This window comes from Endozoicomonas sp. ALB115, from assembly GCF_049310245.1.
In the GTDB taxonomy this organism is placed as follows: domain Bacteria; phylum Pseudomonadota; class Gammaproteobacteria; order Pseudomonadales; family Endozoicomonadaceae; genus Endozoicomonas.
The window spans coordinates 1-57,671 of record NZ_JBLYZG010000024.1 but is presented as its reverse complement, the minus strand read 5'-3'; the positions used below and the strand labels follow the sequence as shown (position 1 = coordinate 57,671).

The window sequence follows — 57,671 nt, the reverse complement described above, 5'->3', positions numbered from 1 at the left end:
GCGTGGCCGCGCTGTTACCCCACGTGAGCGCACAGAAAGCTAACTTTACACCACAGAGTATCGCCAACCTGCTGTGGGCCATGGCGAAACTGGTGGACAACGGGCAGAAGCGGACACCGGGGCTCAATGAGGCGGTGGCTGCGCTGTTGCCCCACGTGAACGGACAGAAAGCTACCTTTAAACCACAGGAAATCGCCAACCTGCTATGGGCCACGGCGAAACTGGTGGACAACGGGCAGGAGCAGACACCGCAGCTCAAAGATGCCGTGGCCGTGCTGTTGCCACAAGTGAACCCGGAGAAAGCTAACTTTAAACCACAGGAAATCGCCAATCTGCTGTGGGCCACGGCGAAACTGGGTGAGATCGTTGAGCTGAACGTGGTTACCTCTATGTTTGAATCGCTTGTTTACCGAATCATTGAAAACCCTCAGCTCTCACAGCAAGACATATTGATGTCTCTCTGGGGAGTAATGGTTTGCTGTGCCAGATTGTCTCTGGACTCCAATAACAATAACTGGCTTGAAAAGCACATCGATGACCTGTTTATTCGCCTGGAAAATACATCCCCGAACAATGAAGAGGGTCAACACACCATTGCGAAGGCCGCAAGTTGGCTTGGGAGACCGTGTCCGTTCGTCCCCCATTACCATGCAAACGTTTCAAACCGTCAATCCCACTTCCGCAATCAACTGCAATCATGCATTCCATCTTTACGGATTGAAGAAGAAAAGAGTCTGAATTCATTACCACCGGTTGACCTGCTACTGCCAGATCACAACCTGGTGATTGAAGTTCAGGGACCGTCTCATTACGTGGGTGGTGATTTCAACACCAGCAAGGGTTCGACTCTGCTGAAAATCGCACTGTTGCAAAAAGCAGGATTTGAGGTCATTGAAATTCCGGTTAACAGGCTTTGGAATCAGGATTTAACGAAACCATACATTGATCAAATAAAGACCAGGATAGGCATCCCGCCACAGGGGCATGGCTCTGTATCACTTAAAAGAAGGTGGGCAGACGATTCATACGTTACTGCTGATAAAGGCAGGCAACCCTCAAATCATGGTTACCTAGCCGCCGAAGAACAGTTACAAGAACAAACCGGCAAACCAGCCAGGAGGAAGAGAAAAAACAGCCAGTAATTCCCTCCCTGCATTTATCAACATTCCAACAAAATGAACTTCTGAACAGAGCAGCAGTCTGCTTCTTATATTCTCATGAATTAATGAAATATAGTTATGGATAGAAGTTCTGCTGGTATCAGATGTCAATACCCAAGATCAGGCAATGATGACAACCAACCGGGTGACCAGGCCGCTTCTTCACGGCGTGGACGATATGGACATGCCACAGTCAGACAATGGGATCCCCCTTCCCGCACTGCCCCGAGGCGTCATGAGTTTTACCATTCTTCTTTCACACGCTCTTCACAACATCTACAGTACCGTTCAGTAAACTCTGCTCAAGATTTCAACACCCTCACCAGACAGGAAATAATGGCTGACCTGCTGACTAAATCTTATCGTTTTGGTGATCGCTATGATGGGAGACTTCACGGTCAATATGCCAGTTCAATTAAAAAATACACGTCAGCGTCTAAAAGACCATTAAATCGAGCCGAACAAAGCCAGCTGATACGTTTACTGCAAAATTTTTCCGTAACCCGGAGCTGGAATTGGCGAAGCCTGACGACAACACTTCAATCATTGACTTCAGCGGGTGTATTTACCCCTCATAACCCCATGGAGGAGCGTGTTAAGCGTACTCAAGCGGCCTTACTGTCAACGCTACTTGATGCAATAATATTCAAGTGCAACCAAAAACCTCAAGCCAGGGATATTGATGCTCAGGGAATCGCCAACCTGCTGTGGGCCATGGCAAAACTGGTAGACAGCGGGCAGGAGCGAACACCAAGGTTCAACGAGGCCGTGGCTACGCTGTTACCCCACGTAAATGGACAGAAAGCTAACTTTAAACCACAGGGAATCGCCAACCTGCTGTGGGCCATGGCGAAACTGGTGGACAAGGGCCAGGAGCGGACACCGGGGCTCAATGAGGCCCTGGCCAGGCTATTGCCCGACGTGAACGCACAGAAAGATAACTTTAAACCACAGGAAATTGCCAACCTGCTGTGGGCCATGGCGAAACTGGTGGACAAGGGCCAGGAGCGGACACCGGGGCTCAATGAGGCCCTGGCCAGGCTATTGCCCGACGTGAACGCACAGAAAGATAACTTTAAACCACAGGAAATTGCCAACCTGCTGTGGGCCATGGCGAAACTGGTGGACAACGGGCACGAGCAGACACCAGGGCTCAACGGGGCCGTGGCCGTGCTCTTGCCCCTCGTGAACGCACAGAAAAACCAATTTATTCCTCAGCATATCGCCAACCTGCTGTGGGCCATGGCGAAACTGGTGGACAAAGGGCAGGAGCAGACACCAGAACTCAAAGAGGCCGTGACAGCACTGTTGCTCCCCGTGAACGCACAGAAAACCAACTTTAAACCACAGGAAATTGCCAACCTGTTGTGGGCCATGGCGAAACTGGTGGACAACGGGCACGAGCAGACACCAGGGCTCAACGGGGCCGTGGCCGTGCTGTTGCCCCTCGTGCATGAACAGAAAGACCAACTTAATGCCCAGGGAATCACCAACCTGCTATGGGCCATGGCGAAACTGGTGGACAACGGGCAGGAGCAAACACCAGAACTCAACGAGACCGTGGCCGCGCTGTTGCCCCTCATGAATGCAAAGAAAGACCAATTTATTCCTCAGGCTATCGTCAACCTACTGTGGGCCATGGCGAAAATGGTGGACAACGGGCAGGAGCACATACCAGGGCTCAAAGAGGCCGTGGCCGCGCTATTGCCCCACGTGAACGCACAGAAAGACCAGCTTAATACCCAGGGTATCGCCAACCTGCTATGGGCCATGGCAAACCTGGTGGACAACGGGCAGGAGCAGACACCAGAACTCAACAAGGCGGTGACCGCGCTGTTGCCCCTCGTGAACGCACAAAAAGACCCATTTATTCCTCAGCATATCGCCAACCTGCTGTGGGCCATGGCGAAACTGGCGGACAACGGGCAGGAGCGAACACCTGAACTCAACGAGGCCGTGGCCGCGCTGTTGCCCCACGTAAACGCACAGAAAGACCAATTTATTCCTCAGCATATCGCCAACCTGCTGTGGGCCATGGCGAAACTGGTGGACAATGGGCAGGAGCAAACACCAGGGTTCAGACAGACCGTGGCCGCACTGTTGCTCCTCGTGAACGCACAGAAAACCAACTTTAAACCTCAGGAAATTGCCAACCTGCTGTGGGCCATAGCGAAACTGGTGGACAACGGGCGGGAGCAGACACCAGAACTCAAAGAGGCCGTGGCCGCACTGTTGCTCCTCGTAAACGCACAGAAAACCAACTTTAAACCTCAGGGTATCACCAACCTGCTGTGGGCCATGGCGAAAATGGTGGACAACAGCGAGGAGAGGACAACAGAGTTCAATGAGGCCGTGGCCGCACTGTTACCCCACGTGAACGCACAAAAAGCTAACTTTACACCACAGGGTATTGCCAACCTGCTGTGGTCCATGGGGAAACTGGTGGACAACGGGCAGGAGCGGACAACGGAGTTCAATGAGGCCGTGGTCGGGCTGCTGCCCCACGTGAACCCACAGAAAGCTAACTTTAAACCACAGGAAATCGTCAATCTGCTCTGGGCCATGGCAAAACTGGTGGACAGCGGGAAGGAGCAGACACCAGAACTCAATGAGGCCGTGGCCGCGCTGTTGCCACACGTGAACGCACAAAAAGACCAATTTAATGACCAGGGCATCGCCAACCTGCTGTGGGCTATGGCGAAACTGGGTGAACTCGTTGACCTGAACGTGGTTACATCCACGTTCGAATCGCTTGTCTACCGAATCAGTGACAACCCTCAGCTCTCTCAGCAAGACATATTTATGTCTCTCTGGGGGTTAATGGTATGTTGTGCCAGATTGGCTCTGGTCTCTGATGCCAACAAAAATAACTGGCTTGAAAAGCACATGGATGACCTGTTTACCCGTCTGGAAAATACATTCCTGCACAATGAAGAGGATCAACGCATCATTGCCATGGCCGCCAGTTGGCTTGGGAGAGCGTGCCCGTTCGTCCCTCATTACCAGACTATCAGGTCAAAACCTCAATCCGACTTCCGTGATCAACTCCAATCATGCTTTCCCTCTTTGCAGATTGAAGAAGAAAAGAGTCTGAATTCACTGCCTCCGGTTGACCTGCTCCTGCCAGATCACAACATGGTGATTGAAGTTCAGGGGCCCTCTCATTACGTGGGTGGTGATTTCAACACCAGGAATGGTTCGACTCTGCTGAAAATCGCACTGTTGCAAAAAGCAGGATTTGAGGTCATTGAAATTCCGGTTAACAGGCTTTGGAATCAGGATTTAATGAAACCATACATTGATCAAATAAAGACCAGGACAGGCATACCGCCACAAGGGCATGGCTCTGTATCACTTAAAAGAAGGTGGGCAGATGCGCCATACGTTACTGCTGATAAAGGCAGGCAACCCTCAGATCACGGTCACTTAACCGCCGAAGAACATTTACAAGAACAAACCCGCAAACCAGCCAAGAGGAAGAAAAAAACAGCCAGTAATCCCCTCCCTTCGATCCAGAAACTGTTTTCACATTCCTGCAAAATGAACTTCTGAACAGAACCGCAGTCTGCTTTTTATATTCTCATGAATTAATGAAATATAGTTATGAATAGATGCTCTGCTGGTATCAGTGATCAATACGCAAGATCAGGTAATGATGACAACCAGCCGGATAACCATACCGCTTCTGCAAGGGGTGGACGATATAGACAGTGTACAGTCAGACATCGGAATAATCCTTCCCATCCTGCCCCGGGGCACAATGAATTTTACTATTCACCTGACGCATGCCCTCCTCAAAATCTACTGCACCGTTCAGTAAACCTTGCTCAAGATTTTAATGCCCTCATAAAAGAAGAAATAATCATTGGCTGGGTGAATAAATCGGATCGTTTCGGTGATCGCTATGATGGGAGAGATCACGGCCTATATGCCAGTTCAATTAAAAAATACACGTCAGCTGCTAAAAGACCATTAAATCGAGACGAACAAAGCCAGCTGATACCTTTACTGCAAAATTTTTCCGTAACACGAAGCTGGAATTGGCGAAGCCTGACGACAACACTGCATTCATTGACTTCAGCGGGTGTATTTACCCCTCATAAGCCCATGGAGGAGCGGGTTAAGCGTACTCAAGCGGCCTTACTGTCAACGCTACTTGATGCCATCATATTCAAGTGCAACCAAAAACCTCCAGCCAGGGATATTGATGCCCAGGGTGTCGTCAACCTGCTGTGGGTCATGGCAAAACTGGTAGACAGCGAGCAGGAGCAAAAACCAGGACTCAACAAAGCTGTGGCCGCACTGTTGCCCCTTGTGAACACCCAAAAAGACCAATTTAATGCCCAGGGCATCAGCAACCTGCTGTGGGCCATGGCGAAACTGGTGGACAACGGGCAGCAGTTGGCACCAGAGCTTAACCAGGCCGTGGCTGCGCTACTGCCCCGCGTGAACGCACAGAAAAACCAATTTAATGCCCAGGGCATTGCCAACCTGCTGTGGGCCATGGCGAAACTGGTGGATAACAGACATGAGTTAACACCAGGGCTCAACGAGGCTGTGGCCAAACTGTTGCCCCACCTGAACGCAAAAAAAAAACCAATTTATTCCTCAGCATATCGCCAACCTGCTGTGGGCCGTGGCAAAACTGGTGGACAACGGGCTGGAACAGACAGCAGAACTTAACAAGGCCGTGGCCGCGCTGTTGCCCCTCGTGAACGCAAAAAAAAACCAATTTATTCCTCAGCATATCGCCAACCTGCTGTGGGCCATGGCAAAACTGGTGGACAACGGGCAGGAGCAAACCCCAGAACTCAACAAGGCCGTGGCCGCGCTGTTGCCCTTCGTGAACGCACAGAAAGCTAACTTTAAACCTCAGGAAATCACCAACCTGCTGTGGGCCCTGGCGAAACGGGTGGACAACGGGCAGGAGCGGACACCAGGGCTCAAAGAGACTGTGGCCGCGCTGTTGCCCCAAGTGAGCGCACCAAACAACCAATTTATTCCTCAGCATATTGCCAACCTGCTGTGGGCCATGGCGAAACTGGTGGACAACGGGCAGGAGCAGACACCAGAGCTCAAAGCCGCCCTGGCCGTACTGTTTACCGGCGTGAATGCACAGAAAAATCAATTTAACCCTCAGCATATTGCCAACCTGCTATGGGCCATGGCGAAACTGGTGGACAATGGGCTGGAGCAAACACTAGAGCTGCACAGGGCCGTGGCCGCGCTGCTGCAACATGTGAATGTACAGAAAAACCTATTTAATGCCCAGGATATCGCCAACCTGCTGTGGGCCATGGCGAAACTGGCGGACAACGGGGCGTTGATATCAGGGCTCAACGAGGCCGTGGCCGCGCTGTTGCCACGCGTCAACACAGAGCAAGCTAACTTTAAACCACAGGAAATCGCCAACCTTGTGTGGGCCATGGCGAAACTGGTGGATAACGGGGAGTGGACATCAGAGCTCAGCGAGGCCGTGACCGTGCTATTGCGCCATGTGAACACCCAGAAAGCGAACTTTAAACCACGGGAAATCACCAACCTGCTGTGGGCCACGGCGAAACTGGGTGAGTTCGTTGAGCTGAACGTGGCTACCTCTGTGTTTGAATCGCTTGTTTACCGAATCAGTGAAAATCTTCAGCTCTCACAGCAAGACATATTGATGTCGCTCTGGGGAGTAATGGTCTGCTGTGCCAGATTGTCTCTGGACTCCAATAACAATAACTGGCTTGAACCGCACATCGATGAGCTGTTTACTCGTCTGGAAAACACCTCCCCGGACAATAAAGAAGATCAATCCATCATTGCCATGGCCGCAAGCTGGCTTCGCAGGACGTGTCCGTTCGTCCCCCATTACCCGACAACCATTTCAAAACCTCAGGCCGACTTCCGCGCTCAACTCCAATCATCCATTCCCTCTTTGCGGATTGAAGAAGAAAAGTGTTTGAACTCATTACCTCCGGTTGACCTGCTACTGCCAGATCACAACATGGTGATTGAAGTGCAGGGACCATATCATTACGTGGGTGGTGATTTCACAACCAGGAATGGTTCGACTCTGCTGAAAATCGCACTGTTGCAAAAAGCAGGATTTGAGGTGATTGAAATTTCGGTTAACAGGCTTTTGAATCAGGATTTAATGAAACCATACATTGATCAAATAAAGGCCAGGATAGGCATCCCGCCACAGGGGCATGGCTCTGTATCACTTAAAAGAAGGTGGACAGATGCGGCATACATTATTGCTGATAAAGGCAGGCAACCCACAGATCACGGTTACTTAAACGCAGAAGAGCATTTAGAAGAGCAAACCGACAAACCTGCAAAGAGGAAGAAAACAAACAGCCAGTAATCCCCTCCCTTCGACCTGTCTCTTAGTCACAACTTCTATACTTGACTTATCCTTTCTGAGATAGGTCAAGACCATGTTTACACCACTACCTCCTCAGCAATGGGCTGAACATACTTTCAAGTGCTCAGACTTAGGTGACAAGCGTCGTACAAAAAGACTAACTCATGTAGCCGCTGAGCTGGCTGCCCACACGGGCTCATCTTTAGCCTCCTCTTGTGAAAGCAACCTTGCAGTGGTTGAAGGTGCCTATCGATTTATTGGAAATGAAGCTGTAGAACCGGATGCTATTGCAGAGCCGGATTTCAGGCGACCGCGCTCGCTGTACACGATGCACAACTCTTGTTAGCCATTGAAGACAGTACCACTCTCAGCTACAAACATTCCATCAGGTCAGACTGGGCGATATAGTGAACCAAAAAATAGCAATGCCAGAGGCATTTGGGCTCACTCAGTGTTGCTTCTGGATGCTGATACTGAGCGAACAATGGGGCTGATTGATCAGCAACGCTGGATTAGAGACGACGGGGAGCGCGGCAAGCGGAACACTCGCAAGCAGCGACCTTACGAAGAAAAAAGAAAGTTTTAAGTGGCAGCAGTCCTCTGAAAGCATTGAGCACAGGCTGGGTGCCCAAATGACCAGGGTAGTTAGTGTCTGCGATCGTGAAGCCGATGTTTATGAATATATCCAGTACAAGACCACTCACAGTCAAAGGTTTGTTGTCAGAGCAACACAAAACCGAATTTTAATTGGTGATAACCAACTTCTTTTTGATGCTTTGGCTGAAGAACCAACCTTGGGTGACTCTAAACGAACAGGCGTTTCCGGATGGTTAGTTGTTTGGGATGGCTGGGCGAAACTGCAAGACCGTCTCCACACTTACCGGATGACAAAGGGTGTAGAGATCTGACTAAGAGACAGCCCTTCGACCAGGAACCGTTTTCACAATCCAACAAAATGAACTTCTGCACAGAACCGCAGTCTGCTTTTAATATTTCCATGAATTAATGAAATATAATTATGCATAGAACATCTGCTGGTATCAGTGGAAAATACGCAAGACCAGGTAGTGATGACAACCATCCGGATAACCATACCGCTTCTGCAAGGCGTGGACGATATAGACAGTTTACAGTCAGACATCGGGATAATCCCCCCCGCCCTGCACTGGGGCACAATGAATTTTACCATTCTCCTGGTGCATGCCCTCCTCAAAATCTACAGCGCCGTTCGGTAAACCTTGCTCAAGATTTTAATGCGCTCATCAAACAGGAAATAATGGATGGCCTGGTGAGTAAATCTTATCGTTTCGGTGATCACTATGATGGGAGAAATCACGGGCAATATGCCAGCTCAATAAAAAAATACACGTTCGCTACTAAAAGACCGTTAAATCGAGCGGAACAAATCCAACTGATGCATTTGCTGCAAAATTTCACAGCAACGTGGAAATGGAATTGGCGAAGCCTGACGACAACACTGCACTCATTTACTTCAGCGGGTGTTTTTACCCCTCATAACCCCATAGATGAGCGTGTAAAGCATACTCAAGTTGCCTTATTGTCAACACTGCTTGATGCAATAATATTCAAGTGCAACCAAAAAGCTGAAGCCAGCTATATTGGTGCCCAGGGTGTCGCCAACCTGTTGTGGGCCATGGCGAAACTGGTAGACAGCGGGCAGGAACGAAAACCAGGGCTCAACGAGGCTGTGGCCGCACTGTTGCCCCACATGAACGGACAGAAGGACCAATTTATTCCTCAACATATTGCCAACCTGCTGTGGGCCATGGCGAAACTGGTGGACAACGGGCAGGAACAGACGCCAGAACTCAATGAGGCCGTGGCCAGCTTATTGGCCGATGTGAACGCACAGAAAGGTAACTTTAAACCACAGGAAATCGCCAACCTGCTCTGGGCCATGGCGAAACTGGTGGACAACGGGCAGGAGCAAACACCGATGCTCAGCAGAGCCGAGGCCGTTCTGTTGCCCCATGTGAGCGCACAGAAGGCTAACTTTAAACCACAGGGTATCGCCAACCTGCTGTGGGCCATGGCGAAACTGGTGGACAACAGGCAAAAGCGAACACCAGAGCGCAACGATGCGGTGGCTGCGCTGTTGCCCCACGTGAGCGCACAGACAGCAAACTTTAAACCACAGGGTATCGCCAACCTGCTGTGGGCCATGGCGAAACTGGTGGACAACGGGCAAGAGCAGACACCGGGGCTCAACAAGGCCGTGGTCGCGCTGTTGCCCCACGTAAATACACATAAAGACCAATTTAATGCCCGGGGAATCGCCAACCTGCTGTGGGCCATGGCGAAACTGGTTGATAAGGGGCTGGAGCGGACACCACAGCTCAAAGAGGCCGTTGCCACGCTGTTGCCCTTCGTGAATGCACAGAAAGCTCACTTTAAAGCACAGGAAATCGCCAACCTGCTTTGGGCCACGGCGAAACTGGTTGATAAGGGGCTTGAGCGAACACCACAGTTCAAACAGGCCGTGGCCACGCTGTTGCCCTTCGTGAACGCACAGAAAGCTAACTTTAAACCACAGGAAATCGCCAACCTGCTATGGGCCATGGCAAAACTGGTGGACAACGGGCTGGAGTGGACACCACAACTCAAAGAGGCCGTGGCCGTGCTGTTAGTGAACCCAGAGAAAGCTAACTTAAAACCACAGGAAATCGCCAACATGCTGTGGGCCATGGCGAAACTACTGGACAACGGGCAGGAGCAGACACCAGGGCTCAAAGAGGCCGTGGCCGCGCTGTTGCCCCTCGTGAACGCACAGAAAGACCAATTTATTCCTCTGCATATCGCCAACCTGCTGTGGGCCATGGCGAAACTGGTGGATAGCGGGCAAGAGCGGACACCAGAGTTTAACGAGGCCGTGGCTGCGCTGTTGCAACACGTGAACGTACAGAAAGACCTATTTAATGCCCAGAATATCGCCAACCTGCTGTGGGCCATGGCGAAGCTGGTGGACAACCGGGTGGACAACGGGAAGTGGATACCAGAACTCAACAAGGCCTTGGCCGCGCTGTTGCCTCACGTGAATGCACAGAAAGATCAGTTCATTCCTCAGCATATCGCCAACCTTGTGTGGGCCATAGCGAAACTGGTGGACAACGGGGAGTGGACATCAGAGTTCAACGAGGCCATGGCCGCGCTGTTGCGCCACGTGAACACACACAAAGCTAACTTTAAACCAAAGGAAATCGCCAATCTGCTGTGGGCCACGGCGAAACTGGGTGAGTCCGTTGAGCTGAACATGGTTACCTCTATGTTTGAATCGCTTGTTTACCGAATCAGTGAAAACCCTCAGCTCTCACAGCAAGAAATATTGATTTCTCTCTGGGGAGTGATGGTTTGCTGTGCCAGATTGTCTCTGGATTCCAATAACAATAACTGGTTTGAAAAGCACATGGATGACCTGTTTACACGTGTGGTAAATACATCCTCAGACAATGAAGAGGATCAACGCATCATTGCCATGGCCGCCAGTTGGCTTGGGAGAGCGTGCCCGGTCATCCCCCATTACCAGACTACTATGTCAAAACGTCAATCCGAGGTTCGCGATCAACTCCAATCAGGCTTTCCCTCTTTGCAGATTGAAGAAGAAAAGAGTCTGAACTCACTGCCTCCGGTTGACCTGCTACTGCCGGATCACAACATTGTGATTGAAGTTCAGGGGCCCTCTCATTACGTGGGTGGTGATTTCAAAACCAGGAATGGTTCGACTCTGCTGAAAATCGCACTGTTGCAAAAAGCAGGATTTGAGGTCATTGAAATTCCGGTTAACAGTGTTTGGAATCAGGATTTAATGAAACCATACATTGATCAAATAAAGACCAGGACAGGCATCCCGCCACAGGGGCATGGCTCTGTATCACTCAAAAGAAGGTGGGCAGATGCGGCACGCATTACTGCTGATAAAGGCAGGCAACCCTCAAATCATGGTTACTTAACCGCCGAAGAACAAACCGGCAAACCAGCCAAGAGGAAGAAAAAAAAGCCAGTAATCCCTTCCCTTCGACCCTGGAACCGTTTTCACATTCCAGGAAAGTTCTACCAGCGTTGAAGACCTGTTACCCCTGAATTTCGTCCCGGATGCGTTGAAGATAACGGATGGTTGGCATCAGGAGCAGATGAGTTTCTCCCACTGCTTACATTGATCAACATTCCAGCAAAATGAACTTCTGAACAGAACCGCAGTCTGCTTTTTATATTCTCATGAATTAATGAAATACAGTTATGGATAGAAGCTCTGCTGGTATCAGTAGTCAATACGCAAGATCAGGCAATGATGACAACCAACCGAATGGCCAGGCGTCTTCTTCACGGCGTGGACGATATAGATATGCCACAGTCAGGCAATGGGATAACCCCTCCCGCACTGTCCCCGGGCGTAATGAATTTTACCATTCTTCTTTCACACGCTCTTCTCAACATCTACAGTACCGCTCAGTAAACCCTGCTCAGGATTTTAATGCGCTCATCAAACAGGAAATAATGGATGACCTGGCGAGTAAATCTTATCGTTTCGGTCATCGCTATGATGGGAGAGATCACGGTCTGTATGCCAGTTCAATTAAAAAATACACGTCAGCTGCTAAAAGACCGTTAAATCGAGCGGAACAAAGCCAGCTGCTGCGCTTGCTGCAAAATTTTACCGCAACACGGAGTTGGAATTGGCGAAGCCTGACGACAACACTTCATTCATTGACTTCAGCGGGTGTTTTTACCCTTCATAACCCCATGGATGAGCGTGTAAAGCTTACTCAAGCTAACTTATTGTCAACGCTACTGGATGCAATAATATTTACCTGCAACCAAAAACCTCAAGTCAGGGACATTGATGCCCAGGGAGTCGCCAACCTGCTATGGGCCATGGCTAAACTGGCGGACAACGGGCAGAAGCGAACACCAGAGTTCAACGAGGCCGTGGCCGCGCTGTTGTTCCACGTGAACACACAGAAAGACCTATTTAATGCTCAGGGTATCGCCAACCTGCTGTGGGCCATGGCAAAACTGGTGGACAAGGGGCAGGAGCGAACACAAGAGCTCAATGAGGCCGTGGCCAGGCTATTACCCGACGTGAACGCACAAAAAGCTAACTTTAAACCACAGGAAATTGCCAACCTGCTGTGGGCCATGGCGAAACTGGTGGACAACGGGCAGGAGCAGACACCAGGGCTTAAAGGGGCCGTGGCCGTGCTGTTGCCCTTCGTGAACGCACAGAAAGACCAATTTATTCCTCAGCATATCGCCAACCTGCTGTGGGCCATGGCGAAACTGGTGGACAACGGGCAGGAGCGGACACCAGAACTGAACGAGTCCGTGGCCGCGCTGTTGACCCGCGTAAACGCACAGAAAGACCAATTTAATGCCCAAGGTGTCACCAACCTGCTGTGGGCCATGGCGAAACTGGTGGACAACGGGCATGAGCGGACACCAGAACTGAACGAGGCCCTGGCCGCGCTGATGCACCACGTGAACGGGCAGAAAGTTCACTTCAAACCACGGGAAATCGCCAACCTGCTGTGGGCCATGGCAAAACTGGTGGACAGCGGGCAGGAACAGACACCAGAACTCAACGAGGCTGTGGCCGGGCTGTTGCCCCACGTGAGCGCACTGAAAGCTAACTTCAGACCACAGGGTATCGCCAACCTGCTGTGGGCCATGGCGAAACTGGTGGACAACGGGCAGGAGCAGACACCAGGGCTTAAAGGCACCGTGGCCGTGCTGTTGCCCTTCGTGAACGCACAGAAAGACCAATTTATTCCTAAGCATATCGCCAACCTGCTGTGGGCCATGGCGAAACTGGTAGACAACGGGCAGGAGCGGACACCAGAACTGAACGAGTCCGTGGCCGCGCTGTTGACCCGCGTAAACGCACAGAAAGACCAATTTAATGCCCAGGGTGTCACCAACCTGCTGTGGGCCATGGCAAAACTGGTGGACAAGGGGCATGAGCGGACACCAGAACTGAACGAGGCCCTGGCCGCGCTGGTGCACCACGTGAACGGGCAGAAAGTCCACTTCAAACCACGGGAAATCGCCAACCTGCTGTGGGCCATGTCAAAACTGGTAGACAACGGGCAGGAACGGACACCGGGGCTTAAAGGGGCCGTGGCCGTGCTGTTGCCCTTCGTAAACGCACAGAAAGACCAATTTATTCCTCAGCATATCACCAACCTGCTGTGGGCCATGGCGAAACTGGTGGACAACGGGCAAAAGCGAACACCAGAGTTCAACGAGGCGTTGGCTGCGCTGTTGCCCCAAGTGAGCGCACAGAAAGCAAACTTTACACCACAGGGTATCGCCAACCTGCTGTGGGCCATGTCAAAACTGGTGGACAACGGGCAGGAGTGGACACCGGGGCTCAAAGAGGCTGTGGCCACACTGTTGCCCCAGGTGAACGCAAAGAAAAACCAATTTATTCCTCAGCATATCGCCAACCTGCTGTGGGCCATGGCAAAACTGGTGGACAACGGGCAGGAGCAGACACCAGGGCTCAAAGAGGCTGTGGCCTCACTGTTGCCCCAGGTGAACGCACAGACAGCTAACTTCAAACCACAGGAAATCGCCAGCCTGCTATGGGCTACGGCGAAACTGGTGGACAACGGGCTGGAGCAGACATCAGGGCTCAACAAGGCCACGGCCGCGCTGTTGCCCTTCGTGAACGCACAGAAAGATAACTTTACACCACAGGCTATCGCCAACCTGCTGTGGGCCATGGCGAAACTGGTGGACAACGGGCAGGAGCGGACACCGGGGCTCAAAGAGGCCGTGGCCGCGCTGCTGCCACTCGTGAACACAGCGAAAGCTAACTTCAAACCACAGGAAATCGCTAACCTGCTGTGGGCCATGGCGAAACTACTGGACAACGGGCAGGATACACCAAAGCTTAAAGAGACCGTGGCCGCGCTGTTGCCACTCGTGAATGCACAGAAAGATAACTTTACACCACAGGCTATCGCCAACCTGCTGTGGGCCATGGCGAAACTGGTGGACAACGGGCAGGAGCGGACACCAGAACTGAACGAGTCCGTCGCCGCGCTGTTGCCCCACGTGAACGCATTTAAAGACCAATTTATTCCTCAGCATATCGCCAACCTGCTGTGGGCCATGGCGAAACTGGTGGACAACGGGCAGGAGCAGACACCAGGGCTTAAAGGGGCCGTGGCCGTGCTGTTGCCCTTCGTGAACGCACAGAAAGACCAATTTATTCCTCAGCATATCGCCAACCTGCTGTGGGCCATGGCGAAACTGGTGGACAACGGGCAGGAGCGAACACCAGAGTTTAACGAGGCCATGACCGCGCTGTTGCCATGCGTCAACACGGAGAAAGCTAACTTTAAACCACAGGAAATCGCCAACCTGCTGTGGGCCATAGCGAAACTGGTGGGTAACGGGGAGTGGACATCAGAGCTCAACGAGGCCGTGGCCGCGCTATTGCGCCACGTGAACACACAGAAAGCTAACTTTAAACCAAAGGAAATCGCCAATCTGCTGTGGGCCACCGCGAAACTGGGTGAGTTCGTTGAGCTGAACCTGGTGACCTCTATGTTCGAATCGTTTGTTTACCGAATCAGTGAACACCCTCAGCTCTTACAGCAAGACCTATTGATGTCTCTCTGGGGAGTCATGGTTTGCTGTGCCAGATTGTCTCTGGACTCCAATAACAATAACTGGCTTGAAAAGCACATGGATGAGCTGTTTACTCGTCTGGAAAATACATCCTCAGACAATGAAGACGATCAACGCATCATTGCCATGGCCGCCAGTTGGCTTGGGAGAGCGTGTCCAGTCGTCCCCCATTACCCGACAAACATTTCAAAAATCCAGGCCGACTTTCGCGATCAACTCCAATCATGCTTTCCCTCTTTGCAGATTGAAGAAGAAAAGAGTCTGAACTCATTGCCTCCGGTTGACCTGCTCCTGCCAGATCACAACATGGTGATTGAAGTTCAGGGGCCCTCTCATTACGTGGGTGGTGATTTCAACACCAGGAATGGTTCGACGCTGCTGAAAATCGCACTGTTGCAAAAAGCAGGATTTGAGGTCATTGAAATTCCGGTTAACATGCTCTTGAGTCAGGATTTAATGAAACCATACATTGATCAAATAAAGACCAGGATAGGCTTCCCGCCACAAGGGCATGGCTCTGTATCACTTAAAAGAAGGTGGGCAGATGATTCATACGTTACTGCTGATGACAGGCAACCCTCAGATCACGTCTACTTAACTGCCCAAGAACATTTAAAAGAACAAACCGGCAAACCAGCCAAGAGGAAGAGAAAAAACAGCCAGCAATCCCCTCCCTTCGCCCCAGGAACCGTTTTCACATTCAAGTAAAGTTCTACCAGCGTTGAAGACCTGTTGCCCCTGAATTTCGCCCCGGATGTTTTGAAGATAACGGATGGGTGGCATCAGGAGCAGATGAGTTCCTCCCACTGCTTACATTTATCAACATTCCAGCAAAATGAACTTCTGAACAGAACAGCAGTCTGCTTTTTATATTCTCATGAATTAATGAAATATAGTTATGGATAGAAACTCTGCTGGTATCAGTGGTCAATACACAAGATCAGATAATGATTACAACCAACCGGGTAACCAAGCCGCTTCTTCAAGGCGTGGACGGTATAGATATGCCACAGTCAGACAATGGGATAACCCCTCCCGCACTGCCCCGGGGCGTAATGAATTTTACCATTCTCCTTTCACACCCTCTTCTCAACATCTACAGTACCGTTCAGTAAACCCTGCTCAAGATTTTAATGCTCTCACCAAACAGGAAATAATGGATGATCTGGTGAGTAAATCTTATCGTTTCGGTGATCGCTATGATGGGAGACTTCACGGTCAATATGCCAGTTCAATTAAAAAATACACGTCAACTGCTAAAAGACCGTTAAATCGAGCTGAACAAAGCCAGCTGATGCGTTTGCTGCAAAATTTCACAGCAACACGGAGCTGGAATTGGCTAAGCCTGACGACAACACTTCATTCATTGACTTCAGCAGGTGTTTTTACCCCTCATAACCCCATGGATGAGCGTGTAAAGCTTACTCAAGCTAACTTATTGTCAACGCTACTTGATGCGATAATATTTAACTGCAACCAAAAACCTCAAGCCAGGGACATTGATGCACGGGGAATCGCCAACCTGCTATGGGCCATGGCTAAACTGGCGGACAACAGGCAGAAGCGGAGGCCAGAGCTCAACGAGGCCGTGGCCGCGCTGCTGCCCCACGTTAACACACAGAAAGCTAACTTTAACCCACAGGGTATCGCCAACCTGCTGTGGGCCATGGCGAAACTGGTGGACAACGGCCAGGAGCAGACACCAGAACTCAAACAGGCCGTGGCCGCGCTGCTGCCCCACGTTAACACACAGAAAGCTAACTTTAACCCACAGGGTATCGCCAACCTGCTGTGGGCCATGGCAAAACTGGTGGACAACGGGCAGGAGCAAATACCAGCACTCAAAGAGGCCTTGGCCGCGCTGTTGAACCAATTGAACGCACAAAAAGCTAACTTCAGACCACAGGGTATCGCCAACCTGCTGTGGGCCATGGCGAAACTGGTGGACAACGGGCAGGAGCGGACAACAGAGTTCAATGAGGCCGTGGTCGCGCTGTTGCCCCACGTGAACGTACAGAAAGATAACTTTAAACCACAGGAAATCGCCAACCTGCTGTGGGCCATGGCGAAACTTGTGGACAACGGGCAGGAGCAAACACCAGGGCTCAAAGAGGCTCTGGTTGCGTTGTTGCCCCACGTGAACGTACAGAAAGCTAACTTTAAACCACAGGAAATCGCCAACCTGCTGTGGGCCATGGCGAAACTGGTAGACAACGGCCAGGAGCAAACACCAGAACTCAACGAGGCCGAGGCCGTGCTGTTGCCCTACGTGAACGCACAGAAAGCTAACTTTAAACCACAAGGTATCGCCAATCTGCTGTGGGCCATGGCGAAACTGATGGACAACAGGCAGGAGCAGACTCCAGAGCTCAAAGAGGCCGTGACCACGCTGTTGCCCCACGTAAATGCACAGATAGCTAACTTTAAAGCACAGGAAATCGCCAACCTGCTGTGGGCCATGGCAAAACTGGTGGACAACGGGCAGGAGCAGACACCAGAACTCAAAGAGGCCGTAGCCGGGCTGTTGCCCCACGTGAACGCACAGAAAAACCTATTTATTCCTCAGCATATCGCCAACCTGCTATGGGCCATGGCGAAACTGGTTGACAAAGGGCTGGTGCAGACACCAGGGCTCAACGAGGCCGTGGTCGTGCTGTTGCCCCACGTGAACGCACAGAAAGCTAACTTTACACCACAGGAAATCGCCAACCTGCTGTGGGCCATGGCGAAACTGGTGGACAAAGGGGAGGAGCGGACACCAGAACTTAAAGTGGCCGTAGCCGTGTTGTTGCCCCACGTGAAGGCGCAGAAAGACCAATTCAATGCCCAGGATATTACCAACCTGCTGTGGGCCATGGCGAAACTGATGGACAGCGAGCTGGAGCGGTCACCAGGGCTCAACGAGGTCGTGGCCGCGCTGTTGCCCTACCTGGACGCTAAGAAAGATCAACTTATCCCTCAGCATATCGCCAACCTGCTGTGGGCCATGGCGAAACTGCTGGACAACGGGCAGGAGCAGACACCAGGGTTCAAACAGACCGTGGCCGCACTGTTGCTCCTCGTGAACGCACAAAAAACCAACTTTAAACCACAGGAAATCGCCAGCCTGCTGTGGGCCATGGCGAAACTGGTGGGCAACGGGCAGGAGCAGGCACCAGAACTCAAAGAGGCCGTGGCCGCACTGTTGCTCCTCGTGAACGCACAGAAAACCAACTTTAAACCTCAGGAAATTGCCAACCTGCTGTGGGCCATAGCGAAACTGGTGGACAACGGGCAGGAGCAGACACCAGAACTCAAACAGGCCGTGGCCGCACTGTTGCTCCTCGTAAACGCACAGAAAACCAACTTTAAACCTCAGGGTATCACCAACCTGCTGTGGGCCATGGCGAAAATGGTGGACAACGGCGAGGAGAGGACAACAGAGTTCAATGAGGCCGTGGCCGCACTGTTACCCCACGTGAACGCACAAAAAGCTAACTTTACACCACAGGGTATTGCCAACCTGCTGTGGGCCATGGCGAAACTGGTGGACAACGGGCAGGAGCGGACAACGGAGTTCAATGAGGCCCTGGTCGGGCTGCTGCCCCACGTGAACCCACAGAAAGCTAACTTTAAACCACAGGAAATCGTCAATCTGCTCTGGGCCATGGCAAAACTGGTGGACAGCGGGAAGGAGCAGACACCAGAACTCAATGAGGCCGTGGCCGCGCTGTTGCCACACGTGAACGCACAAACAGACCAATTTAATGCCCAAGGCATCGCCAACCTGCTGTGGGCTATGGCGAAACTGGGTGAACTCGTTGACCTGAACGTGGTTACATCCACGTTCGAATCGCTTGTCTACCGAATCAGTGACAACCCTCAGCTCTCTCAGCAAGACATATCGATGTCTCTCTGGGGAGTCATGGTATGCTGTGCCAGATTGTCTCTGTTCTCCAATACCAATAACATTAACGTGCTTGAAAAGAACATGGATGACCTGTTTACTCGCCTGGAAAATACATTCCCGAACAATGAAGATGATCAATCCATCCTTGCCCTGGCCGCCATTTGGCTTGGCAGAACGTGTCCAGTCGTCCCCCATTACCAGACAAATATTTCAAAAACCCAGGTCGACTTTCGCGATCAACTCCAATCATGCTTTCCCTCTTTGCGGATTGAAGAAGAAAAGAGTCTGAATTCATTACCTCCGGTTGACCTGCTCCTGCCAGATCACAACATAGTGATTGAAGTTCAGGGACCGTCTCATTACGTGGGTGGTGATTTCAACACCAGGAATGGTTCGACTCTACTGAAAATCGCACTGTTACAAAAAGCAGGTTTTGAGGTCATTGAAATTCCGGTTAACAGGCTTTGCCATCAGGATTTAATGAAACCATACATTGATCAAATAAAAATCAGGACAGGGATCCCGCCACAGGGGCATGGCTCTGTACCACTTAAAAGAAGTTGGGCAGATGCGGTATACATTACTGCTGATAAAGGCAGGCAACCCTCAAATCATGGTTACTCAACCGCCGAAGAACATCATGAAGAACAAAACGGTAAACCAGCCAAGAGGAAGAAAACAAACAGCCAGTAATCCTCTCCCTTCGACCCAGGAACCGTTTCCACATTACTGCAAAATGAACTTCTGAACAGAACCGCAGTCTGCTTTTTATATTTCCATGAATTAATGAAATATAGTTATGGATAGATGCTCTGCTGGTATCAGTGGTCAATACGCAAGATCAGGCAATGATGACAAAAAAACGGATGACCAAACCGCTTCTTCAAGGCGTGGACGATATAAATATACCACAGTCAGACAATGGGATACCCCCTCCCGCACTGCCCCGGGGCGTAATGAATTTTACCATTCTTCTTTCACACGCTCTTCTCAACATCTACAGTACCGTTCAGTAAACCCTGCTCAAGATTTCAATAGCCTCACCAAACAGGAAATAATGGATGGCCTGCTGAGTAAATCTTATCGTTTCGGTGATCGCTATGATGGGAGACATCACGGTCAATATGCCAGCTTAATTAAAAAATACACGTCAGCTGCTAAACGACCGTTAAATCGAGCGGAACAAAGCCAGCTGATGCGTTTGCTGCAAAATTTCACAGCAACGCGGACCTGGAATTGGCGAAGCCTGACGACGACACTCCACTCATTTACTTCAGCAGGTGTTTTTACTACCCATAGCCCCATAGATGAGCGTGTTAAGCATACTCAAGTTGCCTTATTGTCAACACTGCTTGATGCAATAATATTCAAGTGCAACCAAAAACATGAAGCCAGCTATGTTGGTGCCCAGGAAATCGCCAACATGCTGTGGGCTATGGCGAAACTGGTAGACAGCGGGCAGGAGCGAACACCAGGGCTCAACACGGCTGTGGCCGCACTATTGCCCCACGTGAACGCACAGAAAGACCAATTTATTCCTCAGCATATTGCCAACCTGCTATGGGCCATGGCGAAACTGGTGGACAACGGGCAGGAGCGAACACCAGGGCTCAATGAGGCCGTGGCCAGGCTATTGCCTCACGTTAAAGCACAGAAAGACCAATTTAACACCCAGGGCATTACCAACCTGCTGTGGGCCATGGCGAAACTGGTGGATAACAGGCATGAATTGACTCCAGGACTCAAAGAGGCTGTGGCCGCACTGTTGCCCCACGTGAACGCAAAAAAGAACCAATTTATTCCTCAGCATATCGCCAACCTGCTGTGGGCCATGGCAAAACTGGTGGACAACGGGCAGGAACAGACACCAGAACTCAAAGAGGCCGTAGCCACGCTGTTGCCCCACGTGAACGCACAGAAAGCTCACTTTAAACCACAGGAAATCGCCAACCTGCTGTGGGCCATGGCGAAACTGGTGGACAACGGGCAGGAGCAAACACCGGTGCTCAACGGGGCCGAGGCCGCACTGTTGCCCCACGTGAGCGCACAGAAAGCTAACTTTACAGCACAGGGTATCGCCACCCTGCTGTGGGCCATGGCGAAACTGGTGGACAACGGGCAAAAGCGAACAACAGAGTTCAACGAGGCAGTGGCTGCGCTGTTGCCCCACGTGAGCACACAGAAAGCAAACTTTAAACCACAGGGTATCGCCAACCTGCTGTGGGCCATGGCGAAACTGGTGGACAACGGGCAAAAGCGAACACCAGAGTTCCACGAGGCGGTGGCTGCGCTGTTGCCCCACGTGAACGCAAAAAAAAACCAATTTAATCCTCAGCATATCGCCAACCTACTGTGGGCCATGGCGAAACTGGTGGACAACGAGCAAGAGCAGACACCAGGGCTCAACAAAGCCGTGGCCGCGCTGTTACCCCACGTAAACGCACAGAAAGAACAATTTAATGCCTTGGAAATCGCCAACCTGTTATGGGCCATGGCGAAACTGGTGGATAACAGGCATGAGTTGACACCAGGGCTCAAAGAGGCTGTGGCTGCGCTGTTGCCCCACGTGAGCGCACAGAAAGCAAACTTTACACCACAGGGTATCACCAACCTGCTGTGGGCCATGGCAAAACTGGTAGACAACGGGCAGGAGCAAACACCAGGGCTCAAAGAGACTGTGACCGCGCTTTTATCCCAAGTGAACGCACATAAAGACCAATTTATTCCTCAGCATATCGCCAACCTGCTGTGGGCCATAACGAAACTGGTGGACAACGGGCACGAGCAGACACCAGGGCTCAACAAGGCCGTGGCCGCGCTGTTGCCCCACGTAAACGCACATAAAGACCAATTTAATGCCCAGGGAATCACAAACCTGCTATGGGCCATGGCGAAACTGGTTTATAAGGGTCTGGAGCGGACACCACAGCTCAAAGAGGCCTTGGCCACGCTGTTGCCCCACGTGAACGCACAGAAAGGTAACTTTACACTACAGGAAATCGCCAACCTGCTTTGGGCCATGGCGAAACTGGTTGATAAGGGGCTGGAGCGAACACCACAGCTCAAAAAGGCCGTAACCAGGCTGTTGGCCTTCGTGAACGTACAGAAAGATAGCTTTAAACCACAAGAAATCGCCAGCCTGCTGTGGGCCATGGCGAAACTGGTGGATAGCGGGCAAGAGCGGACACCAGAGTTTAACAAGGCCGTTGCCACGCTATTGCGCAACGTGAACACACAGAAAGCTAACTTTAAACCACAGGAAATCGCCAATCTGCTGTGGGCCACTGCGAAACTGGCGGATAGCGGGCAGGAGCGGACACCAGAGTTTAACGAGGCCGTGGCTGTGCTGTTGCCTCACGTGAACGCAGCGAAAGCTAACTTTAAACCACAGGGAATCGCCAACCTGCTGTGGGCCATGGCGAAACTGGGTGAACTCCTTGAACTGAACGTGGTTATCTCTACGTTCGAAGCGCTTGTCTACCGAATCAGTGAAAATCCTCAGCTCTCTCAGCAAGACATATTTATGTCTCTCTGGGGGTTAATGGTATGCTGTGCCAGATTGTCTCTGGTCTCTGATGCCAACAAAAATAACTGGCTTGAAAGGCACATGGATGACCTGTTTACCCGTCTGGAAAATACATTCCTGCACAATGAAGAGGATCAACGCATCATTGCCATGGCCGCCAGTTGGCTTGGGAGAGCATGCCCGTTCGTCCCCCATTACCAGACTATCAGGTCAAGACCTCAATCCGACTTCCGCGATCAACTCCAATCATGCTTTCCCTCTTTGCAGATTGAAGAAGAAAAGAGTCTGAACTCACTGCCTCCGGTTGACCTGCTCCTGCCAGATCACAACCTGGTGATTGAAGTTCAGGGACCGTTTCATTACGTGGGTGGTGATTTCAAAACCAGGAAGGGTTCGACTCTGCTGAAAATCGCACTGTTGCAAAAAGCAGGATTTGAGGTCATTGAAATTCCGGTTAACAGGTTATGGAATGAGGATTTAATGAAACCATACATTGATCAAATAAAGACCAGGATAGGCATCTCGCCACAGGAGCATGGTTCTGTATCACTTGAAAGTGAGTGGACATATGAGGCATACGTTACTGCTGATAAAGGCGGGCAACCCTCAGATCACGGTTACTTAACCACCGAAGAACATTCAGAAGAGCAAACCGGCAAACCAGGATACAGGAAGAAAACAAAAAGCCAGTAATCCCTGCCCTTCGACCCAGGAACCGTTTTCACATTCCAGCAAAATGAACTTCTGAACAGAACAGCAGTCTGCTTTTTATATTCTCATGAATTAATGAAATATAGTTATGGATAGAAGCTCTGCTGGTATCAGTGGTCAATACGCAAGATCAGGCAATGATGACAACCAACCGGATAACCAGGCCGCTTCTTCACGGCGTGGACGATATAGATATGCCACAGTCAGACAATGGGATAACCCATCCCGCACGGTCCCGGGGCGTAATGAAATTTACCATTCTTCTGCTACACACTCTTCTCAATATCTACTGTGCCATTCAATAAGCAATGCCCAAGATTTTAATGCTCTCATCAAACAGGAAATAATGGATAGCCTGGTGAGTAAAGCTTATCGTTTCGGTCATCGCTATGATGGGAGAGATCACGGTCTATATGCCAGTTCAATTAAAAAATACACGTCAGCGTCTAAAAGACCGTTAAATCGAGCGGAACAAAGCCAGCTGATGCGATTGCTGCAAAATTTCACAGCAACGCGAAGCTGGAATTGGCTAAGCCTGACAACCACACTTCATTCATTGACTTCAGCGGGTGTTTTTACCCTTCATAGCCCCTTGAATGATCGTGTTAGGTTTACTCAAGCTGCCTTATTGTCAACACTGCTTGATGCAATAATATTCAAGTGCAACCAAAAAGCTGAAACCAGCTATATTGGTGCCCAGGGTGTCGCCAATCTGCTGTGGGCCATGGCGAAACTGGTAGACAGCGGGCAGGAGCGAAAACCAGTGCTCAACGAGGCTGTGGCCGCACTGTTGCCCCACGTGAACACACAGAAGGACCAATTTATTCCTCAACATATTGCCAACCTGCTGTGGGCCATGGCGAAACTGGTGGACAACGGGCAGGAGCGGACACCAGGGCTCAATGAGGCCGTGGCCAGGCTATTGCCCTACGTGAACGCACAGAAAGGTCACTTTAAACCACAGGAAATCGCCAACCTGATGTGGGCCATGGCGAAACTGGTGGACAACGGGCAGGAGCGGACACCAGGGCTCAATGAGGCCGTGGCCAGGCTATTGCCCTACGTGAACGCACAGAAAGGTCACTTTAAACCACAGGAAATCGCCAACCTGATGTGGGCCATGGCGAAACTGGTGGACAACGGGCAGGAGCAGACACCAGAGTTCAACGAGGCCGTGGTCGCGCTGTTGCCCCACGTGAACGCACAGAAAGAACAATTTAATGCCCAGGGTGTCACCAACCTGCTGTGGGCCATGGCAAAACTGGTGGATAACGGGCAGGAGCAGACGCCAGAGCTCAACGAGGGTGTGGTTGCGCTGTTGCCCTGCGTGAACGCACAGAAAGCTCACTTTAAACCACAGGAAATCGCCAACCTGCTGTGGGCCATGGCGAAACTGGTGGACAATGGGCAGGAGCGAACACCAGAGTTCAACGAGGCCGTGCCCGCGCTGTTGTCTCGGGTAAACGCACATAAAGACCGATTTGATGCACAGGGTATTACCAACCTGCTGTGGGCCATGGCGAAATTGGTGGACAACGGCCAGCAGCGGACACCAGGGCTCAACGAGGCCGTGGCCGCGCTGCTGCCCTGCGTGAATGCACAGAAAGACCAATTTATTCCTCAGCATTTCGCCAACCTGCTGTGGGCCATGGCGAAACTGGTGGACAACGGGCAGGAGCGGACATCAGAGATCAAAGAGGCCGTGGCCGCGTTGTTGCCCCACGTGAACGAACAGAAAGACCAATTTAATGCCCAGGGTATCACCATCCTGCTTTGGGCCATGGCGAAACTGGTTGACAGCGGGCAGAAGCGGACACCAGCGCTCAAAGAGGCCGTGGCCGCACTGTTGCCCCACGTGAATACACAGAAAGCTAACTTTAAACCACAGGAAATCGCCAACCTGCTATGGGCCACGGCGAAACTGGTGGACAACGGGCAGGAGCGGACACTGCAGCTTAAAGAGGCCGTGGCCGTGCTGTTGCCACAAGTGAACCCAGAGAAAGCTAACTTTAAACCACAGGAAATCGCCAGCCTGCTGTGGGCCATGGCGAAACTACTGGACAACGGGCAGGATAGGACACCAGAGCTTAAAGAGGCCCTGGCCACGCTGTTGCCACACGTGAACGCACAGAAAGATAACTTTACACCACAGGCTATCGCCAACCTGCTGTGGGCCATGGCGAAACTGGTGGATAGCGGGCAGGAGCGGACACCAGAGTTTAACGAGGCCGTGGCCGCGCTGTTGCGCCACGTGAACACACAGAAAGCTAACTTTAAACCACAGGAAATCGCCAATCTGCTGTGGGCCACGGCGAAACTGGGTGAGTTCGTTGAGCTGAACATGGTTACCTCTATGTTCGAATCGCTTGTTTACCGAATCAGTGAAACCCCTCAGCTCTCACAGCAAAACATATTGATGTCTCTCTGGGGAGTAATGGTTTGCTGTGCCAGGTTGTCTCTAGACTCCAATAACAATAACTGGCTTGAAAAACACATGGATGACCTGTTTACTCGTCTGGAAAACACCTCCCCAGACAATGAAGAAGATCAATCCATCACTGCTATGGCCGCAAGCTGGCTTGGGAGAGCGTGCCCGGTCGTCCCCCATTACCAGACTACCATGTCAAAACGTCAATCCGACTTTCGCGATCAACTCCAATCAAGCTTTCCCTCTTTGCAGATTGAAGAAGAAAAGAGTCTGAACTCATTGCCTCCGGTTGACCTGCTACTGCCAGATCACAACATGGTGATTGAAGTTCAGGGTCCCTCTCATTACGTGGGTGGTGATTTCAAAACCAGGAATGGTTCGACGCTGCTGAAAATCGCACTGTTGCAAAAAGCAGGATTTGAGGTCATTGAAATCCCAATTAACATGCTTTGGAACCGGAATTCAATGAAACGATGTATTGATCAAATAAAGGCCAGGGTAGACATCTCGTCACAACGTCATGGCTCTGTATCAGTTAAAAGAAGGTGGGCAGATGAGGCATACGTTACTGCTGATAAAGGCAGGCAACCCTCAGATCATGGTTACTTAACCGCCGAAGAACATTCAAAAGAGCAAACCGGCAGACCAGGAAAGAGGAAGAAAACAACCAGCCAGTAATCCTCTCCCTTCGACCCAGGAACCGTTTTCACATTCCAGGAAAGTTCTACCAACGTTGAAGGCCTGTTGTCACTGAATTTCGCCCCAAATGAACTTCTGAACAGAACAGCAGTCTGCTTTTTATATTCTCATGAATTAATGAAATATAGTTATGGATAGAAGCTCTGCTGGTATCAGTGGTCAATACGCAAGATCAGATAATTATTATAACCGACCGGGTGGCCATGCCGCTTCTTCAAGACGTGGACGATATAGATATGCCACAGTCAGACAATGGGATACCCCCTCCCGCACTGCCCCAGGGCGTAATGAATTTTACCATTCTTCTTTCACACGCTCTTCACAACATCTACAGTACCGTTCAGTAAACCCTGCTCAAGATTTCAATACCCTCACCAGACAGGAAATAATGGCTGGCCTGCTGAGTAAATCTTATCGTTTCGGTGATCGCTATGATGGGAGAGATCACGGTCAATATGCCAGTTCAATTAAAAAATACACGTTAGCTGCTAAAAGACCGTTAAATCGAGCGGAACAAGGCCAGCTGATGCGTTTTCTGCAAAATTTCACAGCAACGCGGAGCTGGAATTGGCGAAGCCTGACAACCACACTTCATTCATTGACTTCAGCGGGTGTTTTTACCCTTCATAGCCCCTTGAATGATCGTGTTAGGTTTACTCAAGCTGCCTTATTGTCAACACTGCTTGATGCAATAATATTCAAGTGCAACCAAAAAGCTGAAACCAGCTATATTGGTGCCCAGGGTGTCGCCAACCTGCTGTGGGCCATGGCGAAACTGGTAGACAGCGGGCAGGAGCGAAAATCAGGGCTCAACGAGGCTGTGGCCGTACTGTTGCCCCACATGAACGCACAGCAAGACCCATTTATTCCTCAACATATTGCCAACCTGCTGTGGGCCATGGCGAAACTGGTGGACAACGGGCAGGAGCGAACACCAGGGCTCAATGAGGCCGTGGCCAGGCTATTGCCCGACGTGAACGCACAGAAAACTCACTTTAAACCACAGGAAATCGCCAGCCTGCTGTGGGCCATGGCGAAACTGGTGGACAACGGGCAGGAACAGACACCAGCGTTCAACGAGGCCGTGGCCGCGCTGTTGTCCCGGGTAAACGCACATAAAGACCGATTTAATGCACAGGGTATTACCAACCTGCTGTGGGCCATGGCAAAACTGGTGGGCAACGGGCAGGAACAAACAGCAGGGCTCAAAGAGACCGTGATCGTGCTGTTGCCCTGCGTGAACGCACTGAAAGACCGATTTATACCTCAGCATATTGCCAACCTGCTGTGGGCCATGGCGAAACTGGTGGACTACGGGCAGGAGCGGACACCAGGGCTCAAAGAGGCCGTGGCCGCGCTGTTACCCAACGTGAACGCACAGAAAGACCAATTTAATGCCCAGGCTATTGCCAACCTGCTGTGGGTCATGGCGAAACTGGTGGGCAGCGGGCTGGAGCGGGCACCAGGGCTCAAAGAGGCTGTGGCCACGCTGTTGCCCCAGGTGATCGCAAAGAAAGCTAACTTTAAACCACAGGGTATTGCCAACCTGCTGTGGGCCATGGCGAAACTGGTGGACTACGGGCAGGAGCGGACACCAGGGCTCAAAGAGGCCGTGGCCGCGCTGTTACCCAACGTGAACGCACAGAAAGACCAATTTAATGCCCAGGCTATTGCCAACCTGCTGTGGGTCATGGCGAAACTGGTGGGCAGCGGGCTGGAGCGGGCACCAGGGCTCAAAGAGGCTGTGGCCACGCTGTTGCCCCAGGTGATCGCAAAGAAAGCTAACTTTAAACCACAGGGTATTGCCAACCTGCTGTGGGCCATGGCGAAACTGGTGGACTACGGGCAGGAGCGGACACCAGGACTCAAAGAGACCGTGGCCGCGTTGTTGCCCCACGTGAACGCACATAAAGCTCACTTTAAACCACAGGAAATCGCCAACCTGCTGTGGGCCATGGCGAAACTGCTGGACAACGGGCAAGAACGGACACCAGAACTCAAAGAGCCTGTGGTCGCCCTGCTATCCCACGTGAACATACAGAAAGCTCACTTTAAACCACAGGAAATCGCCAACCTGCTGTGGGCCATGGCAAAACTGGTGGACAACGGACAAGAGTGGACACCAGAGCTCAACGAGGCCGTGGCCGCGCTGTTGCCTCGTGTGAACGCACAGAAAGCTAACTTAATACCACAGGAGACTGTTAACCTGCTATGGGCCATGGCGAAACTGGGCGAACTCATTGAGCTGAACGTGGTAACATCCACGTTTAAATCGCTTGTCTACCGAATCAGTGGCAACCCTCAGTTCTCTCAGCAAGCGATATTGATGTCCCTCTGGGGAGTAATGGTATGCTGTGCCAGATTGTATCTGGTCTCCGATGCCAACAAAAATAACTGGCTTGAAAAGCACATGGATGATCTGTTTACTCGCCTGGAAAATACATTCCCAGACAATCCAGACAATAATGAAGAGGAACAATACGTTATTGCCATGGCCGCAAGTTGGCTTGGGAGATCATGCCCGTTCGTCCCCCATTACCAGATAATCATGTCAAAACCTCAATCCGACTTCCGCGATCAACTCCAATCATGTATTCCATCTCTGCAAATTGAAGAAGAAAAGAGTCTGAATTCATTACCTCCGGTTGACCTGCTACTGCCAGATCACAACATGGTGATTGAAGTTCAGGGGCCCTCTCATTACGTGGGTGGTGATTTCAAAACCAGGAAGGGTTCGACTCTGCTGAAAATTGCACTGTTGCAAAAAGCAGGATTTGAGGTCATTGAAATTCCGGTTAACAGGCTTTGGAATCAGGATTTAATGAAACCATACATTGATCAAATAAAGTCCAGGACAGGCATCCCGCCACAGGGGCATGGCTCTGTATCACTTAAAAGAACGTGGGCAGATGCGGCATACGTTACTGCTGATAAAGGCAGGCAACCCTCAGATCACGGTTACCTGACCGCCGAAAAACAGTTAGAAGAACAAACCGGCAAACCAGGCAGGAGGAAGAGAAAAAACAGCCAGTAACCCCCCCCCCTCCCTTCCACCCAGGAACCGTTTTCACATTCAAGTAAAGTTCTACCAGCTGAAGACCTGTTGCCCCTGAATTTCGCCCCGGATGATTTGAAGATAATGGATGGTTGGCATCAGGAGCAGATGAGTTTCTCCCACTGCTTACATTGATCAACATTCCAGCAAAATGAACTTCTGAACAGAACAGCAGTCTGCTTTTTATATTCTCATGAATTAATGAAATATAGTTATGGATAGAAACTCTGCTGGTATCGGTGGTCAATACACAAGATCAGATAATTATTATAACCGACCGGGTGGCCATGCCGCTTCTTCACGGCGTGGACGATATATATATGCCACAGTCAAACAATGGGATAACCCCTCCCGCACTGCCCCGGTGCGTCATGAATTTTACCATTCTTCTTTCACACGCTCTTCTCAACATCTACAGTACCGTTCAGTAAACCCAGCTCAAGATTTTAATGCTCTCACCAGACAGGAAATAATGGATGACCTGGTGAGTAAATCTTATCGTTTCGGTGATCGCTACGATGGGAGACATCACGGTCAATATGCCAATTCAATTAAAAAATACACGTCAGCGTCTAAAAGACCATTAAATCGAGCAGAACAAAGCCAGCTGATACGTTCACTGCAAAATTTTTCCGTAACACGGAGCTGGAATTGGCGAAGCCTGACGACAACACTTCATTCATTGACTTCAGCGGGTGTATTTACCCCTCATAACCCCATGGAGGAGCGTGTTAAGCATACTCAAGCTGCGTTACTGTCAACGCTACTTGATGCAATAATATTCAAGTGCAACCAAAAACCTCAATCCAGGGATATTGATGCCCAGGGTGTCGCCAACCTGCTGTGGGCCATGGCAAAACTGGTAGACAGCGGGCAGGAGCGAACACCAGGGTTCAACGAGGCTGTGGCCGCACTGTTGCCCCTCGTGAACGAACAGAAAGACCAATTTAATGCCCAGGGTGTCGCCAACCTTCTATGGGCCATGGCGAAACTGGTGGACAAGGGCCAGGAGCGGACACCGGGGCTCAATGAGGCCCTGGCCAGGCTATTGCCCGACGTGAACGCACAGAAAGATAACTTTAAACCACAGGAAATTGCCAACCTGCTGTGGGCCATGGCGAAACTGGTGGACAACGGGCACGAACAGACACCAGGGCTCAACGGGGCCGTAGCTGTGCTGTTGCCCCTCGTGAACGCACAGAAAGCTCACTTTAAACCACAGGAAATTGCCAACCTGCTGTGGGCCATGGCGAAACTGGTGGACAACGGGCACGAGCAGACACCAGGGCTCAACGGGGCCGTAGCCGTGCTGTTGCCCCTCGTGAACGCACAGAAAGCTCACTTTAAACCACAGGAAATCACCAACCTGCTGTGGGCCATGGCGAAACTGGTGAACAACGGGCAGGAGCAGACACCAGAGTTCAACGAGGCCGTGGCCGCACTGTTGCTCCTCGTGAACGCACAGAAAACCAACTTTAAACCACAGGAAATTGCCAACCTGCTGTGGGCCATGGCGAAACTGGTGGATAACAGGCATGAGTTGACACCAGGGCTCAAAGAGGCTGTGGCCGCATTGTTGCCCCACGTGAACCCCAAAAAAAACCAATTTATTCCTCAGCATATCGCCAACCTGCTGTGGGCCATGGCAAAACTGGTGGACAACGGACAGGAACAGACACCAGAACTCAACGAGGCCGTGGCTACGCTGTTACCCCACGTAAATGAACAGAAAGCTAACTTTAAACCACAGGGTATTGTCAACCTGCTGTGGGCCATGGCGAAACTGGTGGGCAGTGGGCTAGAGCGGGCACCAGAGCTCAAAGAGGCCGTGGCTGCGCTGTTGCCCCATGTGAACGCACAGAAGGACCAATTTGATGCCCAGGGTATCGCCAACCTGCTGTGGGCCATGGCGAAACTGGTGGACAACGGGCACGAGCAGACTCCAGAACTCAACGAGACCGTGGCCGCGCTGTTGTCCCAAGTGAACGCACAGAAAGCTCACTTTGAATCACAGGGTATCGCCAATCTGCTGTGGGCCATGGCGAAACTGGTGAACAACGGGCAGGAGTGGATACCGGGTCTCAAAGAGGCCGTGGCCGCGTTGTTGCACCACGTGAACGCACAGAAAGCTCATTTTACACCACAGGGTATCGCCAACCTGCTGTGGGCCATAGCGAAACTGTTGGACAACGGGCAGAAGTGGTCACCAGGGCTCAATGATGCCGTGGCCGCGCTGTTGCCCCACGTGAACGCAAACAAAGACCAATTTATTCCTCAGCATATCGCCAACCTGCTGTGGGCCATGGCGAAACTGGTGGACAACGAGCAAAAGCGAACACCAGAGTTCAACGAGGCGTTGGCTGCGCTGTTGCCCCACGTGAGCGCACAGAAAGCAAACTTTAAACCACAGGGTATCGCCAACCTGCTGTGGGCCATAGCGAAACTTGTAGACAACGGGCAAGAGCTAACAACAGAGCCCAAAAAGGCCGTGGCCGCCCTGTTGCCCCACGTAAACACACATAAAGACCAATTTAATGCCCTGGGAATCGCTAACCTTCTGTGGGCCATGGCGAAACTGCTGGACAACGGGGAGGATAGGACACCACAGCTTAAAGAGGCCGTGGCTGCGCTTTTGCCACACGTGAACGCACAGAAAGGTAACTTTAAACCACAGGGTATCGCCAACCTGCTGTGGGCAATGGCGAAACTGATGGATAGTGGGCAGGATCGAACAACAGGGCTTCACGAGGCCGTGACTGCTCTGTTGCCTCACGTGAACGCAAAGAAAGACCAATTTAAAGCCCAGGGAATCGCCAACCTGCTGTGGGCCATGGCGAAACTGGGTGAACTCCTTGAGCTGAACGTGGTTATCTCTACGTTCGAATCGCTTGTCGACCGCATCAGTGAAAATCCTCAGCTCTCTCAGCAAACGATATTGATGTCCCTTTGGGGAGTAATGGTATGCTGTGCCAGGTTGTCACCAGACGCCAATAACAATCACTGGCTTGAAAAGCACATGGATGACTTGTTTACTCGCGTGAAAAATACATCTCCGGATAACTTAGAGGATCAATCCGTTATTGCCATGGCAGCAAGTTGGCTTGGTAGGGCCTGTCCTGTCGTCCCCCATTACCGGACAACTATTTCAAAACCTCAAGCCGACTTCCGCAATCAACTCCAATCATGCATTCCCTCTTTGCAGATTGAAGAAGAAAAGAGTCTGAACTCATTACCTCCGGTTGACCTGCTACTGCCAGATCACAACATGGTGATTGAAGTTCAGGGTCCCTCTCATTATGTGGGTGGTGATTTTAAAACCAGGAATGGTTCGACTCTGCTGAAAATCGCACTGCTGCAAAAAGCAGGATTTGAGGTCATTGAAATCCCGGCTAACCGGCTTTTGAACAACAATTTAATGAAACCATATATTGATCAAATAAAGATCAGGATAGCCATCCCGCCACAGGGGCACGGCTCTGTATCACTTAAAAGAAGGTGGGCAGATGCGGCATGCGTTACTGCTAATGACAGGCAACCCTCAGATCACGGTGACTTAACCGCCGAAGAACATTCAGAAGAACAAACCAACCCGGCAAAGAGGAAGAAAACAAACAGCCCGTAATCGTCTTTCTCCCATCATGACTCAAGTAAACTTTTCAGCAAAATGAACTTTTGAACAGAACCGCTGTCTGCTTTTTAAATTTTCATGAATTAATGAAATATAGTTATGGACAGAAGCTCTGCTGGTATCAGTGGTCAATACGCAAGATCAGGTAATGGTTGCAACCAACCAGGTAACCATGCGGCGTCTTCAAAGCGTGGGCAACATAGGCATGCCACCGTCAGACAATCGAATAAATCCCCCCCCACTGCCCCGGGGCCTAATGTTGACCATTCTTCTGGCACACCCCCTTCTCAATCTCTACAGCGCCGTAAAGTAAACCCTGCTCAAGGTTTTAATGCCCTCATCACACAGGAAATAATGGATGATCTGGTGAGAGCATCGGATCGTTTCGGTCATCGCTATAATGGGAAAAATCACGGTCAATTTGCCAGTTCGATTAAACAATACACGTCAACGTCTAAAAGACCGTTAAATCGAGCGGAACAAAGCCAGCTGATGCATTTGCTGCAAAATTTCACCGCAACGCGGAGCTGGAATTGGTTAAGCCTGACGACAACACTTCACTCATTTACTTCAGCGGGTGTTTTCACCCCTCATAAACCAATGGATGAGCGTGTTAAGCATACTCAAGCTCGCTTATTGTCAGCACTACTTGATGCAATCATATTCAAGTGCAACCAAAAAACTGATACCAGCTATATTGGTGCCCAGGGTGTCGCCAACCTGCTATGGGCCCTGGCAAAACTGGTAGACAGCGGGCAGGAGCGAAAATCAGCGCTCAAAGAGGCTGTGGCCGCACTGTTGCCACACATAAACGCACAGCAAGACCCATTTATTCCTCAGCATATTGCCAACCTGCTGTGGGCCATGGCGAAACTGGTGGACAATGGGCAGAAGCGAACACCAGTGCTCAATGAGGCCGTGGCCGGGCTTTTGCCCCTCGTGAACGCACCGAAAGCTGACTTTAAACGACAGGAAATCGCTAACCTGCTGTGGGCCATGGCGAAACTGGTGGATAACGGGCAGAAGACACCAGAACTCAAAAAGGCTATGGCTGCGCTGTTGCCCCGCGTGAAGGCAAATAAAGATCAATTTAATGCCCAGGATATCGCCAACCAGCTGTGGGCCATCGCGAAACTATTGGTCAACGGGCACAAATGGACACCCGAACTCAACGATGCCGTGACCGCATTGTTGCCTTGCGTGAACAAATTTTTGCCTTGCGTGAACAAATTGTTGCCTTGCGTGGACAAACAGAAAGCCCAATTTACTCCTCAACATCTCGTCAACCTGCTGTGCGCCATGGCAAAACTGGTAGACAACGGGCAGAAGCAGACACCGGGGCTCAAAGAGGCCGTGGCCGCGCTGTTGCCAAAAGTGAAAGAACAGAACGCAAATTTTGTACCACAGGGTATCGCCAACCTGCTGTGGGCCATGGCGAAACTGGGGGAGAACGGCCAGGAACAGACACCAGAACTCAAAGAGGCCGTGGCCGCGCTGTTGCCAAAAGTGAAAGAACAGAAAGCAAATTTTAAACCACAGGGTATCGCCAACCTGCTGTGGGCCATGGCGAAACTGGGGGAGAACGGCCAGGAACAGACACCAGAACTCAAAGAGGCCGTGGCCGCGCTGTTGCCAAAAGTGAAAGAACAGAAAGCAAATTTTAAACCACAGGGTATCGCCAACCTGCTGTGGGCCATGGCGAAACTGGTGGAGAACGGCCAGGAACAGACACCAGAACTCAAAGAGGCCGTGGCCGCGCTGTTGCCCTTTGTGAAGGCACCAGAAAAAACATTTAATGCCCAGGAAATCACCAACCTGCTGTGGGCGATGGCGAAACTGATGGACAACGGGCAGGAGCGGACACCAGAGTTCAACAAGGCCCTGGGGGCGCTGTTGCCCCACGTGAACACACAGAAAGACCAATTTATTTCTCAGCATATCGCCAACCTGCTGTGGGCCATGGCGAAACTGGTGGCTAACGGGCAGGAGCGAACACCAGAGTTTAACCAGGCCATGGCCGCGCTGTTGCCATGCATCAACACGGAGAACGCTAACTTTAACCCACAGGAAATCACTAACGTGCTGTGGGCCATGGCGAAGTTGGCAGACAACGGGCTGGAGCAGACACCAGGGCTCGAAGGAGCTCTGGCCGCGTTGTTGCCCCGTGTGAACGCTCAGAAGGAGCAATTTATTCCTCAAAATATCGCCAACCTGCTGTGGGCCCTGGCAAAACTGATGGACAAAGGGGAGTCGACACCTGAGCCCAACGCGGTCATTGCCGGGCTGCTGCACCAGGTGAACGCACAGAAAGCCAATTTTAAACCACAGGGTATCGCCAACCTGCTGTGTACCATGGCGAAACTGGTGGACAACGGGCAGGAGCGATCACCAGAGTTTAAGGAGGCCATGGCCGCGCTGTTGCCATGCATCAACACGGAGAAAGCTAACTTTAAACCACAGGAAATCGCTAACGTGCTGTGGGCCATGGCGAAACTGGCGGACAACGGGCTGGAGCAGACACCAAGGCTCAAAGAAGCTGTGGCCGCGTTGTTGCCCCATGTGAATGCACAGAAAGACCAATTTAATGCCCAGGGTACCGCCAACCTGCTGTGGGCCATGGCGAAGCTGGTGGACAAAGGGCTGAAGCAAACTCCAGAGCTCAAAGAAGCTTTGGCCGCACTGTTGCTCCACGTGAATGCACAGAAAGACCAATTTAATGCCCAGGGTACCGCCAACCTGCTGTGGGCCATGGCGAAACTGGTGGACAACGGGCATGAACAGACGCCGGAGCTCAAAAAGGCCGTGGCTACACTGTTACCCCACGTGAAAACACCGATAGACCAATTTATTCCTCAGCATATCGCCAACGTGCTGTGGGCCATTGCGAAACTGGTGGACAACGGGCTGGAGCAGACACCAGGGCTCAAAGAAGCTGTGGCCGCGTTGCTATCCGATGTTAACGATAAGAAGAAGCAATTTATTTCTCAGCATATCGCCAACCTGTTGTGGGCCATGGCGATGCTGGGTGAACTCGTTGAGCTGAACCTGACTACCTCTACGTTCGAATCGCTTGTCTATCGAATCAGTAAAAACCTTCAGTTTTCTAATAAGGAAGAGATATCGATGTCTCTCTGGGGAGTCATGGTATGCTGTGCCAGGTTGGCTCTAGACTCCAAAACCAATAAAAATAACGTGTTTGAAAAGCACATGGATGACCTGTTGACGCGCCTGGAAGAGACCCTACCAGATAATGAAGAGGATCAATCCATCATGATCATGGCCGCAAGTTGGCTTGGCAGAACCTGTCCGGTCGTCCCCCATTACCAGACAAACATTTCAAAAACCCAAGCCGACTTCCGCGATCAACTCCAATCATCTATCCCATCTCTGAAAATTGAAGAAGAAAAGAGTCTGAACTCATTGCCTCCGGTTGACCTGCTACTGCCAGATTACAATATCGTGATTGAAGTTCAGGGACCGTCTCATTACGTGGGTGGTGATTTCAACACCAGGAATGGTTCGACTCTGCTGAAAATCGCACTGTTGCAAAAAGCAGGATTTGAGGTCATTGAAATTCCGGTTAACAGCCTTGACAATCAGGATTTAATGAAACCATACATTGATCAAATAAAAACCAGGACAGGGATCCCGCCACAGGGGGATGGCTCTGTATCAATTACAAAAAGGTGGGCAGATGAGGCATGCATTACTGCTGATGACAGGCAACCCTCAGATCACGGTTACTTAACCGCCGAAGAACAGTCAAAAGAACAAACCGGCAAACCAGCCAAGAGGAAGAAAAAAAAGCGAGGAACCCCCTCCTCTCGACCCAGGAACCGTTTTCACATTCCAGCAAAATGAACTTCTGAACAAAACCACAGTCTGCTTTTTATATTTCCATGAATTAATGAAATATAATTATGGACAGAAGCTCTGTCGGCATCAGTGGTCAATACGCAAGATCAGATAATGGTTACAGCCAACCGGGTGACCATACCGCTTCTTCAAGGCGTGGGCGATATAGACATACCACCGTCAGACAATGGAATAATCCCCCCCGCACTGCCCCGGGGCGTAATGAATTTGACCATTCTTCTTTCACACGCTCTTCACAGCATCTACAGTACCGTTCAGTAAACCCTGCTCAAGATTTCAATACCCTCACCAGGCAGGCAATAATGGATGGCCTGCTGAGTAAATCGAATCGTTTCGGTGATCGCTATGATGGGAGAGATCACGGACAATATGCCAGTTCAATTAAAAATTACACGTTAGTTTCTAAAAGACCTTTAAATCGAGCTGAACAAAGCCAGCTGATGCGTTTTCTGCAAAATTTCACAGTAACACGGAGCTGGAATTGGCGAAGCCTGACGACAACACTTCATTCATTTACTTCAGCGGGTGTTTTTACCCCTGATAACACCATGGATCAGCGTGTTAAGCGGACACAAGCTGCCTTATTGTCAACGCTGCTGGCTGCAATAATATTCAAGTGCAACCGCAAAGCTGCAGCATGGGATATTGATGCCCGGGGAATCGCCAACCTGCTGTGGGCCATAGCGAAACTGGTGGACAACGGCCAGAAGCACACACCAGAGTTCCGGGAGGCCGTGGCCGCGCTGTTGCCACACGTGGATGCACAGAAAGACCAATTTATACCTCAGCATACCGCCAACCTGCTGTGGGCCTTAGCGAAACTGGTGGAGAACGGCCAGGAGCAGACACCAGAACTCAAAGAGGCCATGGCTGCCCTGTTACCCTGCGTGAACGCACAGAAAGCTGACTTTAAACCACAGGAAATCACTAACCTGCTGTGGGCCATGGCGAAACTGGTGGACAACGGGCAGAAGCAGACACCGGAACTCAAAAAGGCTGTGACTGCGCTGTTGCCCCGCGTAAAGGCAAAGAAAGATCAATTTAATGCCCAGGATATCGCCAACCAGCTGTGGGCCATTGCGAAACTGTTGGTCAACGGGCACGAATGGACACCCGAACTCAACGATGCCGTGACCGCATTGTTGCCCCGCGTGAACAAACAGAAAGCCCAATGTACTCCTCAACATCTCGTCAACCTGCTGTGGGCCATGGCGAGACTGGTGATCAACGGGCAGGAACAGAAACCTGAGCTAAACGAAGCCGTAGCCACACTGTTGCCCCATATAAACGCACAGAAAGACCAATTTAATGCCCAGCATATCGCCAACCTGATTTGGGCCATGGCAAAACTGGTGAGCAATGGGCAGGAGCAGACACCAGAACTCAAAGAGGCCGTAGCCGCGCTATTGCACAAAGTGAAAGAACAGAAAGCAAATTTTAAACCACAGGGTATCGCCAACCTGCTGTGGGCTGTGGCGAAACTGGTGGACAACGGCCAGGATCAGACACCGGGGCTCAACAAGGACGTGGCCGCGCTGTTGCCCTGTGTGAAGGCACAAAAAGAACAATTTAATGCCCAGGGTGTCGCCAACCTGCTGTGGGCCATGGTGAAACTGATGGACAACGGTCAGGAGCGGACACCCGATTTCAATGCGGCTGTGACCGCGCTTTTGTCCCAGGTGGACATAAAGAAAGCTAACTTTAAACGTCAGGAAATCGCCAACCTGATTTGGAGCATGGCAAAACTGGTGGACAACGGGCACAAGTGGACACCCGAGTTCAACGAGGCCGTGACCGCGCTGTTGCCCCATGTGAGCGCACAGAAATACCGATTTATTCCCCAGCATATTGCCAACCAGCTGTGGGCCATGGCGAAACTGGTGGACAACGGGCTGAAGCGGACACCACAGCTCAAAGAGGCCGTGGCCGCGCTACTGGCACACGTGAACGCAGATAAAGCCAACTTTAAACCACAAGAAATCGCCAACGTGCTGTGGGCCATGGCGAAACTGGCGGACAACGGGCTGGAGCAGACATCGGGGCTCAAAGAAGCTGCGGCCGCGTTGTTACCCCATGTGAACACTCATAAAGAGCAATTCATTCCTCAGCATATCGCCAACCTGCTGTGGGCCATGGCAAAACTGATGGACAAAGGGGAGTCGACACCAGAGCCCAACGCGGTCATGGCCGGGCTGCTGCACCAGGTGAACGCACAGAAAGCCAATTTTAAACCTCAGGGCATCGCCAACCTGCTGTGGGCCATGGCGAAACTGGTGGACAACATGAAGGACCGGATACCAGAACTCAACGAAGCTCTGGTTGCACTGTTGCCCCACGTGAACGAGCAGAAAGTTAACTTTAAACCACAGGAAATCGCCAACGTGCTGTGGGCCATGGCCAAACTGGTAGACAATGGGTATGAGCCGACAACAGAGTTCATCAAGGCTATAACCGCGCTGTTGCCCTGTGTGAACGCACAGAAAGGCCAATTGATTCCTCAGCATATTGTCAACCTGCTGTGGGCCATGGCGAAACTGCTGGACAACGGGCTGAAGTGGATACCGGGGCTCAAAGAGGCCGTGGCCGCGCTGCTGCCCCACGTTAGCCCACAGAAAGCTAACTTTGAACCACAGGGTACCGCCAACCTGTTGTGGGCAATGGCGAAACTGGTGGACAACGGGCAGGAACAGACGCCGGAGCTCAACGAGGCCGTGGCGGCACTGTTGCCCCACGTGAACACACAGAAAGACCAATTTATTCCTCAGCATATCGCCAACCTGCTGTGGGCCATGGCGAAACTGATGGACAAAGGACAGGAGCAGACGCCAGAGTTCAATGATACCGTGGGCGCGCTGTTACCCCTCGTGAACGCACTGAAAGATCAATTTACTTCTCAGCATATCGCCAACCTGTTGTGGGCCATGGCGAAGCTGGGTGAACTCGTTGAGCTGAACGTGGTGATATCGACGTTCAAATCCCTCGTCTACCGAATCAGTGGCAACCCCCAGGTCTCCAGGCAAGCGATATTGATGTCTCTCTGGGGAGTAATGGTATGCTGTGCCAGGCTGTCCCTGGTCTCCAATGGCAATAAAAATAATGAGTTTGAAAAGCCTTTGGATGAACTGTTTACCCGGCTGAAAACAGACTTCCCGGACAATGAAGAAGATCAATCCATCATTGCCATGGCCGCAAGTTGGCTTGGGGTACCTTGTCCGTTCTTCCCCCGTTACCAGACCGTCATTTCAAAACCTCAAACCTTCTTCCGTGAGCAACTCCAATTATGCCTTCCCACTTTGCAGATTGAAGAAGAAAAGAGTCTGAACTTTTTACCTCCGGTTGACCTGCTGCTGCCAGATCACAACATTGTGATTGAGGTTCAGGGCCCCTTTCATTACGTGGATGGTGATTGCAAAGCCAGGAATGGGTCGACTCTGCTTAAAATCGCACTGTTGCAAAAAGCAGGATTTGAGGTCATTGAAATCCCGGTTAACCAGCTTGGTAACCAGGATTCAATGACATTATGTATTGATCAAATAAAAACCAGGGTAAACCTCTCAGCAAAATGAACTTCTGAACCGCACAGCAGTCTTCTTTTTATATTTTCATGAATTAATGAAATATAATTATGAATAGAAGCTCTGCCGGAATCAGCGGTCAATGCGCACGATCAGGTAATGCTTACAACCAACCGAATGACCATGCCGCTTCTTCAAGGCGTGGGCGATACAGGCATGCCACAGTCAGACAATGGGATCCTCCTCCCCGCACAGCCCCGGGGCGTAATGAAGTTTACCATTCTTCTGCTCCACGCCCTGCTCAATATCTACTGCACCGTTCAGTAAATCATGCTCAAGATTTTAATGCGCTCACCCAACAGGAAATAATGGATGGCCTGGTGAGTAAATCGTATCGTTTCGGACATCGCTATGATGGGAGAGATCACGGCCTATATGCCAGTTCAATTAAAAAATACACGTCAGCGTCTAAAAGACCGTTAAATCGAGCGGAACAAAGTCGGCTGATGCGTTTGCTGCAAAATTTCACCGCAACGCGGAGCTGGAATTGGCTAAGCCTGACGACAACACTGCACTCATTGACTTCAGCAGGTGTTTTTACCCTCCATAAACCTGTGGATCAGCGTGTTAAGCGTGCACAAGCTGCCCTGTTGTCGACACTGCTGGATGCAATAATATTCAAGTGCAACCAAAAAGCGACGGCATGGGATATTGATGCCCGGGGAATCGCCAACCTGCTGTGGGCCATGGCGAAGCTGGTGGACCACGGGCAGGAGCGGATACCAGAGTTCAAAGAGGCAGTGGCCGCACTGTTGCCCCACATGAATGCACAGAAAGACCAATTTATTCCTCAGCATATCGCCAACCTGCTGTGGGCCGTGGCGAAACTGACGGACAACGGCCAGGTGCAGACACCAGAACTCAATGAGGCCATGGCTGCCCTGTTGCCCCGCGTGAACGCACAGCAAGCTGGTTTTAAACCACGGGAAATCGCTAACCTGCTGTGGGCCATGGCGAAACTGGTGGACAACGGCCAGGAGCAGACACCTGAACTCAACGAGGCCGTGGCCGGGCTGTTGCTCCACGTGAACGCACAGAAAGACCAATTGAATGCCCAGGATATCACCAACCTGCTGTGGGCCATGGCGAAACTGGTGGACAGCGGGCAAAAGCAGACACCAAAGCTGAAAGAGCCTGTGGCCGCGCTGTTGCCCCGGGTGAAAACACAGAAAGCTCACTTTATACCACAGGAAATCACCAGCCTCCTGTGGGCCATGGCAAAACTGGTAGACAACGGGCAAGAGCAGACACCAGCGCTCAACGAGGCCGTGGCCGCCCTGTTGCCCTGCGTGAAAACACAGAAAGCTCACTTTAGATCACGGGAAATCAGCAACCTGCTGTGGGCCATGGCAAAACTGGTGGACAACGGGCAGGACCGGACTCCGGGGCTCAACGAGGCCGTGGCCGGGTTGTTGCCCTGCATAAACACAGAGAAAGACCAATTTATTTCTCAGCATATCGCCAACCTGCTGTGGGCCATGGCGAAACTGGTGGACAACGGCCAGGAGCAAACACCAGCGCTCAAAGAGGCCGTGGCCGCGCTGTTGCCTCGAGTGAACGTACAGGAAGGCCAATGCATTCCTCAGGCTATCCCCAATCTGCTCTGGGCTATGGCGAAACTGGTGGACAACGGGCAGGAGTGGATACCGGGGCTCAAAGAGTCCGTGGCCGCGCTGATGCCGCAAGTGAGCGCTCAGAAAGCTAACTTTGAACCACAGGGAATCACCAAACTGCTGTGGGCCATGGCGAAACTGGTGGACAACGGCCAGGAGCAGACACCAGAACTCAACGAGGCTGTGGCCGCCCTGTTGCCTCACGTGAACGCACAGAAAGGCCAATTTCATGCCCAGGGTATCACCAACCTGCTGTGGGCCATGGCAAAACTGGTGGACAATGGGCAGAAACAGACGCCAGGACTCAACGAGGCCGTGGATGCGCTGTTGCCCCACGTGAACGCACAGAAAGACCAATTTACGCCTCAGCATATCGCCAACGTGCTGTGGGCCATGGCAAAACTGGTGGACAACGGGCAGAAACAGACACCAGGACTCAACGAGGCCATGTACGCGCTGTTGCCCCATGTGAAGGCACAGAAAGCGAACTTTAAACCACAGGGTATCACCAACCTGCTGTGGGCCATGGCAAAACTGGTGGACAACGGGCAGGAGCGAACACCAGAGTTCAACGAGGCCATGGCCGCGCTGTTGCCCCACGTGAACGCACATAAAGAACAGTTTCATGCCCGGGCTATCGCCAACCTGCTGTGGGCCATGGCAAAACTGATGGACAGTGGGCAGGAGCGGACTCCAGAGTTCAACGAGGCCGTGGCCGCGCTGTTGCTAAACGTGAAGTCACAGAAAGCTGACTTTCAAACACAGGAAATCGCCAACCTGTTGTGGGCCTTGGCGAAACTGGTGGATAACGGAATGGAGCGAACAACAGGGCTTAACGAGGCCGTGGCTCTGCTGTTACCACGTGTAAACGAAAAGAAAGCCAACTTTACACCACAGGGTATCGCCAACCTGCTGTGGGCCATGGCGAAACTGGTGGACAACGGGCAGGAGCGGACACCTGAGCTCAACAAGGCCATGGCCTCGTTGTTGCCCCACGTGAGCGCACAGAAAGCCAACTTTACACAACAGGGTATTGCCAATCTGCTGTGGGCCATGGCGAAACTGCTGGACAACGGCCAGGAGCGGACTCCAGAGTTCAACGAGACCGTCGTCGTGCTGTTGCCCCACGTGAATGCCAAAAAAGACCAATTTATTGCTCAGAATATTGTTAACCTGCTGTGGGCTATGACAAAACTGGTGGACAACGGACAAGAGCGAACACCAGGGCTCAACGAGGCCGTAGTAACGCTGTTGCCCCAGGTGGACGTACAAAAAGACCAATTTAATGCCTGGGGGATCGCCAACCTGCTGTGGGCCATGGCGAAACTGGGTGAACTCGTTGAGCTGAGCGTGGTTAGCTCCACGTTTGAATCGCTTGTCTACAGAATCAGTGACAACCCTCAGCTCTCTCAGAAAGACATAAAGATGTCTCTCTGGGGAGTCCTGGTATTGTGTGCCAGGTTGTTTCTAGACTCTAATACCAATAAAAATAACGTGTTTGAGAAGCACATGGATGACCTGTTTACTCGCCTGGAAAATACCTATCCAGACAATGAAGAGGATCAATCCGTTATTGCCATGGCCGCAAGCTGGCTTGGCAGGGCGTGTCCGTTCGTCCCCCATTACCAGACAAACATGTCAAAATCTCAGGCCGACTTTCGCGCTCAACTCCAATCATGCATTCCCTCTTTGCAGATTGAAGAAGAACAGAGTCTGAGCTCATTACCCCCGGTTGACCTACTACTGCCAGCCCACAACATGGTGATTGAAGTTCAGGGACCGTCTCATTACGTGAATGGTGATTTCAACACCAGGAATGGTTCGACTCTGCTGAAAATCGCACTGCTGCAGAAATCAGGATTTGAGGTCATTGAAATCCCGGTTAACCAGCTCAGGAGCCAGGATTCAATGAAACGATGCATTGATCAAATAAAGACCAGGGTAGACATCCCGCCACAGGGTCATGGCTCTGTATCACTTAAAAGCGGGTCGGCAGATGAGAAATACGGCACTGCTTATATATAAACATTTCAGCAAAATGAACTTCCGAACAAAACAGCAGTCTACTTTTTTATATTTTCATGAATTAATGAAATATAATTATGGATAGAAGCTCTGCAGGTATCAGTGGTAAATACGAAAGATCACATAATAATTATAACCGACCGAATGACCAGGGCGCTTCTTCAAGGCGTGGCCGATATAGACATGCCACAGTCAGACAGTGGGATGATACCCCACGCACTAACCCGGGGCGTAATAAATTTTACCGTTCTTCTGACGCATGCCCTTCTCAACATCTACAGTGCCGTTCAGTAAACCCTGCTCAAGATTTTAATGCGCTCATCAAACAGGAAATAATCGATGATCTGGTGAATAAGTCGCATCGTTTCGGTCATCGCTATGATGGGAGAGCTCACGGCCTATATGCCAGTTTAATTAAAAAATACACGTCAGCGTCTAAAAGACCTTTAAATCGAGCGGAACAAAGCCAGCTGATGCGTTTGCTGCAAAATTTCACAGCAACGCGGACCTGGAATTGCCGAAGCCTGACGACAACACTTCATTCATTTACTTCAGCGGGTGTTTTTATCCCCCATAACCCCATAGATGAGCGTGTTAAGCGTACTCAAGCTGCCTTATTGTCAACGCTACTTGATGCAATAATATTTAACTGCAACCAAAAACCTGAAGCCAGGGATATTGATGCCCGGGGAATTGCCAACCAGCTGTGGGCCATGGCGAAACTGGTGGACAACGGGCAGGAGCTGATACCAGAGCTCAAAGAGGCCGTAGCCGCGCTGCTGCCCCACGTGAACGTACAGAAAGCTAACTTTATACCACAGGGCATCGCCAATCTGTTGTGGGCCATGGCGAAACTGGTGGACAACGGGCAGCAGCTGACAACAGAGTTCAACGAGGCGGTAGCCGCGCTGTTGCCCCATGTGAACGCACAGAAAGCTAATTTTAAACCACAGGAAATTGCCAACCTGCTGTGGGCCATGGCAAAACTGGTGGGCAACGGGCAGGAGCGGACACCAGCACTCAACGAAGCCGTGGCCGCGCTGTTGCCCCACGTGAAGGTACAGAAAGACCAATTTATTCCTCAGCATATCGCCAACCTGCTGTGGGCCATGGCGAAACTGGTGGACAACGGGCAGAAGCGGACACCAGGGCTCAAACAGGCCGTGGCCGCGCTGTTGTCCCATGTGAATATACAGAAAAAACAATTTATTCCTCAGCATATCGCCAACCTGCTGTGGGCCATGGCGAAACTGGTGGACAACGGGCAGCAGCAGACACCAGAGCTCAACGAGGCCGTGGCAGCGCTGTTGCCCCTCGTGAACGCACAGAAAAAACAATTTATTCCTCAGCATATCGCCAACCTGCTATGGGCCATGGCGAAACTGGTGGACAACGGGCAGGAGCGGACACCAGGGCTCAACGAGGCTGTGGCCGCGCTGTTGCCCCACGTGAAAGTACAAAAAGACCAATTTATTCCTCAGCATCTTGCCAACCTGATGTGGGCCATGGCGAAACTGGTGGACAACGGGCTGGAGCGAACACCAGGGCTCAACGAAGCTGTGGCCGCGCTGTTACCCCACGTAACCACACCAATAGCGAACTTTAAACCACAGCATATCGCTAACCTGCTGTGGGCCATGGCGAAACTGGTGGACAACGGGAAGGAGCGGACACCAGGGCTCAACGAGGCCGTGGCCGCGCTGTTGCCCCACGTCAAAGTACAAAAAGACCAATTTATTCCTCAGCATATTGCCAACCTGCTGTGGGCCATGGCAAAACTGGTGGACAACGGGCAGAAGCGAAGACCAAGGCTCAAGGAAGCTGTGGCCGCGCTGTTACCCCACGTAAACACACAAATAGCGAACTTTAAACCACAGGAAATCGCCAACCTGCTGTGGGCCATGGCGAAACTGGTGAACAACGGGGAGTGGACACCAGGGCTCAACGAGGCCGTGGCTGCACTGTTGCCCCACGTGATCGCACAGAAAGACCAATTTATTCCTCAGCATATCGCCAATCTGCTGTGGGCCATGGCAAAACTGGTGGACAACGGGCAGGAGCAGACACCAGTGAGCATAGAGGCCGTGGCCGTCCTGCTGCCCCACGTAAACGCACAGAAAGCTAAATTTAAACCACAGGAAATCGCCAACCTGCTGTGGGCCATGGCGAAACTGGTGGACAACGGGCAGGAGCAGACACCAGGGCTCAACGAGGCCGTGGCCGCGCTGTTGCACCACGTGATCGCACAGAAAGACCAATTTAATCCTCAGGGTATCGCCAACCTGCTGTGGGCCATGGCGAAACTGGTAGGAAGCGGGCAGAAGCGAACACCACAGCTCAACGAGGCTGTGGCGGCGCTGCTGCCCAGCGTGAACGTACAGAAAGGCCAATTTAGTGCTCAGGGTATCACCAACCTGCTCTGGGTCATGGCGAAACTGCTGGACAACGGGCAGGAAAAGTCAGCAGAGCTCAAAGAAGCCTTGGCCGTGCTGTTGCCCCACGTGAACTCACAGAAAGACCAATTTAATCCTCAGGGTATCGCCAACCTGCTGTGGGCCATGGCGAAGCTGGGTGAACTCGTTGAGCTGAGCGTGGTTACCTCTACGTTCGAATCGCTTGTCTACCGAATCAGTGACAACGCTCAATTCTCTCAGCAAGCGATATTGATGTCTCTCTGGGCAGTAATGGTATGCTGTGCCAGGTTATCTCTTGTCTCCAACGCCAATAAAAATAACGTGCTTGAAAAGCACATAGATGACCTGTTTACTCGCCTGAAAAATACATCACCAGCCAGTGAAGAGGATCAATCCATCATTGCCATGGCCGCAAGCTGGCTTGGCAGAGCGTGTCCGATCATCCCCCATTACCAGACTAACATGTCAAAAACTCAAACCGACTTTCGCGATCAACTTCAATCATGCATTCCCTCTTTAAAGATTGCCGCAGAAAGGAGTCTGAACTCATTACCTCCGGTTGATCTGCTACTGCCAGATCACAATATTATTATTGAAGTTCAGGGGCCCTCTCATTACCTGTGTGGTGATTTCAAAACCAGGAATGGTTCGACTCTGCTGAAAATCGCACTGCTGCAAAAATCAGGATTTGAGGTCATTGAAATCCCGACTAAATCACTTTGGAACCCGGATTCAATAAAACGATATATTGATCACATAAAGACCAGAGTGGACATCCCGCCGCAGGGCCATGGCTCTGTATCACATAAAATCGGGTGGGCAGATGAGGCAAACGCTACCGCCGATAGAGGGGGGCAATCCTCAGATCACTGTAACTTAACCGCCGAAGAGCATTCAGAAAAGCAAACAGGCAAACCAAAAAAAAGGAAGAGAAAAAAAAGCAATAAGCAGTTGGCCAAAATGATTTGAAAATAACGGATTGGTGGCATAAGAAGTAGATGTGTATCCCCAACGAGCTGGTTTTATAAATATTTCAGTGAAATGAACTTCTGACCAGAATAGCAGTCTACTTTTTACATTCTCATGAAATAATGAAATATAATTATGAATAGAAGCTCTGCCGATATCAGTGGAAAATCCACAAGATCAGATAATGGTTACAACCAACCGAATGACCATGCCGCTTCTTCAAAGTGTGGGCGATATGGACATGCCACCGTCAAACAATGGGATGATCCCCCCCGCATAGCCCTGTGGAGCAGTGTATTTAGTGAATTTTTAGCCGCTTTATCTTCTCAATTTCTGGTGCGCCGTTCAGTAAACCCTGCTCGAGATTTTAAGGCGCTCATCAACCCAGAAAGAATGGATGACCTGGTGAGTAAAACGAGTCGTTTCGGTCATCGCTATGATGGGAGAGATCACGGTCAATATGCCAGTTCAATTAAAAATTACACGTCAGCGACTAAAAGACCGTTAAATCGAACTGAACAAAGCCGACTGATGCCTTTGCTGCAAAATTTTACAGCCAGACGGAGCTGGAACTGGCGAAGCCTGACGACAACATGTCACTCATTGACTTCAGCGGGCGTTTTTACCCCTCATAAGCGCGTGGATCAGAGTGTCAAGCTCACTCAAGCTGCTTTATTGTCCAGGCTATTGGATGCAATAACGTTCAAGTGCAACCAAAAACCTCAAGTCGAGGATATCAATGCCCGGGGAATCGTCAACCTGCTGTGGGCCATGGCAAAACTGGTGGACAACGGGCAGAACCAGACACCAGAGCTCAAACAGGCCGTGGCCGCGCTATTGCCCTTCGTGAACGCACAGAAAGATAATTTTACACCACAGGGTATCGCCACCTTGCTGTTGGCCATGGCGAAACTGGGTAAGCTTATTGAGCTACATGTGGTTACCTCCACGTTCGAATCGCTTGTCTGCCGAATCAGTGACAACCCTCAGCTCTCTCAGAAAGACATATTGATGTCTCTCTGGGGAGTCATGGTATTGTGTGCCAGGTTGTTTCTAGACTCTAATGCCAATAAAAATAACGTCCTTGAAAAGCACATGGATGACCTGTTTACTCGCCTGGAAAATACCTATCCAGACAATGAAGAGGATCGATCCATTATTGCCATGGCCGCAAGCTGGCTTGGCAGAGCGTGTCCGGTCGTCCCCCACTACCAGACAAACGTTTCAAAACTTCAGGCCGACGACTTCCGTGCTCAACTCCAATCATGCATTCCCTCTTTGAAGATTGAAGAAGAAAAGAGTCTGAACTCATTACCCCCGGTTGACCTGCTACTGCCAGAGCACAACATGGTGATTGAAATTCAGGGACCGTCTCATTACGTGAGTGGTGATTTCAACACCAGGAAAGGTTCGACTCTGCTGAAAATCGCACTGCTGCAAAAAGCAGGATTTGAGGTCATTGAAATCCCGATTAACCTGCTCATGAGCGAGGATTCAATGAAATTATGTATTGATCAAATAAAGACCCGGGTAGACACCCCGCCACAGGGTTATGGCTCTGTATTACTGAAAAGCGGGTCGACAGATGAGCAATACGGCACTGCTTATATATAAACATTTCAGCAAAATGAACTTCTGAACGGCACAGCAGTCTGCTTTTTATATTTTCATGAATTAATGAAATATAATTATGGATACAAGCTCTGCCGGTATCAGTGGTCAATACGCAAGATCAGTTAATGATTGTAATCGACCGGGTGGCCATGCCGCTTCCTCGAGACGTGGACGATACCGACATGCCACGGTCAGGCAGTTGGATGATACCCCACGCACTAATCCCGGGCGCAATACATTTTACCGTTCTCCTGACGCATGCCCTTCTCAAAATCTACAGCGCCGTTCAGTAGACCTTACTCAAGATTTTAATGCGCTCATCAAACAGGAAATAATGGATGATCTGGTGAGTCAATCGCATCGTTTCGGTCATCGCTATGATGGGAGAAATCACAGCTGGTATGCCAGTTCAATTAAAAAATACACATCAGCTGCTAAAAGACCGTTAAATCGAGCGGAACAAAGCCAGCTGATGCGTTTGCTGCAAAATTTTACCATAACACGGCGTTGGGACTGGCGAAGCCTTACGGCCACAGTTCATTCATTGACTTCAGCGGGTGTTTTTACCCCTCATAAGCCCGTGGATGAGGGTGTTAAGAGTACTCAATCTGCCTTATTGTCAACGCTACTTGATGCAATCAGATTCAAGTGCAACCAAAAACCTCAAGCCAGGGACATTGATTCCCGGGGAATCGCCAACCTGCTGTGGGCCATGGCGAAACTGGTAGACAACGGGCAGGAGTGGACACCAGGGCTCAAAGAGGCAGTGGCCGCGCTGTTGCCCCATGTGAACGCACAGAAAGACCAATTTATTCCTCAGCATATCGCCAACCTGCTGTGGGCCTTGGCGAAACTGGTGGTCAACGGGCAGGAGCGGACCCCGGAACTCAACGAGGCCGTGGCCGCATTGTTGCTCCAGGTAAACGCACAGAAAGATCAATTTAATGCCCAGGGTATCGCCAACCTGCTGTGGGCCATGGCGAAACTGGTGGACAATGGGCAGGAGCGGATACCAGAGTTCAAAGAGGTCTTAGCCACCCTGTTGTCCCACGTAAACGCACAGAAAGACCAATTTAATACTCAGGATATCGCCAACCTGCTGTGGGCCATGGCGAAACTGGTGGACAACGGACAGGAGCAGACAACAGGCGTCAAAGCGACTGTAGCCACGTTGTTGCCCTGCGTAAACGCACAGAAAGACCAATTTATTCCTCAGCATATCGCCAATCTGCTGTGGGCCATGGCGAAACTGGTGGACAACGGGCAAGAGCGGACACCAGAGTTCAACGAGACTGTGGCCGCGCTGTTGCCCCACGTGAACGTACAGAAAAACCAATTTAAGGCTCAGGGTATCGTCAACCTGCTGTGGGCCATGACGAAACTGGTGGACAGCGGGCAGGAGTTGACACCAGGGCTCAAAGAGGCCGTGGCCGCGCTGTTGCCCCACGTGAACGCAAAGAAAGATCAATTTAATGCCCAGGGTAACGCCAACCTTCTGTGGGCCATGGCAAAACTGGTGGACAACGGGCTGGAGCGAACACCAGAGTTCACAGAGACCATGACCGCACTGTTGCCCCATGTGAACGCACACAAAGACCAATTTATTCCTCAGCATACTGCCAACCTGCTGTGGGCCATGGCGAAACTGGTAGACAACGGTCAGGGGTGGACATCAGGGCTCAAAGAGGCTGTGGCCACGCTGTTGCCCAACGTGAACGCACAGAAAGACCAATTTAGTGCCCAGGATATCGCCAACCTGCTGTGGGCCATGGCGAAACTGGTGGTCAGCAGGCAGGAGCAGATACCAGGGCTCAACGAGGCCGTGGCCGCGTTGTTGTACCATGTGAACACACAGAAAGACCAATTTAATACCCAGGCCATTGCCAACCTGCTGTGGGCCATGGCGAAACTGCTGGACAACGGACTGGAGCAAACACCAGAGTTCAACGAGGCCGTGGTTGCGCTGTTGCCCCACGTGAACACACAGAAAGACCAATTTAATGCCCAGGCCATTGCCAACCTGCTGTGGGCCATGGCGAAACTGCTGGACAACGGACTGGAGCAAACACCAGAGTTCAACGAGGCCGTGGTCGCGCTGTTGCCCCACGTGAACACACAGAAAGACCAATTTATCCCTCAGCATATCGTCAACCTGCTGTGGGCCATGGCAAAACTGGTGGACAACGGGCAGGAGCAGACACCAGGTCTCAAAGAGGCCGTGGCCGCGCTGTTGCCCCACGTGAACGCACAGAAAGACCAATTTAATGCCCAAGGTAACGCCAACCTTCTGTGGGCCATGGCAAAACTGGTGGACAACGGGCAGGAGCAGACACCAGGTCTCAAAGAGGCCGTGGCCGCGCTGTTGCCCCACGTGAAAGCAAAGAAAGACCAATTCAATGCCCGGGATATCGCCAACCTGCTGTGGGCCATAGCGAAACTGGTGGACAACGGGCAGGATCAGACATCAGAGCTCAACGAGGCCGTGGCCGCGCTGTTGTCCTACGTCAACGTACAGAAAGCTAGCTTTAAACCACAGGGTATCACCAATCTGCTGTGGGCCATGGCGAAACTGGTGATCAACGGGCAGGAGCGAACACCGGGGCTCAACGAAGCTGTGACCGCGCTGTTACCCCACGTAAACACACAAATAGCGAGCTTTAAACCACAGGAAATCGCCAACCTGCTGTGGGCCATGGCGAAACTGGGTGAGCTCGTTGAGCTGAATGTGGTTAAATCCACGTCTGAACTTCTTGTCTACCAAATCAGTAAATGCCCTCAGTTATCTCAGCAAGATATATCGATTTCTCTTTGGGGAGTATTGGTATGCTGTGCCAGGCTCTCTCCAGATGCCAATGCCAATAAAAATAGCTTGCTGGAACAGCACATGGATGCTCTGTTTACTCGCCTGAAAAATGCAACCTCAAACAATGGCGATGAACAATCCATCATTGCCATGGCCGCAAGCTGGCTTGGCAGAGCGTGTCCGATCGTCCCCCATTACCAGACAACCGTTTCAAAACCTCAAACCGACTTCCGCAATCAACTTCAATCATGTATTCCCTCTTTAAAGATTGAAGCAGAAAGGAGTCTGAACTCATTACCTCCGGTTGATCTGCTACTGCCAGACCACAATATTATTATTGAAATTCAGGGACCCTCTCATTACGTGTGTGGTGATTTCAAAACCAGGACTGGTTCGACTCTGCTGAAAATCGCACTGCTGCAAAAAGCAGGATTTGAGGTCATTGAAATCCCCACTAACACCTTTTGGAACCCGGATTCAATAAAACGATGTATTGATCAAATAAAGACCAGGGTGGACATCCCGCCTCAGGGCCATGGCTCTGTATCATATAAAATCGGGTGGGCAGATGAGGCAAACGTTACCGTCGATAAAGGGTGTCAATCCTCAGATTACTGTTACTTAACCGCCGAAGAACATTTAGAAAAGCAAACGGGCAAACCAACAAAAAGAAAAAGGAAGAGAAAAAAAAAGCCAATAACCTCTTCCCTTTCATCATGACTCAAGAACTGTGTTCATATTCCAGGGATGGAGCGCCAGCGTTGAATACCTGTTGCCCAAAATGATTTGAAAATAACGGATTGGTTTTACAGGCATTTCAGTAAAATGAACTTCTGAACAGAACAGCAGTCTGCTTTTTATACTTTCATGAATTAATGAAATATAATTATGGACAGAAGCTCTGCTGGTATCAGTGGTAAATACGCAAGATCAGATGATGCTTACAACCAACCGAATGACCATGCCGCTTCTTCAAGGCGTGGGCGATGGCGATATAGGCATGCCACAGTCAGACAATGGGATCCTCCCCCCCGTACAACCCCGAGGCGTAATGAATTTTACCAATCTTCTGCCCCATGCCCTTCTCAATATTTACCGCGCCGTTCAGTAAATCCTGCTCAAGATTTTAATGCGTTCACCCAACAGGAAATAATGGATGGCCTGGTGAGTAAATCGTATCGTTTCGGTCATCGCTATGATGGGAGAGATCACGCCCTATATGCCAATTCAATTAAAAAATACACGTCAGCTGCTAAAAGACCGTTAAATCGGGTTGAACAAAGCCAGCTGATGCGTTTGCTGCAAAATTTTACAGTAACACGGAGTTGGAATTGGCGAAGCCTGACGACAACAATGCACTCATTTACTTCAGCGGGTGTTTTTACCCCTCATAAACCCATGGATCAGCGTATTAAGCGTACACAAGCTGCCTTATTGTCGACGCTACTGGATGCAATAATATTCAAGTGCAACCGAAAAGCTAAAGCATGGGATATTGATGCCCGGGGAATCGCTAACCTGCTTTGGGCCATGGCGAAACTGGTGGACAACGGGCTGGAGCAGACACCAGAGTTCAAAGAGGCCGTGGCCGCGCTGATGCCCCATGTAAACGCACATAAAGACCAATTTATTACCCAGCATATCGCCAACCTGCTGTGGGCCATGGCGAAACTGGTGAACAACGGACAGGAGTGGACACCAGAGATCAACGAGACCGTGGCCGCGCTGTTGCCCCACGTGAACGCACAGAAAGACCAATTAATTCCTCAGCATATCACCATCCTGCTGTGGGCCATGGCAAAACTGGTGGACAACGGGCAAGAGCGGACACCCGGGCTCAACGAGACGGTGGCCATGCTGTTGCTCCATGTGAACGCACAGACAGACCAATTTAATGCCCAGGGGATCGCCAACCTGCTGTGGGCCATGGCAAAACTGGTGGACAACGAGCAGGAGTGGATACCAGGGTTCAAAGGGGCCGTGGCCGTGCTGTTGCCCCATGTGAACGCACAGAAAGACCAATTTATTCCTCAGGCTATCGCCAACCTGCTGTGGGCCATGGCGAAACTGGTGGACAACGGGCAGGAGCGGACACCAGAGTTCAAAGAGGCCATGGCCGCGCTGTTGCCCCACGTGAATACACAGAAAGCTAACTTTAACCCACAGGAAATCACCAACCTGCTATGGGCCATGGCGAAACTGGTGGACAACGGGCAGGAGCAGACAACAGAGCTCAAAGAGTCCGTAGCCGCGCTGTTGCCCCACGTGAACGCACAGAAAGATCAATTTAATGCCCAGGATATTGCCAACCTGCTGTGGGCCATGGCGAAACTGATGAACGAAGGGCAGGAGCGGACACCAGAGCTCAAAGAGGCCGTGGCCTCGCTGTTGCCCTACGTGAACGCACAGAAAGACCAGTTTATTCCTCAGCATATCGCCAACCTGCTGTGGGCCATGGCAAAACTGGTGGATAACGGGCAAGAGCAGACACCAAGGCTCAAAGAGGCCGTGGCCGTCCTTTTGCCTTACGTGAACATACAGAAAAACCAATTTAAGGCCCAGGGAACCACCAACCTGCTGTGGGCCATGGCAAAACTGGTGGACAACGGCCTGGAGCGGACACCAGGGCTCAACGAAGCCTTGGCCGCGCTGTTGCCCCACGTGAAAGCACTGAAAGACCAATTTATTCCTCAGCATATCGCCAATCTGCTGTGGGCTATGGCGAAACTGGCGGACAAAGGGAAAAAGCAGACACCAAGGTTCAAAGAGGCCGTGGCCGCCCTGCTACCCTGCGTGAACACACAGAAAGCTATCTTTAAACCACAGGAAATCGCCAACCTGCTGTGGGCCATGGCGAAACTGGTGGACAACGGGCAGGAGCTGACACCGCTGCTCAAAGAGGCCGTGGCCGCGCTGTTGCCACTCGTCAACACAGCGAAAGCTAACTTTAACCCACAGGAAATCGCCAACCTGCTGTGGGCCATGGCGAAACTCGTGGACAACGGGCAGGAGCTGACACCAGGTCTCAAAGAGGCTGTGGCCGCGCTGTTGTCTCTCGTGAACGCACAGAAAGACCAATTTATGCCTCAGCATATCGCCAACCTGCTGTGGGCCATGGTAAAACTGATGGACAACGGTCAGGAGCGGACACCAGAGCTCAAAGAGGCCGTGGCCGTGCTATTGCCCCTCGTGAACGCACAGAAAGCAAACTTTAAACCAAAGGAAATCGCCAACCTGCTGTGGGCCATGGCGAAACTGGGCGAGCTTGTAGAGCTGAATGTGGTTACCTCCACGTCCGAATCGCTTATCTACAAAATCATTGACCACCCTCAGCTCTCTCAGAAAGGCATATTGATGTCTCTCTGGGGAGTCATGGTATTGTGTGCCAGGTTGGCTCTAGACTCTAATGCCAATAAAAATAACTTGCTTGAAAAGCACATGGATGACCTGTTTACTCGCCTGGAAAATACATCCCCGGATAATGAAGAGGATCAACACATCATTTCCATGGCCACCAGTTGGCTTGGGAGAACGTGTCCGGTCATCCCCCATTACCAGACAAACAATTCAAAAACTCAAACCGACTTCCGCGATCAACTCCAGTCATGCCTTCCATCTTTGAATATTGAAGAAGAAAAGAGTCTGAACTCATTACCTCCGGTTGATCTGCTACTGCCAGACCACAATATGGTGATTGAAATTCAGGGACCGTCTCATTACGTGAGTGGTGATTTCAACACCAGGAATGGTTCGACTCTGCTGAAAATCGCACTGCTGCAAAAAGCAGGATTTGAGGTCATTGAAATCCCGGTTAACCAGCTCAGGAGCCGGGATTCAATAAAACTATACATTGATCAAATAAAGACCAGGATAAACATCCCGCCACAGGATCATGGCTCTGTATCACTTAAAAGCGGGTCGGCAGATGAGAAATACGGCACTGCTTATATATAAACATTTCAGCAAAATGAACTTCTGAACTGTACAGCAGTCTGCTTTTTATATTTTCATGAATTAATGAAATATAATTATGGATAGAAGTTCTGCTGGTATCAGTAGTAAATACGCAAAATCAGATAATGATTACAACCAACCGAATGACCATGCCGCTTCTTCAAGGCGTGTGCAATATAGACATGGTACAGTCGAACAGTGGGATAATCCCCTCCGTACTACCCCGGGGCGTAACGATTTTTACCACTCTTCTGACGCTTGCTCTTCTCAAAATCTAATGTTCCGCTCAGTGAACTCTGCTCAAGATTTCAATGCCCTCATTAAACAAGAAGTAATGGATGATCTGGTGAGTAAATCATATCGTTTCGGTCATCGCTATGATGGGAGAAATCACGGTCGATATGCCAGTTCAATTAAAAAATACACGTCAGCTGCTAAAAGACCGTTAAATCGCGCGGAACAAAGCCAGCTGATGCGCTTGCTGCAAAATTTCACAGCAACGCGGAGCTGGAATTGGCGAAGCTTGACGACAACACTGCATTCCTTTACTTCAGCGGGTGTTTTTACCCTCCATAACCCCATAGATGAGCGTGTTGAGCGTACTCAAGCTGCCTTATTGTCAACGCTACTTGATGCAATAATATTTAACTGCAACCAAAAACCTGAAGCGAGGAATATTGATCCCCAAGGCATAGCCAATCTGCTGTGGGCCATGGCGAAACTGGTAGACAACGGGCAGGAGTGGACATCAGGGCTCAAAGAGGCCGTGGCCGCGCTGTTGCCCCACGTGAACGCACAGAAAGACCAATTTATTCCTCAGCATATCGCCAACCTGCTGTGGGCCATGGCGAAACTGGTGAACAACGGGCAGGAGCGGACACCAGAGTTCAAAGAGGCCATGGCCGCGCTGTTGCCCCACGTGAACGCACAGAAAGACAAATTTAATCCTCAGCATATCGCCAACCTGCTGTGGGCCATGGCGAAACTGGTGGACAACGGGCAGGAGCGGACACCAGAGTTCAAAGAGGCCATGGCCGCGCTGTTGCCCCACGTGAACATACAAATAGCGAACTTTAACCCACAGGAAATCGTCAATCTGCTGTGGGCCATGGCAAAACTGGTGGATAACGGGCAAGAGCAGACACCAAGGCTCAAAGAGGCCGTGGCCGCGCTGTTGCCCCTCGTGAACATACAGAAAAACCAATTTAATGCCCAGGGAATCGCCAACCTGCTGTGGGCCATGGCGAAACTGGTGGACAACGGGCAGGAGCGGACACCGGGGCTCAACGAGGCCGTGGCCGCGCTGTTGCCCCACGTGAAAGCACTGAAAGACCAATTTATTCCTCAGCATATCGCCAACCTGCTGTGGGCGATGGCGAAACTGGCGGAGAAAGGGCAAAAGCAGACACCAAGGTTCAAAGAGTCCGTGGCCGCCCTGCTACCCTGCGTGAACGCACAGAAAGCTAACTTTAAACCACAGGAAATCGCCAACCTGCTGTGGGCAATGGCGAAACTGGTGGACGACGGGCAGGAGCAGACACCAGAGATCAAAGAGACCGTGGCCGCGCTGTTGCCCCACGTGAACGCACAGAAAGCCAACTTTAAACCACAGGGTATTGCCAACCTGCTGTGGGCCATGGCGAAACTGGTGGACGACGGGCAGGAGCAGACACCAGAGATCAAAGAGACCGTGGCCGCGCTGTTGCCCCACGTGAACGCACAGAAAG

22 protein-coding genes (2 of these 22 only partly in view) are annotated in these 57,671 nt (G+C 51.1%); all 22 read left to right on the top strand.

Annotated elements, in window-relative coordinates; translation table 11 throughout:
- Positions 1 to 43, top strand: partial view of a hypothetical protein gene (locus tag ACO6VE_RS12455; RefSeq protein WP_422450761.1) — the end only. 821 nt of this gene lie to the left of the window's left edge; 43 of the gene's 864 nt are visible here — the last part of the coding sequence; the start codon falls outside the window, past its left edge; its stop codon occupies positions 41 to 43.
- On the top strand, positions 1 to 1,142 hold the 3' portion of the coding sequence (locus ACO6VE_RS12450) for an RAP domain-containing protein (protein WP_422461576.1). The gene continues 52 nt to the left of window position 1, outside the view; only the last 1,142 of its 1,194 coding nucleotides appear in the window; the start codon falls outside the window, past its left edge; it ends in the stop codon at positions 1,140 to 1,142. The genes ACO6VE_RS12455 and ACO6VE_RS12450 overlap by 95 nt, the downstream gene beginning before the upstream one ends.
- Before the next feature lie 96 nt (positions 1,143 to 1,238).
- On the top strand, positions 1,239 to 4,712 hold the full coding sequence (locus tag ACO6VE_RS12445; protein WP_422450758.1) for a DUF1601 domain-containing protein: 3,474 nt from the start codon (positions 1,239 to 1,241) through the stop codon (positions 4,710 to 4,712).
- Positions 4,713 to 4,763: 51 nt separating this feature from the next.
- A complete protein-coding gene (locus ACO6VE_RS12440; RefSeq protein WP_422461574.1) occupies positions 4,764 to 5,843 on the top strand; it encodes a hypothetical protein in 1,080 nt (359 codons plus the stop codon).
- Positions 5,797 to 7,512, top strand: coding sequence for a DUF1601 domain-containing protein (locus tag ACO6VE_RS12435; protein WP_422461572.1), 1,716 nt, complete (start codon positions 5,797 to 5,799; stop codon positions 7,510 to 7,512). Before ACO6VE_RS12440 ends, ACO6VE_RS12435 begins: the two co-directional genes overlap by 47 nt.
- A gap of 73 nt (positions 7,513 to 7,585) precedes the next feature.
- Positions 7,586 to 7,858 (top strand): IS4/Tn5 family transposase DNA-binding protein, encoded by a 273-nt coding sequence (locus ACO6VE_RS12430; protein ID WP_422461570.1) that lies wholly within the window; start codon positions 7,586 to 7,588, stop codon positions 7,856 to 7,858.
- Between the two features lie 148 nt (positions 7,859 to 8,006).
- On the top strand, positions 8,007 to 8,420 hold the full coding sequence (locus ACO6VE_RS12425) for a hypothetical protein (RefSeq protein ID WP_422461568.1): 414 nt from the start codon (positions 8,007 to 8,009) through the stop codon (positions 8,418 to 8,420).
- A 110-nt stretch (positions 8,421 to 8,530) separates the two neighbouring features.
- Positions 8,531 to 11,593 carry a DUF1601 domain-containing protein gene (locus tag ACO6VE_RS12420; RefSeq protein WP_422461566.1) on the top strand — a complete coding sequence of 1,021 codons (3,063 nt, stop codon included), beginning with the start codon at positions 8,531 to 8,533 and terminating at the stop codon, positions 11,591 to 11,593.
- A gap of 173 nt (positions 11,594 to 11,766) precedes the next feature.
- A complete protein-coding gene (locus ACO6VE_RS12415; RefSeq protein WP_422461564.1) occupies positions 11,767 to 15,873 on the top strand; it encodes a DUF1601 domain-containing protein in 4,107 nt (1,368 codons plus the stop codon).
- Positions 15,874 to 16,063: 190 nt separating this feature from the next.
- Positions 16,064 to 19,747 (top strand): DUF1601 domain-containing protein, encoded by a 3,684-nt coding sequence (locus ACO6VE_RS12410; protein WP_422461562.1) that lies wholly within the window; start codon positions 16,064 to 16,066, stop codon positions 19,745 to 19,747.
- A gap of 106 nt (positions 19,748 to 19,853) precedes the next feature.
- The gene (locus ACO6VE_RS12405; protein ID WP_422450748.1) at positions 19,854 to 23,273 is read left to right on the top strand and encodes a DUF1601 domain-containing protein; all 3,420 of its coding nucleotides are present in this window, start codon (positions 19,854 to 19,856) and stop codon (positions 23,271 to 23,273) included.
- A gap of 106 nt (positions 23,274 to 23,379) precedes the next feature.
- Positions 23,380 to 26,397: a DUF1601 domain-containing protein gene (locus ACO6VE_RS12400; protein WP_422461560.1), complete on the top strand. Its 3,018-nt coding sequence runs from the start codon at positions 23,380 to 23,382 to the stop codon at positions 26,395 to 26,397.
- A gap of 151 nt (positions 26,398 to 26,548) precedes the next feature.
- On the top strand, positions 26,549 to 29,452 hold the full coding sequence (locus tag ACO6VE_RS12395) for a DUF1601 domain-containing protein (protein WP_422461558.1): 2,904 nt from the start codon (positions 26,549 to 26,551) through the stop codon (positions 29,450 to 29,452).
- Positions 29,453 to 29,687: 235 nt separating this feature from the next.
- On the top strand, positions 29,688 to 33,095 hold the full coding sequence (locus tag ACO6VE_RS12390) for a DUF1601 domain-containing protein (protein WP_422461556.1): 3,408 nt from the start codon (positions 29,688 to 29,690) through the stop codon (positions 33,093 to 33,095).
- A 105-nt stretch (positions 33,096 to 33,200) separates the two neighbouring features.
- A complete protein-coding gene (locus ACO6VE_RS12385; RefSeq protein ID WP_422461554.1) occupies positions 33,201 to 36,962 on the top strand; it encodes a DUF1601 domain-containing protein in 3,762 nt (1,253 codons plus the stop codon).
- A gap of 59 nt (positions 36,963 to 37,021) precedes the next feature.
- Positions 37,022 to 40,543, top strand: coding sequence for a DUF1601 domain-containing protein (locus ACO6VE_RS12380; protein WP_422461552.1), 3,522 nt, complete (start codon positions 37,022 to 37,024; stop codon positions 40,541 to 40,543).
- 59 nt (positions 40,544 to 40,602) lie between these two features.
- Complete coding sequence (locus tag ACO6VE_RS12375) at positions 40,603 to 44,190, top strand: DUF1601 domain-containing protein (protein ID WP_422461550.1); 3,588 nt, start codon at positions 40,603 to 40,605, stop codon at positions 44,188 to 44,190.
- Between the two features lie 77 nt (positions 44,191 to 44,267).
- Positions 44,268 to 47,573 (top strand): DUF1601 domain-containing protein, encoded by a 3,306-nt coding sequence (locus ACO6VE_RS12370; protein ID WP_422461548.1) that lies wholly within the window; start codon positions 44,268 to 44,270, stop codon positions 47,571 to 47,573.
- A 135-nt stretch (positions 47,574 to 47,708) separates the two neighbouring features.
- Positions 47,709 to 49,187: an RAP domain-containing protein gene (locus ACO6VE_RS12365; protein ID WP_422461546.1), complete on the top strand. Its 1,479-nt coding sequence runs from the start codon at positions 47,709 to 47,711 to the stop codon at positions 49,185 to 49,187.
- Positions 49,188 to 49,263: 76 nt separating this feature from the next.
- Positions 49,264 to 52,710 (top strand): DUF1601 domain-containing protein, encoded by a 3,447-nt coding sequence (locus ACO6VE_RS12360; RefSeq protein WP_422461544.1) that lies wholly within the window; start codon positions 49,264 to 49,266, stop codon positions 52,708 to 52,710.
- Positions 52,711 to 52,878: 168 nt separating this feature from the next.
- Positions 52,879 to 55,944 (top strand): DUF1601 domain-containing protein, encoded by a 3,066-nt coding sequence (locus tag ACO6VE_RS12355; protein ID WP_422461542.1) that lies wholly within the window; start codon positions 52,879 to 52,881, stop codon positions 55,942 to 55,944.
- A 76-nt stretch (positions 55,945 to 56,020) separates the two neighbouring features.
- Positions 56,021 to 57,671: DUF1601 domain-containing protein (locus ACO6VE_RS12350; protein ID WP_422461540.1), on the top strand; the 1,651-nt coding region annotated here is incomplete at its 3' end.

Coding starts and splice junctions, on each gene's coding strand:
- ACO6VE_RS12400 (WP_422461560.1), top strand. CDS start 23,380: ATGGATAGAAGCTCTGCTGGTATCAGTGGTCAATACGCAAGATCAGGC.
- ACO6VE_RS12420 (WP_422461566.1), top strand. CDS start 8,531: ATGCATAGAACATCTGCTGGTATCAGTGGAAAATACGCAAGACCAGGT.
- ACO6VE_RS12365 (WP_422461546.1), top strand. CDS start 47,709: ATGAATAGAAGCTCTGCCGATATCAGTGGAAAATCCACAAGATCAGAT.
- ACO6VE_RS12360 (WP_422461544.1), top strand. CDS start 49,264: ATGGATACAAGCTCTGCCGGTATCAGTGGTCAATACGCAAGATCAGTT.
- ACO6VE_RS12430 (WP_422461570.1), top strand. CDS start 7,586: ATGTTTACACCACTACCTCCTCAGCAATGGGCTGAACATACTTTCAAG.
- ACO6VE_RS12380 (WP_422461552.1), top strand. CDS start 37,022: ATGGACAGAAGCTCTGTCGGCATCAGTGGTCAATACGCAAGATCAGAT.
- ACO6VE_RS12415 (WP_422461564.1), top strand. CDS start 11,767: ATGGATAGAAGCTCTGCTGGTATCAGTAGTCAATACGCAAGATCAGGC.
- ACO6VE_RS12410 (WP_422461562.1), top strand. CDS start 16,064: ATGGATAGAAACTCTGCTGGTATCAGTGGTCAATACACAAGATCAGAT.
- ACO6VE_RS12385 (WP_422461554.1), top strand. CDS start 33,201: ATGGACAGAAGCTCTGCTGGTATCAGTGGTCAATACGCAAGATCAGGT.
- ACO6VE_RS12445 (WP_422450758.1), top strand. CDS start 1,239: ATGGATAGAAGTTCTGCTGGTATCAGATGTCAATACCCAAGATCAGGC.
- ACO6VE_RS12355 (WP_422461542.1), top strand. CDS start 52,879: ATGGACAGAAGCTCTGCTGGTATCAGTGGTAAATACGCAAGATCAGAT.
- ACO6VE_RS12370 (WP_422461548.1), top strand. CDS start 44,268: ATGGATAGAAGCTCTGCAGGTATCAGTGGTAAATACGAAAGATCACAT.
- ACO6VE_RS12440 (WP_422461574.1), top strand. CDS start 4,764: ATGAATAGATGCTCTGCTGGTATCAGTGATCAATACGCAAGATCAGGT.
- ACO6VE_RS12390 (WP_422461556.1), top strand. CDS start 29,688: ATGGATAGAAACTCTGCTGGTATCGGTGGTCAATACACAAGATCAGAT.
- ACO6VE_RS12395 (WP_422461558.1), top strand. CDS start 26,549: ATGGATAGAAGCTCTGCTGGTATCAGTGGTCAATACGCAAGATCAGAT.
- ACO6VE_RS12405 (WP_422450748.1), top strand. CDS start 19,854: ATGGATAGATGCTCTGCTGGTATCAGTGGTCAATACGCAAGATCAGGC.
- ACO6VE_RS12375 (WP_422461550.1), top strand. CDS start 40,603: ATGAATAGAAGCTCTGCCGGAATCAGCGGTCAATGCGCACGATCAGGT.